Here is a 57671-nt window from a genome sequence, read left to right as displayed (position 1 = left end):
ATAGCCCAAAGGAGAGGCTCTTCGCAATGAGGATACTTCCAACCAAGTTTGTCTAATCCTAAGAGATCAAGTTCTTCATAGAACACGGGTCTTGGAGATGTACCCAATACACCTTCTACAATACGTGAGTGCAACCTCACTCCATTCACATCCTTGTCCCATGTTACCTTATACACTTAAGTTTTCCCTTTCTTTTGTTTTTAATCCGTAGAATCCCCAAGTGCGGAAAATGCCTGTTTAAGTTTAATTAGTTCACCTTAAGAAAAAAAGCGTGGGATTCGCCTGTTGCCCATCCCACGTGCCGAGGCCTTCGCATTGCCCATACAGTAAGAACGGACAACCGCAGAAAGCCCACGCATGACATATATCATCCCATGCGTGGGCAGCCGCAAACAATACATGTATACGACAACACACGGCAGGGTATAATATACCTACCGTGAACATCTACCGTTGCCTTGTTCTTTGACTGTATTTGTAAGTTGCGAAGTTACGGCACGTCAAAGACAAGCGTCAGATAAACGCTCTATTTCATAAAAGTAGCACCCACCCACTCAGCCCTTCGGGCTTTCTGCAAGAGAATGCAACAGCAAAGGTAATGATTATTTTTGAAACTAAAGCATCTTTATTCAACAAAATACAGATAAATTTGTTTTTAGATGCTCAACAACATAAAAAAGCCTCATTTCCGAAGCGAAAATGAAGCATAACACACAACCTGAAGCTTATATAAAACCAAAAGCAGCTACAACAAGACATTAAATCTCACAGGCACCTCGCCTGTACGTAGTTTGTAGTCTTCATAAAGCATCTTCTGCATCTTATCAACCATGGCTTTCTTTGTGGCCTTGGAAGATTTCCAACGTCTAAGTGCCTCTTCTCTTGTTAATTTATTCATATCCAATCCTCCATTATTAAATTATGAGCATCCAAACGACTGCAAAGATATGGATTATTTTTGAAACTAAAGCAACCCTATAATAAGTTTTTTCTGCGAAAAAAGTCTCATAGTCTCATTTTTGCTCTCAAAACGTCAGTTATCTTTCTGATTATTAACAACTAAACATCAATGACACTTCTTGAAAAATGCGGTAGGATGTTTTATGATAAAAGATAGAGTTATAAACCCTATCTTTTACTCTATTTCCTCTATCCTTGCCAACTCCCAGCCCTTGAACTGCATGATAATCTTATGAAGAGTTGTGCCCTGGCGAAGAGCCTCAACCCTTGGAGCATCGGCATATCGCCTAATCTGTTCCACAGCATCCAACCATTGCTTCTCCGACTTTTTCATAGGGCTACCATCTTCCTTCAAGACATCCTTCAACTCTTCATCAAACTCCTTTTTAGAAAGAACCTTGAGTTCAAGGATATAGCTGTGCTGACTGGCATAATGGGTATGATCAGGCAACAGGAAGAAATCACAATAGCCATGATTCAACTCCAATTCGGGAGCCGTGATGTAATAATCGTTGAGGTTCAAGTATGCCATAAAGAAACCTTGCAGATTTCGCTCCGATTCTATTCCGTCACGCACAGAAGAAACCTTAGCGTAGGCTTCAGCCATGAAACGCAGTCCTTCCTCCCATACACCATCATAAGCCATATCATAATAGTAATCCGTCAATCTGTTGGTATCCACATACGACTTTGCCTGATACTCTTCTTCCAAATATCCGTAATACTGCTTGCGAACATTATTATTAGGAATGCCAAAATCAACTTAGAACCACGTGTACCCTTGATGGTCAACATACCATAATAAAAAAGCACACTTGGGAAGATTTCAGCCTTCGGTATCTGATAGGCAGCGAACTGCTCCTCCAGTTGGGCAACAATCTGTCCCTCTTCCGCTATCTTGCGGATGATACCCTTGCGCTCGCCATCCAACTTATCGAATTGCAAGAGTTTCTTCATCTTGCCATAATCGGTCTTGGTATTCGGGTCTATCATCTGCTCTGGAGCCTGACCATAGTCCATGTAGTTGCGGAGATAGTAGAGCACCATATCGCAATTAAACATTCTTACATCCTTACGCAAAGCCTGCTTGGCAAAACAATAGTTGTCGTACCAAGGCTTCATATCGTTGACGATGGCATCAATATCACTATCCGCCGGGATGCAGCCATGCTCTTTATAATAGGAGAACATCTCGATGACGTCAACAGTAGAGAAGCCCAGCATCTCATCAAATTCCGGTTTGATAGAGATGTTCCATCCAATATTGAAACCACTGGTTACATCATCCAGGGTTACAGGACTGACACCCATCATGAAGATGCGCTCGAAGTTTCCCTTGAACTTCTTGAAGACATCACGATAGAAACCATCGGCATGAGTAATGGCATGATACACTTTCTCACCATGCTCATTGAGCACCACATTAGTAAAATTATCATACTCATCGATGATAAGATAAAGCTGAAAATGATTTGCCTTGGCTGCATCAAAGATTATCAGCATACTGTGTCTTCGCCTTGATTTCCTGAACCTTCTTATCACCATAATATGCGGCATACTGCTCTGCAAAACTATCCAACTTGATGCAGAGGTAGGCATTGAATCTTTCCTCCAAAATTTCAATCTTACCTGTAATCTGAGAAAAATCCAGGAACAGTACCTGGTAAATTCCTTGCAGGGATGTAGGATGCTGCCCTATCCACAAACTACCGAAGAGTTTTTCGAAACTCTCCTTCTGATTACAGTCATAGTAAGAGTAGAGCATACTGAGAAACAGGCTCTTTCCAAAACGACGGGGACGGACGAAGAAGAGATTGCGAGGCTGCTTCTCCAGCTCTGGCAAAAACATCGTCTTATCGACATAATATAGATTCTGACTCATCACCGCGGCAAAATCAGATACTCCGTATGGTACTTGTTTTACTTGCTGTTTCATCATGCTATGAAATTTAACCAGTTTACATATGCAAAGTTACGGCTTTATTTTGAAACAACCAAAGTTTTCACTGCTTTTTTGTTCAAATAAGAAATCCCTGCCATAGGAAGCCTTTCCTACAGCAGGGATTTTTCTATGTATTATAGTGAATCATCGAAAAGAAGAACTTACAAACATCATACATATCTTGTTCAATAAAGATACTCCCATATCTCTCTTCCCGACTTCTTTAACCGGATAATCGGGTCTATGAAATACAACTTGCCATCTTCATCAAACGTAGGCATTCTATGCAAAGAAATTTATGCCCTATAAGCATAAATGCTTACGATTTGAATCCCCATACATTCTATTTCCCCATTCTCGAAAGCAATGGTAGCAAGCTCCTCGGCATGAGCCTCATCCATCGCCGCGACATAATAGGTCAACATCTCCCCCAGTTCCGTTTCTATATCAACATAAAAGTAATCCATAGGCAACAATACTATTTATTCGATTCAATATTTTTGTTTAATATATCATTGGTACAGAATTTCTTACCAAAGCGTCCCTATAAACATCCATAATTCGTTTTCTTAGATGCATAGGCGCAATCACCTCCAAAGAACGGCTTCGAGACAACAATGCCATCACAAAGTCATTGGTAATCTTGACATGTACAGAAATCTGGAACACTTTTCCATCATCCACCAAAACCCTCTGAGTATGATGCAGTGGCATCGCCTTCAAGAAATAGCCATCCCTATTGTCATATTGCAAGATAACCTCCTCTACGGGCAAACTCTCGTCATTCCAAATACCATAACAATCACGATACATCCCATTCACATCAATATCTACGTTTCGTTCAAACAGGGTATCATGCACCACAAGATTGCGGATTCTATCTATTCCATATGCCTTTAGCTGATATCCATTTGCATCATAAGCCAAAACATACCAAAGTTGGTTAGATTCCTTGATATAATGAGGCAAGATATTCTCTTTCGTTATCAGCTCACCTCCATGTCGATACAGAACATATTGGAAGGAGATGGTATGCTGATTTCTCACCGCATATATCAGTTGAGGCATATATTTGCTGAACACAGCCCGATGATGCTCTGGCAAAATATACGACCTCATGTTAGGACTCTCATCCACAGCATTGAGCAACTCGAAGTTAAGGAGCATTTCGGAAAGCCTATCCTCCCTGCTCGAAAATCTCTCATTGATGCGATAACTATTCGTTGCCCTATCAAAGGAAATTTCTATATGAAACAGCATTTCTATGTCATTGATGTCTCTTTGCAGAGTTCTTTCTGAGATAGGAGCATCCACATGGTCATTAATATAACTCAATAGGTCATGTACGGAAACACAGCTGTTCCCATACAGACCATTGGTTGCATAAATCTTATTGATGATAAGCAACATTCGGCGAATGCCATCTATTTGTCTTGCCATAAAAGTATATGTTTACTTCTTACTTATCACATCTCAGTTCATGCACTCTTTTTAAAGTTGCTGCCTTACTACCCTCAACATTAAGAGGTGGCAAAAGACTGTCGATTAAAAAAGATTCCAACTCATTTCTCTTGTCATTGGCAAGATAAGCAAAAAGCAAATTACGCTCCATCCATGCAGTCAAACTATTTTCATCTTCCGCACCAAACTTCGTTTTTTTATTGATTTGGTAATTTTTATCTCTGGCAATCTTCTGATAACCAAACAAACTACCCAAAGTTTTTCTAAGAGTAGAATTACCACCATTACCATGCAGATGATTTGTCCATATTCGACTTTTCAAATTTGAAGCTACACCTGTATATAACACGCGATAATCCACTCCATGCAAAGAGACTTCTGTATATTTGAAATTACCCAAAACGTCTGGAATATTACAACCAGCCTTTAGCACCACTATATAATTGCCTTCCACAGCAGGAAGATTAGCTCTTTGCCCTTTTGCGGGGTCAAAGAGTGTAAACTGATTAAATAATTCGTTTATATCCATATTTTTACTCTTTATTGTTTGACATTCTAATTGATGCAGCAAAGATAATAAATCTTAGCGACAAAACGTGTCAGCGAGAAAAATATTTCTATAAACTTAAAAAATAACCCATATCATGCAAGCAATTGCACTACAAGATATGAGGAGTCAGCCATCAGCATGGCTCAATGAAAAACTTCAGTGGGATTATGCACGCTATCATAAAAAGATAAACATAAAAGTAAAGTTTAACATAAAATCTCTGAAGAAATCAACTTTTATGTTTATCTTTGCAGCAAAAATATAAGTTATATGGAAAAGAACTTATTAATAGAGCTATTGGAAACTGGAGAAAAAGTCAGCCTTTATTCTCCAAGATTCGAGGGTGAGGAATATACCGAATTTGAGAAATTCCTTCTCACCTATAAGGACCAATATGCCCAAGATGTACGATAGACATTATTATAAAGAAACTTGAAAATAAAAGAATCATAACAATCAATGGTACAAATTTACATGGACCACTTGAATTGACTATAGATATCGACTATAATAAGGAGGACGTAATATGAAAACAAATAAACTGATGGATGAAATCCGCAAGTCAACTCCTGCGGACACAAACAAACAAGTCGACTTATGCGTTGCTATTGCCAACAGAGTCTTTGAACTATTACAGGAACGAAATATGAAACAGCGTGATTTTGCAAAGGCTCTTGGCAAGACTGAAACAGAAGTGAGTCGTTGGTTGAGTGGAACACATAATCTCACATTAGCTACAATCGCAAAGATGGCGACGGTTCTTGGTGATGATATCATTACCACAACACAGAGCCATCGTCCATACAAACTTCCAAATACGCAAAATGTTGTTATGATGGTAGCTGAGGATATGTGCAAAAAATAGTCATACAAATAATAAATCCCTACTATAGGAAGCCTTTCCTACAGCAGGGATTTTTCTATTGGGAATCATCAAGAATGACTAAACTGTCAATTCTTAATCACTAATAAATAATCACTAAACATTATTTATACTCTCCCCAAGCCTTGATGTCGATATCCTCGAGCTTGGTGGTGCAGAATGCATAGATGAACGCACTCGCCAGACGGCTGTTGGTAATCAATGGCACGTTCAGGTCGATGGCAGCACGACGAATCTTGTAACCATTGCTCAACTCGCTGCTGGTCAAGTTCTTCGGAATATTCACTACCATATCAATCTCGTGGTTGTGGAGCATCTCCAAAGCCTTAGGCGCACCGCCTTCTGCCTCCTCTGATGGCCAGAGCACACGGGTGTTCTCAATGCCATTCTCGGTGAGGAACTTGCTACTACCACCAGTTGCATACAGCTTGTAACCATGCTTAACCAGCATCTGGGCAGCATCGAGCAAATCTACCTTCTGCTTGGCAGAACCTGTAGAAAGCAGGATGTTCTTGGCTGGAATGCGATGACCCACAGAAAGCATACTCTTCAGAAGAGCGGTAGATGTATCGTCGCCCAAGCAACCTACCTCACCCGTACTGCTCATATCCACGCCCAATACTGGGTCTGCCTTCTGCAAACGGTTGAAGCTGAACTGGGATGCCTTGATACCTACATAGTCGAGATCGAAGAGGTTCTTATGTGGCTTTTCTACTGGCAAACCGAGCATCACGCGGGTAGCCAACTCGATGAGGTTGATCTTCAATACCTTGCTCACAAATGGGAAAGAACGGCTGGCACGCAAGTTACACTCGATAACGAGAATATCATTGTCACGAGCCATGAACTGGATGTTGAACGGACCGTTGATGTGCAACTCCTTGGCAATCTGACGACCTACTCGCTTCACACGACGAACTGTCTCAACATACAACTTCTGAGGAGGGAACTGGATGGTAGCATCGCCTGAGTGAACACCGGCAAACTCGATGTGCTCGGAAATCGCATAGGCAATCACCTCGCCATTCTTTGCCACAGCATCCATCTCAATCTCCTTGGCATGTTCGATAAACTTACTAACTACCACTGGGTGATCCTCACTTACATTGGCTGCCAACTGCAGGAATCGCTTCAGTTCTTCCTCGTTAGAACATACGTTCATCGCAGCACCAGAAAGCACGTAGCTAGGACGAACCAATACAGGGAAGCCTACACGCTCGATGAAGTTGTCGATGTCCTCCATAGAGGTCAGGGCGCTCCACTCTGGCTGGTTGATGCCGTTGTTGGTCAACATCTGAGAGAACTTGGCACGGTCCTCAGCATTATCGATGTCCTTGGCAGCAGTACCCAGGATTGGCACGTTCTGTGCATCCAGGTGCATAGCCAGGTTGTTTGGAATCTGACCACCGGTAGATACGATGACGCCATGAGGCTGCTCCATCTCGATGATATCCATCACACGCTCGAAGGTCAACTCGTCGAAGTAGAGACGGTCGCACATATCGTAGTCGGTAGAAACGGTCTCTGGGTTGTAGTTGATCATCACAGAGCGCCAGCCTTCCTTGCGGATGGTGTTCAATGCCTGAACGCCACACCAGTCGAACTCTACTGAAGAACCGATGCGGTAAGCACCTGAACCGAGTACGATGATAGAACGGTGATCGTTCTCGAAGGTGATGTCGCTCTTCACGCCAGCGTAAGTTACATAGAGGTAGTTGGTCTGAGCAGGATACTCTGCTGCCAGGGTATCAATCTGCTTCACTACAGGCAGGATGCCATAGCTCTTGCGCTTGTTACGAACCAGGAGGGCTGCCTTGTGCATGTTGCCCAACTCTTGCTCCAAGCCCACGGCACGGGCTACCTGAAAGTCGGTAAAACCGTAAACCTTAGCGGTGCGGAGTAATTCCTGGTCAAGAGTATTGATGTTGCACTTCTTCATCGCCTCGTCGATGTCGATGATGTGCTTCAACTTCTCTAGGAACCACTTGTCAATCTTGGTCAAGTCGTGAATCTGATCTACGGTATAGCCCTTGTGCATTGCCTTTGAAATCACGAACACACGCTTATCTGTTGGCTCGCGCAAAGCTGCATCGATATCGTCGATTTCAAGTTCCTTGTTCTCTACGAAACCGTGCATGCCCTGACCAATCATACGAAGACCCTTCTGGATGGCCTCCTCGAAGTTGCGGCCGATGGCCATTACCTCACCTACTGACTTCATAGATGAACCCAACTCCTTATCTACGCCACGGAACTTAGACAAGTCCCAACGTGGAATCTTACATACCACGTAGTCCAATGCTGGCTCAAAGAAGGCAGATGTGGTCTTGGTTACTGAGTTCTTCAACTCGAACAGACCGTAGCCCATACCGAGCTTGGCTGCAACGAAGGCAAGAGGATAACCAGTAGCCTTAGATGCCAAGGCTGATGAACGGCTCAAGCGGGCATTCACCTCGATTACGCGATAGTCCTCGCTCTTAGGGTCGAAGGCATACTGCACGTTACACTCACCCACGATTCCGATGTGACGGATAATCTTGATGGCGAGGGCACGGAGCTTATGATACTCAGAATTGCTCAGGGTCTGAGATGGAGCGATGACGATACTCTCACCAGTATGGATTCCCAGTGGGTCGAAGTTCTCCATGTTACAAACTGTGATACAGTTGTCGTAACGGTCGCGAACTACCTCATACTCAATCTCTTTCCAGCCCTTCAAACTTTTCTCTACCAATACCTGTGGAGAGAAAGAGAAAGCCTTCTCTGCGAGTTTGTTCAGCTCCTCCTCGTTGTCTGCGAAACCTGAACCGAGTCCACCCAAGGCGTAAGCAGCACGGATGATGACAGGATAGCCGAGCTCAGCAGCAGCCTTGCGGGTCTGCTCGATGTTCTCGCAAGCCTCGCTCTTGATGGTCTTCACGTTGATTTCATCCAGCTTCTCTACGAAGAGCTCACGGTCCTCAGTATCCATGATAGCCTGTACTGGAGTACCCAATACCTTGACATTATATTTCTCCAGGATGCCCTGGCGATAGAGTTCCACACCACAGTTGAGGGCAGTCTGGCCACCGAAACTGAGGAGGATACCGTCTGGCTTCTCCTTCTGGATGACACGCTCTACGAAGTATGGCTGCACTGGCAGGAAGTAAATCTGGTCGGCAACACCTTCTGATGTCTGTACGGTTGCGATATTCGGGTTGATGAGCACAGTCTCGACACCTTCTTCGCGCAATGCCTTCAGGGCCTGCGAACCTGAGTAGTCGAACTCACCTGCTTCACCGATCTTCAAGGCTCCTGAACCTAAGAGGAGCACCTTCTTTATATTTTCGTCTTTCATCTTTATTTACTTTGAATTTTGAACTTTGAACTGTTTGATTACTTTTCCTTTGAACTTTGAACTTTGAACTGTTTGATTACTTTTTACTTGCAAGCACAGTAAGCTAATCATAAAGTTCAATATTCAAATCTCAAAGTTCAATGTTTGAGTGTTTCTACAAACTTATCAAACATGAACTCTGTATCCACAGGGCCTGAGCAAGCCTCTGGGTGGAACTGGCTTGAGAACCAAGGGTTCACCTTGTGGCGGATACCCTCGTTAGAGCCATCATTCATATTTACAAAGAGTTCCTCCCAGTCGTTGCCCAATGTCTTGGCATCAACGGCATAACCGTGGTTCTGAGAGGTGATGTAGCAATTGTTGGTTCCTACCAAGCGCACTGGCTGGTTGTGTGAACGGTGACCATACTTCAACTTGTAGATAGTAGCACCGGCAGCCTTGGAAAGCAACTGGTTACCCATGCAGATACCGCAGATAGGCTTGCGGCTCTGGCTGATCTGCTTGCGAATAATATTAACAGCATCCTCACACATATCTGGGTCGCCAGGACCATTGGCAAGGAACAGTCCGTCGAAATCCATATCGGTGTAATCGTAATTCCAAGGCACACGAATCACCTCAACGCCTCTGTTGATGAGGCAACGGATGATGTTTGCCTTCACACCGCAGTCAACGAGAACCACCTTCTTGCCGGCACCCTCGTTGTAACGGATAATCTCCTTGCAGCTCACCTGGTCAACGAAGTTTACACCCTCGTAGTTAGCCTCAGGGATGTTGTCTGGTTCATCATCAAAGAGAATCTTACCCATCATCACACCATGCTCACGAAGCACCTTAGTCAACTCACGGGTATCGATGCCTGTGATTCCTGGCACCTTTTCGCGCTTCAACCAGTCGGCAAGACTCTCCACTGCATTCCAGTGGCTGTACTGCTCGCTGTAATCATTCACGATGATGGCAGAAGCATAAATCTTGTCACTCTCCATGAAGGTTGGCAAACCGTTCTCCTCGAAAGTAAATGGTGGCACACCATAGTTGCCCACGAGAGGGAATGTAAGTGTCATCAACTGACCGGCGTAAGAAGGGTCGGTCAAACTCTCTGGATATCCCATCATGGCTGTGTTGAACACAACCTCGCCCGCTACAGGAGCATCATATCCAAAAGATTTGCCATGGAACTTGGTTCCATCACTCAAAACTAAGGTTACTTTTTTCATATCTGACATTTGATTCTTTTATTTCATACTTATAAGAGCAAATGAATTCTTCACTCTTCGTTCTTCTCTCTTCACTTATTTATGATAAACGTTTTCGATATAGTTCACAAACGACTGGTTGCAGAGCTTCGTGCCGCCTGGGGTTGGATAATGACCGGTGAAATACCAGTCGCCCTTGTGGTTTGGAATCGCCTCGCGCAAGCCCTCGATACTCTGGAATACGAGCTGGATAGGAGTGGTCATGCCCTCCGGGCGAAGCATCTCTACTATCTTCTCGTTGATTTCCTCGATGGTGAATGGCTTGTAGATGGCACGCACCGGGTTCACCTGCTCCTCCTTCGGCTTGGCAAGTTCTGCCTTGCATGCCTCGTAGGTCTGCTCGATGAAGTCCTCCATCTTGCGCTCTTTCAAAAGCTGGATGGCCGCACGGAACACGCAGAACTCTTCCAGTCTTGCCATATCGATGCCGTAATAATCCGGATAGCGGATCTGAGGGGCACTGGATACGACTACAATCTTCTTAGGATGCAGACGGTCGAGGATGCGGAGGATACTCTCCTTCAGGGTAGTACCGCGCACAATACTGTCGTCGATGATAACGAGATTATCCACATTCGGCTCGATGCTTCCGTAGGTTACATCATACACGTGGCTCGCCAGGTCGTTGCGGCTGTTGCCCTCGGTGATGAAGGTACGGAGCTTGATATCCTTCCATGCAATCTTCTCCGAACGGACGAAATCGCCGAGAATATCGTATAATTCTTCCTTAGATGGAATATGGTCGAGGTTGGCAATCTGTTCTATCTTGCTTTCGTTGAGATACTTCTTGAAACCGCTCAACATGCCATAGTAAGCCACCTCGGCTGTGTTCGGGATGTAGCTGAACACGGTGTGATCTACATCGTAATCCACTGCCTTCAGGATAGGCTGGGTCAACTGCTCGCCCAACTGCTTACGCTCCTGGTAGATATCCTTGTCGGAACCACGGCTGAAGTAGATGCGCTCGAATGAGCAGGCAGAATCACCCTTCTGCTCCATGATGCGCTCGATGCTGCACTCGCCGTTCTTCTTCACGAGAAGTGCCGTGCCCGGCATCAGCTCCTGCACATCCTCTGCCTCCAGGTCGAAGGTGGTCTGAAGCACAGGGCGCTCGCTGGCTACTACTACGATTTCATCGTTCTTGTAGTAGAAAGCAGGACGAATGCCCCAAGGGTCGCGCATGGAGAACATCTCTCCCGAACCGGTGATTCCACAGACCACATAACCGCCGTCGAAATTCTTCATCGTGGTCTTGAGCACATTGCTCATCTTCACGTGGTCTTCGATGTAGTTGGTGATGTCGGTGTTCTCCATCTCCATCGCCTTTGCTGCCACGAAGTTTCGCTCCACCTCTCTGTCAAGTCGGTGGCCCATCAGTTCGAGCATGATGTAGGTGTCGCTGTAGATGCGTGGGCTCTGGCCCTGCTTGGTCAGCTCCTGGAAGATTTCATCTACGTTGGTCATGTTGAAGTTGCCGCAAAGGCAGAGGTTCTTCGCCTTCCAGTTGTTGCGGCGCAGGAATGGGTGCACATACTGGATGCCACTCTTTCCGGTGGTACTGTAGCGCAGGTGTCCCATGTAGAGTTCGCCTGCGAAAGGCAGTTCCTCTTTGGCAAACTTAGCATCAGCAAGCTGCTCGGGAGTCAGGTTCTTGAAGTTGGCATTCGCCTTGCCGAATATCTCCGTCACGGCGTTCTTACCCTCTGCACGCTCACGAAACATATACTCATGACCAGGCTTTCCGCCCAGTTTGACACAAGCCATACCAGCACCCTCCTGTCCACGGTTGTGCTGTTTCTCCATCATCAGATAGAGTTTGTTGAGTGCGTACATCCAGGTGCCGTACTTCTGCTGGTAATACTCCAATGGCTTGAGCAATCTGATCATTGCTACGCCACATTCATGTTTCAATGGTTCCATCTCTCAATTATCCTTTATCTTATTTAGTTAAATTTGAATATACCTACTGCGAAGGGATACCCCTCCAAAAAAAGGGAAACGTCAAGAAACGACGATTCCCTTTATTTTTTATTCGACAGTAACTGACTTGGCCAAATTTCTAGGTTGGTCAACATCCTTGCCCTTACATACAGCTACATGATAAGCCAGAAGCTGCAAAGGAATGGTAGCCAATAATGGCTCCAGGCACTCCAAGGTCTCAGGGAGTTCAATCACTTCGTCGGCAATCTTGGAAATAGTTTCATCACCCTTGCTCACAATGGCAATGACACGACCCTGACGGGCCTTGATTTCCTGGATATTAGACAAGACCTTCTCGTACATGAAGTTGTGGGTAGCGATAACTACCACTGGCATATCGCTGTCTATCAATGCGATAGGACCATGTTTCATCTCCGCTGCAGGATAACCTTCAGCGTGGATGTAGCTAATCTCCTTCAACTTCAATGCACCTTCAAGGGCTACAGGATACTGGAATCCGCGACCCAGATAGATGAAATTGCGCGCATACGTAAAGGTACGGCTCAAGTCAGCTATCTTATTGTTCAGCTTCAACACTTCCTTCATCTTGGCAGGAATGTTCCAAAGCTGCTCTGTAATCTTCTGATATTCGTTTTCACTGATGGTTCCCCTCTCCTTACCGATGGCAAGTGCCAGGAGGATAAGAACGGTAACCTGACCGGTGAACGCCTTGGTAGAGGCAACACCAATCTCCGGACCTACATGAATATAGGTACCCGTATCTGTCTCTCGTGCGATGGAAGAACCGATAGAGTTACAGATACCATAGATAAACGCACCGCTCTCCTTGGCAAGCTTGATGGCTGCCAGGGTATCAGCGGTTTCACCACTCTGGGAAATGGCGATGACGACATCATCCTTCGTTACCACAGGATTGCGGTAACGGAATTCTGATGCATATTCCACTTCCACTGGGATGCGACAGTAATTCTCTATCATCTGCTTGCCGATGAGTCCAGCGTGCCATGATGTTCCACAAGCCACGATGATGATTCGCTTGGCATTGAGGAGCTGCTGGCGATGGTCGGTGATGGAGCTGAGCACTACGCCCATCTCTGTCTCCGTCTTGCAGGTTGTATCGTCGCCATCTGTCATCACACGGGTTTCCACGGTGCGACTTACCACACGGCCACGCATACAGTTGCGCAGGCACTCAGGCTGTTCGAAGATTTCCTTCAGCATGAAGTGAGGGAAACCGCCCTTCTCTATCTGACCAAGGTCAATGTCCACGGTCTGCACCTCAGGGTTGAGCTTTACGTTCTGGATGTTTACGACCTGCAATTCCTGACCGAGACGCATCACAGCGATGTTGCCATCCTCCAGATAAACCACCTTATCAGTATATTCGATGATAGGACTGGCATCAGAACCGAGATAAAACTCTCCGTCCTCACCGATACCTACAACCAATGGACTCTGCTTGCGGGCAGCAATAATCTGGTCAGGGTGACGCTTGTCAAGAATAGCGATGGCATAAGCGCCAATCACCTGACGGAGCGCTACCTGAACGGCAGTCAACAGATCAAGATCCTTCTTCACCTGAATGTATTCGATGAGCTGTACGAGGACCTCTGTATCGGTCTCGCTCTTGAACTCCACACCCTTGGCAATCAGGTTTTTCTTGATGTCGGCATAGTTCTCGATAATACCATTATGAATCATGGCAAGATTCTTGCTGGAAGAATAATGAGGATGAGCATTCACAGCTGAAGGCTCTCCGTGTGTAGCCCAACGAGTATGAGCGATACCCACATGTCCAGAAATATCCTTGTCTGAGCAGAACGCTTCAAGATCTGCCACCTTGCCCTTTGCCTTATATACGTTCAAAGAGCCATCATTGCTAATAAGGGCTACACCCGCAGAGTCATACCCGCGGTATTCCAAACGCTTCAACCCCTTGATGAGAGCTGGATAAGCATCTCCCTTACCTAAATATCCTACTATGCCACACATACTTATATATCTTTATATGTTGTAAATCTGTTTATTATTCCTGACCTTTTCTCTCTTTCACTTATCGCAAGATATTGACCACCAAAGAGGCTATAGATGTCAAAATGCTCAATCCCGACATAACCAATGTAGTGGAAGAACCGATAGCAGAATTCTGTGCCTTTACCTTGTTAGGCTCAACATAGATAATATCATTCTGCTGAAGATAATAGAATGGCGAACTGATGACATTAGCATCATTAAGATTCAAACGATGATAATGTTTCTCACCCTGTGCATCCTGACGAATCAGAATCACATTATCACGTCTACCGTAGATTGTCAAGTCACCAGCCTGCGCCAAAGCCTCAAGGATACTCATCTTCTCCTGTGGTACAGAAATTATACCAGGCTTGGTAACCTCACCCAATATCGAGACATGATAGCTAGCCATACGAACAGTGACGATAGGATTTTCCGTTTCTGCCAAATAAGGTTTTACCTTGCTCTTTACAAGATCCTCGGCCTCTTTCTTGGTCATGCCTCCTACGTGCAGTGTCCCAACAACAGGAAACTCGATATTACCATGATTATCTACCAGGTATCCCTGCAATGTTCCGCCAGAAGTACTCAACTGTCCACCAGTACCAATTGTATTAGAAACAGACAAGTTGAAAGGCATCGCAGCCTTTGGATCTGTGGTAATCACGGTAATGGTCAGTTCATCCTTAGGCATAATCTTTGCCTCATAAAGAATTCTAGAACCCGCTAAACTGATAGAATCAATGTTTTGAAAATAAGCCACGCTCTTGGTGCTACCGCAACTGCCGAGCATCAAGACCATAGTTAAAGCGACAAGCGCTGAAAGAATGATTTTTTTCATCACAAACAAATTTCGTTATACATTATTGGTGCAAAAATACAGCATTTTTTTGAATGCTGCAAATATTTTGCACCAATAATTTCAGAAATATTTATTTTTTATGAAATATGTAGCCTTTTTGGCTTCACACGCAAAGAAAAGAGTACTATAATTCACCCCAAATTGCATTCCTGAAGCGAAAACCTGACGGCTTTTTATTTCTTGTCTTCTATTCCATTTGATGGCAGATTGAAAGTATAGCTATTGTCGAAGATCTTCTTTACCTTATTGATTTCAACAAAGGTAGTGCCACCACCCTCGCCAAAGCTACCACTCAAGTATGCTATCTTATTCTCTTCCTGCAGATATCCTTTCTGACGAAGCATACGCACAGCAGCTGTGAACATATCCTTAGAAGAAACATGATCTTTCTGATGAATAGGAATGATGCCATAGCTCAGGTTCAACCAGCGCTGAAGCTTCTCCTTATAGCAGATGGCAAGTACAGGATTTGGGCCACGGAAGGCAGCCAAGTCGCGTGCAGTCTGACCGGTTTCACCATCAGTGATGATACCAGCCACGCCCAACTGCTTGGTAGCTTCAATAGCAGCGTGAGCCAAAAAGAGTTTCTGGTCTATTTTACCGCCATCCATAGGATTGATGTCGTTAAGAGGTGACTTATCCTTCTCTGCCTGCTCGGCAATACGAGCCATAGTCTGAACTGCCTCTACTGGATATTTACCGCTAGCAGTTTCTCCAGAAAGCATCAAGGCATCTGTACGATAGAAGATAGCATTGGCAATATCAGTTACCTCTGCTCGGGTAGGACGCGGATTCTTAATCATGGTATGAAGCATCTGGGTAGCCACAATAACTGGCTTTTGAGCCTTCACACACTTGGCGATGATTCGGCGCTGGATACCCGGAATCTTCTCTATAGGCACCTCAATACCCAAATCTCCACGGGCAACCATGATGCCGTAGCAAGCATCAATGATTTCATCAATATTATCTACACCCTCCTGGTTTTCAATCTTAGAAATAATCTTGATATCACTGTTGTGAGCATCCAAGATGTCCTGAACAGCCTTTACATCTGCTGCACTACGCACAAATGAGTGAGCAATGAAATCAATATCCAATTCGATAGCCAGCTCAATATTCTTACGGTCTTTCTCCGTAAGTGCAGGCAAATCGATATGCTCACCTGGTACATTCACGCTCTTATGAGCACCCAGCATACCCTCGTTCTGAACTTCTGCCACAAGCATAGGTCCTTGAACCTCCATCACCTTCATGTCGAGTTCGCCATCATCAAACAAGATGTCATCACCCACCTTTACGTCAGCAGCAATATCTGGATAGCTTAAGTTCACGATATCGTGAGAAGACTCCATTTCCGGACGACCGAAGATTTTCACCACGTCACCTATATTATAATGTATAGGTTCCTTGACGTCAGTAGTACGCACCTCAGGTCCCTTAGTATCAATCATGATACCAATATGTGGAGACACGGCTCTAACATTCTTGACAATGGTACGGATTCCATCTTCTGTAGCATGTGCGGTGTTCATACGAACCACGTTCATACCCGCAAAAAACAGTTTTCGGATAAAATCTTGATCGCATCTGCGATCACTGATGGAAGCAACAATCTTTGTTTGTTTCATATTTGTAATTACCTTGTTGAAATATCAATGTTATCGTGACTTTTCAATCACATTTCCCAAATTTTGTGCAAAGGTACAAAGAATTTCTGAAAAACATATCATCTTAATTACAAAATATATATAAAATATTGCGATACTTTCAGTTTGAAAGAAGATTACAACAAAAAAATCTAGCCAAGAAGGAATTCCTTCATTGGCTAGACTATCATTCTACAAACAATTCCATATCATTTTTATCAGAATCAGATATCCAAATCTGGAGCCTTCTCTGCTCCTGCAGATGCCTCGAATTTCGGCATGGTCTGGAAATTGAAAATACCAGCAATAAGGGCAGTTGGCATTTTTCTAGCTGTCTGATTATAAGCCTGAACAGCATCATTATATTTGCGACGGGCTTCACTGATACGATTCTCTGTACCCTCTTCCTGAATCTGCAAAGACTTGAAATTCTCACTAGCCTTCAACTCCGGATATTTTTCCGCAACAACCATCAACTTGGAGAATGCATTCGCCAATTCTCCTTGAGCAGCCGTATATTCCTTCAACTTAGCTTCTGTCAGATTGCTAGCATCCAGCTTAACCTGACCAACAGCTGCACGAGCCTTGGTTACAGCTTCGAAAGTCTCCTTTTCATGCTTGGCATACGCCTTCACGATCTTAGCCAACTGTGGCATCATGTCGGCACGACGCTGATACTGAGTCTGTACGTTTGCCAACTCGGTGGTAGCCTGCTCCTGCTTCTCTACCAAACCATTATAACCACTGAATACCCATAGCACCAACACAACGATGACGCCTAAGATAATCCATCCTGTTTTCTTCATAATCCTTTTATTTATTAATTATACATTGTTATATTATTGACTATTGATTACCTGCGTAAACTACTAACTATCACCAGCTTCCTCCGGAGCCACCTCCTGAAAAAGTTCCGCCGCCAAAGGATCCGCCAGAGAAGCCGCCTCCTCCACCGCCAGAGAATCCTCCGCCGCCCATGAAGAACGGCGGCAACCAGTCGTCATCATCATTTCTTCTCCGCGACTGGTTTCTCCCCTTGCCCTTCGGTCTTGGCTTTACCAAACCTACCTGCTCCAGGATGTAACGGATGAGGTAATAAATCGGGATTCCGAAAAAGAGAAGGAACAGGATAACAACCAGTGCCCAATCCTCTTCATCATTCACAGTCCCCTCGTCTACCGACTCAATTCCGGTGCGTCCGCTTTTCACCTTATTATATATAGCACGACTCACGGAGGCAACCGCCTCTCCAGGTTTGTCTTCCCGCATGTTCTTCACGATGCAAGCCCTAGCGATATCATCACAGTCTACATCCGTCAACTCGCCCTCCAGTCCACTACCGGGAGCGATAAAATACTTATGGTCTTCTACAGCGATGACGACGACCAATCCTCTTCGGCTTTTCTTATATCCGATACCATATTTATTGCCCACATCCTGTGCCATCCGGAAAGCATCCTGATTATCCACCTTGCCCACAATGATAAGCACATTCTGCACACCACATTCCAACTTCAACTTCTGCAGATAGAAATTGGCAGAATCCTTCTGCGCCTTATCTAAATAGCCATCAGGATCGGAAACATATTGCGTAGAATCCTGCAGGAAAGGAATCGGCACATCATCCGCTTTCCATTCCCTCTTGGCAGCCAACGACAAGATGCCGAATGCCACAAACACAATCAGTGTAAAATATCTCTTAAAAGCCATATTTTCTCATTTTTGATGCAAAAATACAGAATAAAAACCTAATATGCAAATACTTAGAGCATTTTTTTTGCAAAAAAAACCTTAACTATTTTGTTATATCATAAAAAACTTGTATCTTTGCACACCGATTTAAGATAAATAAGTAAAATAAACAAAATATACAAGAAATGACAAAAGCAGATATCATCAACGAAGTATCGATGAACACAGGTATTCCTAAGAAAGAGGTTAGCACTGTGGTAGAGGCATTCATGGACGAAGTCAAGAAGTGCCTGATCGAGAAGAAGGATAGCGTATTTATGCGCGGTTTCGGTAGCTTCAACATCAAGCATCGTGCAGCAAAGACTGCTCGTAACATCTCTAAGAATACTACCATCACCATCCCAGCTCACGACTTGCCAAGTTTCAAGCCTTCTAAGAGTTTCATCGAGGAGATGCAGAACGCAGCTAAGTAATCGCAGAGGTCGATTTACTTTAGCTATAATTTAGAGAATATTTCTTTAGCGAGATATCATTTATTATAATAACAATATTTTAAAATTTTAAAATCATGCCAAACGGAAAGAAAAAGAAGGGCCACAAGATGGCTACTCACAAGCGTAAAAAAAGATTACGTAAGAACAGACATAAGAGCAAGTAAGCTTTTTTAAGCTGATTTGCTCTCAGTCAGTTCGTCGACTGAGGGGGCGTGTCGTATCAAAAGGGATAGGCATGCCCCTTTTTAGTAACTACTAAATTGATTACTAAGACTTTCTTCTAGTAACCAATAAGTTTAATGTGTAAAAAGATTAATTGAAGACTATGACAAGCGAAGTTGTAATTGACGTCCAACAGAAGGACATCTCTATCGCACTCATGGAGGATAAACAACTGGTAGAATATCAGAATGAACCTCGTGAGGCCTCGTTCTCTGTGGGAAACATCTATATCGCAAAAGTTAAGAAACTGATGCCAGGTCTTAACGCTTGCTTCGTAGATGTAGGTTATGAACGCGACGCCTTTCTTCATTATCTTGACCTAGGAAGTCATTTCAATTCCTACCAGAAGTACCTTAAACAAGTACAGAGCGACAGAAAGAAACTTTTCCCATTCTCTAAAGCCAGCAAGCAGCCAGAACTGGAAAAGGACGGAAGCATTCAGAATGTCTTGAAAACAGGACAGGAAGTGCTGGTACAAATCGTTAAGGAACCAATTTCTACCAAGGGTCCTCGACTCACAGGCGAAATTTCATTCGCTGGTCGATACTTGGTACTCATGCCATTCGGTGATAAAGTTTCTGTCTCGTCGAAAATCAAAAGCGGTGAAGAACGTTCCCGACTCAAGCAACTCATGCACAGCATCAAACCAAAGAATTGCGGTGTTATCGTCCGCACTGTGGCTGAAGGTAAGAGAGTCGCTGAACTCGATGCTGAGCTGAAAGTCCTGGTGAAGCGATGGGAGGATGCTATCGCCAAGGTACAGAAGACCCAGCAGCGCCCGCAACTCGCATTCGAGGAGACCGGAAGAGCCGTCGCTCTCTTGCGTGACTTGTTTAACCCATCTTACGAGAACATCTTCGTCAACGATGAAGAAGTAATGAACGATGTAAAAGACTATGTTTCTCTAATAGCCCCTGAAAAGGCGGGCATAGTCAAGCTCTACACTGGTAAGGTGCCTATCTTCGACAACTTCAGCATCACCAAGCAGATTAAAGCTGGATTTGGTCGTGTTGTCAACTACAAGCATGGTGCATATCTCATCATTGAGCACACCGAAGCTTTGCATGTTGTCGATGTAAACAGCGGCAATCGTACTCGTGAGAAAGGTCAGGAAGCAAATGCTCTCGATGTAAACCTCGGCGCTGCCGATGAGTTGGCAAGACAGTTGCGTCTCCGAGATATGGGAGGCATCATCGTTGTCGACTTTATCGACATGAATCTTGCAGAAGACCGACAGTTGCTCTATGAACGCATGTGCAAGAATATGCAGAAGGACCGTGCCAAGCACAACATCCTTCCTTTGAGCAAGTTCGGACTGATGCAGATTACCCGCCAGCGTGTTCGCCCTGCGATGGACGTAAACGTAGAGGAAACCTGCCCAACCTGCTTCGGCACGGGCAAAATCAAATCGAGCATTCTCTTCACCGACCAGTTGGAAAGAAAAATCGACCGCCTAGTCAACAAGATTGGCGTCAAGAAATTCACTTTGTACGTAAATCCTTACGTAGCTGCCTTCATCAACAAGGGCTTCATTTCCCTGAAACGGAGATGGCAGTTTAAGTATGGTTTCGGCTTCAATGTGATTCCATCTCAGAAACTGGCATTCCTCCAGTATGAGTTCTACGATCAGGATAACCAGTATCTGGATATGCAGGAAGAACAGGAAACAAAGTAAATTTTTAATTCTAAGAAAAAAGCTCCATTCGCAATCAGATACGAATGGAGCTTTTTTTCTTGCTTATACCTTATTATATATAAGACAGTTTAACGCTCTTTTCTGAGCGTTTGCCGAAAGCAGCACCATCATGAGTGCTGCCGAAAACATCAATCTCTTGTTCATATAACCCATAAATATTTATCTTAAGATGCAAAAGTAACAAATATTTTTTGATTTTCTGCAACCTTTTGCTATCTTTTATCGTCTAAGCTATAAATAACATTGATAATAACATAAAAAGAAAGGAAAAAATTATGATTTTAAGTACAACTCCAACCATAGAAGGCCACCCTATCCGTGAATATCGTGGCGTAGTAACTGGCGAAACCATCATCGGTACCAACTTTGTGAAGGATTTCTTTGCCAGCGTTCGTGACGTAATCGGTGGCAGAAGCGGTTCTTACGAAAGTACACTCCGCGAGGCCAAGGATACAGCCCTCAGAGAGATGGCCGACCGTGCTGCATCCCTAGGCTGCAACGCCATCGTGGGCATCGACCTGGATTACGAAACCGTAGGCAACAGCGGCTCCATGCTGATGGTAACATGCAGCGGAACGGCGGTGATTATCTAATATTATCATTATATCATATGATTTCATTCGAAAGTGATTACAACAATGGTATGCTGCCAGAGATTCTAGAGGCTCTTGGCAAGACAAACAGTGAGAAAACATCCGGTTATGGTTTTGATCCATACTCAGAATCTGCAAAAGAGAAAATCCGTAAAGCCGTGGACAATGAGAATGCTGAAGTGTTCTTCCTGATAGGCGGTACACAGACCAACACCACCGTTATCGACTCCGTACTCATGGGATGCGAAGGAGTTATCTGTGTGGAGACCGGTCATATCGAGGTACATGAATCTGGAGCAGTAGAAGCATTTGGTCATAAGGTCATTACGCTACCGGGAGAGAACAGCAAGCTAACATCCAGCACCCTGTCTGCATATATGGATACTTTCCTTGCCGATGAAACGCATCCTCACATGGTGCAGCCAGGCATGGTTTATATCTCGATGCCGACAGAGTTCGGAATGGTCTACACCAGGGAAGAGTTGACTGCGCTATATGCAACCTGCCAGAAATATAACCTCCGCCTCTTCATCGATGGTGCACGACTGGGATACGGTCTGGTTTCAGAGGCATGCGACTATGACTTGCCATTCCTTGCCAAGCATTGTGATGTATTCTATATAGGTGGAACCAAGGTGGGCGCCATGATGGGCGAAGCTGTAGTATTCTCAGGCATGAAGGCACCAAAGTATTTCTTCACTAACATAAAACGTCATGGAGCCTTGCTTGCCAAGGGCAGAATGCTAGGCATCCAGTTTGACACGCTGTTTACGGAAGACCTCTATTTCAAGATATCGCGCCACGCCATCGCCATGGCTACCCGTATCCGCAGCATCTTCCAGAAGCATGGCATCGCTATCGCCTACGATTCTCCAACCAATCAGCAGTTTGTCGTACTTTCACCTTCACTCTACGATGCTCTTTCCAAGAAAGTTGCATTCGAAATATGGGAAAGAAAGAGCGATACCGAAATCATTTGCCGATTTGTAACGAGTTGGGCAACAAAGGAGGAAGAACTTGATGAACTGGAACATATTCTTCAGACTCTATAGCCGGAGAGATGTTTTTGAAAAGACTTGAGCTAAAGAAAAAGCCCCACGCATTTGAGCATCGCTGAGAGGCTTGGTGGGAACTGACACTGCAAAGATACGAATAATTATTGATAATACAAACTTTTGAGCAAGAAAAATAAAATAAAACCTCGGATTACCCACTTATAAATAGCAAAGGCTTCCGAGGTTTCTTCTTACTTGACAATCTCCACTCTCCAGCCCAAGTTTAAAGCCTTGGAGATTTTCTCCAACTGTTGTTTCTTGGTCATTGTACTGGAATGGGTATTGAGGAGATAGCCGTTGGGGAGAGATTGCTGTTCTCCAGCATATTTCGGATGCTCCTTCTTGGATACAAGATAGTCGCCATCATGAGGGAGTCCAAGAGCAGCAACAGTTTCTACCCCAACCCATTTCACAGCCTCAACCATCGTGAGGTTTGCCTTCTTGGCTTGGATAAACTCGCCGTTAGGCAACCAGACACAAAGACCTGTGTTTGGACTGCGCTTGGCTCTCTGAGGCTTGTTTGGCTCTGGCTCTTCCCCACTCACCGGCTTTGCCTCCGCTACTTTCACCACTTTGTTTGTAGATGGTATTTTATATTTCTTTGCCGTTGGTTCATCCACCTCCACCTTCCCACGAGTGGTCTTCACGGTGATGCCGCTCTCTGGGTCGTAATCCACGACGAGAGTGAGATGACGACGAAGGATACCAAGCACAGGAGCCACCGACTCGCTGATAGCAGGGAGGATTTCCTCTGCTATTAGCGAATCTTCCAACTGTTCAAGTTCTGTCTGCAAGCGAGGCTTCAAGTCGCCCTTGAACTTATCTATAAAATCATAATAATCTTGTATCTTGCTCATATTATCATTCTTATATTATTCACCTTTGTATGCCTCATAATCCTCACGAGTGATTGGAGTATCTGGGTCAACGATGAGAACTTCGTCGTAGGTCAAGCCATATAGTTTATAGACCAATTCGTCAATATTTTCAAACAGCTTTTCTTCTACATCATCATTACCTTTACATAAAGCTGTTTGGAGTTGCAGAACTCGTTGCTCTATACGTTGAATATATTCATTACTCACATTAGGTAAAGGGAACGATTTCAAATGAATGCCCTTTATGTACGGAAAGACATCTGCATTTGTTATCAGCTTAGTATTATAATAAAAATTCATTAATTTTGAATTTAGTATCGCTAATAACACTTTATTATTATAAGTACTTCCTTGCTTTAAATACAAATTATACAAACTTTGATCCGTATAATACTGCTTATCATCTAATGCAGCCATAAGGACATTTCCGGTCTTTCTTACCAATATTTTTTCAGGCAAATTATACACAGTTTCATCAGTATTACTATGTAATAATTCTTTCTGAAAATTCAAATATAAAGATACAGGTTTCAACTGATATGGAGCAATATGCTTACCTTGAAGATAACTAACATAAGTTTTCCCCAATTTTTCATTTGATAAAAAATTCTTTATTCCATTAGCTACTATTCCAACATAAACCTTATATAAATCTCCCAAAACATATGGACAATTTTCCATTTTAAAAAAAATCATATTTGATTTTTTAGAAGACCTCAAATTAATCGAATAGGAAGAACCATCATTCCAATCCATTTGATTAAAAACTCTTTGTTCTTCGAAATGATTAAAGTCCAAATCTTCTTTTCGAACATATAAAGTATTTGAAACAGAATATCTAGAACATTGTAATATAATAGAATCTGTTACTGCGCCGAACACCTTATTACCAAAACTAACAATTTGCTGAATAGAATTTTTCGTAATAATATATTTACGAATCTTTTTCAAGTATTCATTCTGAAGAATTGTACTTGGTATAATAAAAGACAAGATTCCATTACTATTCAAAGCCCCCAAACTGAACTCTATAAACAAGGCATAACTATTAACCTTGTATTCTGCAGAATTTACATATAAAGAGAGGAGCTTACGTAATTCTGAATCAGAAATTTCAATTTTTTGTTTTCCTTTATAAGTTACATACGGCGGATTAGCAATGACAATATCAAACCCTCCCTTAACCCCGAACATCCATTCTGGGTCAAAGAAAGAAGAAGAGGTATTTTGGTCGAACATATCCCAATCTGCCAACTGCTGGGCTGCACCATGCGAAACAAAACCTGTTTCCTCGATGGCATCAGCCAAAGCCTTACGGGTTTCCTTGATTTGCTTCTTCAAATTCTGCTTGTCGATATTGCGACGAGCCAAGAAAATCTTGTGGTTCAATTCCTTCAACAGCTCCTTATACTTGATTACATCTGGTGCTCCATCCACCAAACTACTATCATACTCCACAGGTATCAATGTATTAGCAGACACAAACTTAGCCTCCAAGTTAGGCAACGGACGGATACCAAAGTTATGGGTAGCATCATCCGTTGGTCGCTGATCAACAACCAAGGAAATAAAGAAACGCAACTTACTTATCTGAGTAGCAATCGGCTGAATATCCACACCATAGATACAATGCTCTATAAGATAGAGTTTTCGGGCATAATCCGGATCGTTCACACTCTGATTGAATGCACTTTCGATGTCCGCCAAACGCTCCCTACGCTCCGTCTCACTATCTACGGCAAAGGCTTGTTTACTCTGACTGATGGCACGGTCTATCATAAAATCCTTCCACTTCTCATTTGTTGGGTCAATACGCTTCAGCACATGAACCATCTGTTGAAGTATGCCCATAGGAAATGCACCCGAGCCACAAGCTGGGTCGAGTACACGACAATGATAAAGTGCATCCATGATGTTATGACTCTGCTCTTCAGTCACAGAAACATCTTCCGTAGAATAACTCAAGAGCTGGCGATACAAAGCCTCGTCCTGTTCTCCACAAACTCGCTTAAGATGGGCTACCAAACTCTCGTTCACCATATATTGCACAATCTCACGAGGAGTATAGAAAGAACCCGTCTGCTTACGAGCCGAAGTCTGTGTCTCCGGATTATAAGCAGCCAACAAATTCTCGAATGCCTTACCCAGCAACTCAGGATCGAGACTAACCTCCTGGTCATAAGGCGTATTCTCCTCTACCGTAAAGCAATAATGACGCAAGATGTCGATGATGCCTTGCGCTGAAACATTCTTCTTTTTCTTGTCACCATACCATTTTGACAAGTCGATGCTCGCACCCACCTCATCACCAAAGAACAGATAATCAGGAAGAAACAATTGCGACAACGATTTTTCATTCTCCGAGAAACCATCATAGTATATTCTGTTGATCTTGTCATCCAAGCACTCAAACAAGCCACCATTCAGGAAAGGCACGTTGCTATTGGCAAGGCGCAAGAACTCCTCTGCACCACCAGGCATAAAGTCGCCTTCATAGCGCATCAGATTGTTCACATTAAAATCCCAGTTCTTGCCACCCTTCACAACCTTGGCACGAAAACGACGATTGTTAGCTTCATCCTTGCCCTCTGCCACAATCGGACGATTGAGCATGGCAAAGAAGAGGTTCTGCAATATCAACCTGTAATACTTACTCTTCTCTGTATCATACAGAAGACTCTTGCGATCATGTGGGTCGAAGTTCTCTATAAAATGCTCCCGAATGTAATCCTCATCAAAGAATTCATTTGGTATCAAATGCTTCTGTTTCAAGAACCAGACGAAAATCAAACGGGTAATCAATCGGATGCAAGCCTCATGATTGAATCTCTCGTCATCCTCATTGGTACACAAATCGTTAGGGAAACGAGCCACTTGCACCGCCCAAGCATACCAATCGCTCAGTTCACTATAAAATTTCTTGGTAAGCAGCTCGTTTGAGAACACCTCCATCCAATGCTTGTACAGTTGCTCGAACGAAGGATAAGTCTTGTCGCCCAACGCCTCTAAGATATCAAGATGTCCACGGTGTGGATGCTCGCAATTGATATTGCGGAGGATGCTTACCTTTCCCAACTTCTCGCTACCTCCATTGCGCCACTCCTGCGAATACTTCATTCGCTCGCAAGTAGAAAGTGACAGGTATTTTCCCTGACGGATAAACAAGATGACAGGCTGGGCTGAAGCGATGCGGTTGAAGCCACGAGTCAAGATGGTACTCTCCTGTCGGGTAAGTTCCATGCCTTCCTTCACATCTACGGCAAACACCATCATGCCGTCATACTTGCCTTCTTGGGTTTCGGCATTCACCTCATCAATACTCATTCCCTTGCCATGACCAGCAAGGGTAGCCTCATCAATATTACCTATATAATAGGTGGAAGCCAACTTGTCCACCACTTCTCTCAAAGCGATAGGCAAGGTGACAGAATAAGCTCCCTGATACAAATCCACGAAAGGTATAGGTTCACGGGTGACTTCATTCACCGAAACCTGCAGATGATTCAGCATCTGCAAGCAAGCATCATATAATGAAGACTCTTTAAAGAGTCGCAATATCTTTTCCATATTTCTTATTTTTTACTAACATATTCCCAAACTATCAAGTCGAAGTTCTCTATCTTGAATTTCTCTTCCAACAACTTACCCTTAGCATCTCTCTTTTTCGGGTTAGCAAACAAGCCACCTGCCTTGTGCGACTTCGCTATGTCGAGGATGATTGAGGTAGCCTGCTGTGGCACCTTACTTTTCATCCACTCCTTCAATATTCCCGAAAGCTTGCTGATTCGTTCGTTGTCATTGCTTTCTATCCAGTCTGGCACATACCGCTCCTGATTTTTGTTGGTTCTCAGGAACTCCAGAATCTCGGCTCTATTCAGTTCCTGATAAGTGGCAGGAAGATGAGTATCCACCGGCTGACACATCAGATATAGCTCGGTATATGGTTTATTGCTGCCCTGCTTTCTGTGGGGATAGCCTACCACGGCAACCAGACTTTCAGGTATCTTCTCAAAGAGGGTATCGTCGAAGCGGAAACCAGAGAAGATACCATTCGGCATACGACGGAACACATCCCGGTTCTTGTCGAGGAAATCGAGCAAGTCCTGGCGATAGGTCTCAAAGGAGAAATCCTTGAGCGACAAGGTCTTTGGCGACTCTATATCGGAGATGCTGTTGTTCTGGAGTTCCTCCAGCAGACGGTCGGCATTCTTGTCTTGCAGAGGATTGTCCTCTACCATCTTCTTGAACTTCTCATCAAGTTCCTGAGTCTCGGTATCCACCAGTTTCATCAACGACATACGATTCTGTATGCGGGTCTCCAAATGAAGATAATCCTCAAACGATTTGGCTGGCCAGAAGTTAACACAACGGATCACCTTGTTAGGCGAACCGATACGGTCGATACGACCGAAACGCTGGATGAGACGAACCGGATTCCAATGGATATCAAAGTTAACCTGCGTATCAGCATCTTGCAGATTCTGACCTTCCGACAGGCAGTCGGTGGCTATCAGGATATCTATGCCATCATTTACCTGCTCCAAGGTCTTTGTATCATATTGCGCTATCAGCTCCAGCCACTTCTCGTAACTTACATTCCAACGTTGCTTCTCATCATTATAATATTTGGCTCTATCTAGTCGGGCATCAGCATACATGCCGCTCCAGTCTTTCTCCTTGTAGAGCTTGCTATAAGGCGCAAAACTTTCAAGCACTGCGGTGAAGTTCTTGGTACTGTGAGTACCTGTGGTAAAGACATTCTGTCCCGAAGCAGAAGCCATGCGAGAGAAACCTCGCTTCTTCAACTTATCGAAGATAAACTGAGCGGTATCGGCAAAGGCGGTGAAGATAACGACCTTCTTGTTTTTGGTTTTCTTCTTCTCGTTGAGAATTCTCACAAGTTCTTCCAACTTCAAGTCTTTCTCCTTGCCAGCCTCATAGTCAGCAGCAAAAGCCTCGAAGTTCTTGTAGATTTCCTTCAATTTATTGACATCCATCTGCAGATTTCGGATGAAACCACCCAAGTTCTGCATATCCGAAAGTTTTATGGTTCCCTTACGGAGGGAATAAGCCTCGTCCATCAGGTCATCGATTTCCTCATCATCAAAATCTGCATTACCTTCTCCTCCACCAGTAGAGATAGCTCCATTGCCACCTTTTTCCTTGAACTCCAAGGCAAGTTTCAAGGTGCTTTCATGCACATCGAGTACCTTCTTCACCGTAGTCATGCAAGAATACCAGGAACTTTCCAGACGCTTCATAAACAAGACACCCATCATCTTGACCAGAAAACGTTCGCGGTTTACGTTGTCATCCCAATCCTTAGCCGCTCCCTTTCGAGCCTTTTTCTTATTCACTTCGAGATAAAGACTTGGCTGATAGGCGGTAAGGCTAAGTTCATCGAACTTCTGATAAATTTCTTCCGTGGTTTGCAGCTTGCCTAGATGCTCCACGCCCTGATAGATATTGACAGGCTTCTCCTTGTCTGGGAAGCCCAAGTCTTCGCCCAAAGTCTTCTCAATCAACTTTCGTGTACGAGCCACGATAAGCTTGTCTGTCAGATTGAAGAACTTAGGAGGCAAGGTGGCGATGAATCCACCGATGGTTCTGTCGGGATTGTTGCACCACTGGGTATATTTGGTCTGCGCATCCTTGAAAAGGTTGGTAAGCGATTCCACACCGAAGTCATCATTGTCGAAAGCATCATCCTTGCCATGACCGATGAGGTTGAACTGTCCCTTCACATCGTTCAAGCCGGTGTTGATAGGAGTAGCTGAGAGCATCAGGACTTTTACATCCCTGTTTTCCTGTCCCTCCTTATTTTGGATAAGTTTCGCCATCAACTCCTGATATCTGCCAGATTTCTCATTGCGCAGATTGTGGCTCTCGTCTATCACAACCAGAATCTTCTTTCTCGTCTGAAGATAGCTCAACTTGGCATCGGTGTATCGCTCCTCCATACGGTCGTTCTGCATATCGGTATGGAAACGGACGATATAGTCGAACTCATCCTTCTCGAAACGGGAGTTGCAACGGCGGAGATACTGGTCCCAGTTTTGCTCCAACTTCTTTGGACAGAGCAAGACTGTAAGATAATTCTGAGTCTGGAAATATTTGATGACAGCCAATGCAGAGAAGGTTTTACCAAGACCCACAGCATCGGCAAGGATAGCTCCATTATACTTACGGAGCATTTTTATCAGAGAGATGACACCCTTCTGCTGGTAATTGAAAAGCGTGTTCCAAATCACACTGGTCTGCAAAAGCTGCATATCCTGTCGGTGTTCAATGCCGCCATCCAAGTCGAGATCGGAATTGAACAACTCGAAGAGTATCTTATAATAGATTTCCACTGGTGTATATTTGCGGAAAATTTTCTCTATCTCTTGGATAAAGTATTGTTTCACATCTATTTGCGCTCCCTTAGGTTTCTCTCTATCCTCTGGCATTTTTTCTTTTGCTACCGAAGTCCACTGTTCCTCAAACCAGGAACGGAGAGAACGGTAGGTATCGGAGTTGCCTGTGTCGGCAAGGTTCAGCTCCACATTAGAGGAAGGAGTATATCCCAAGCCCGCATAAGTCAAATTGCTACTGCCCTGCACATAATAGTTGTGGGCAGGGTCATGATTATCCTTAAAGAGATAGAGTTTGGCATGGCAAAAGGCATTGATAATTGCCTTGACATGCACCTTGTCACGGCGCAGGAACTCAAGGGCATTCTTGGCGGCATCACTCAGATGGAGTGCATTCTCTATGCCACAGTCATCATTGAGCAAGTCGAGGATATGGTCTTGGAACTGATCGTCGGCAACCATCTGAGCCAGCACCATACGATACTCATTGTTGGGCGAGAAGTGCTTACCCAACAGTTCCAGACCTGTTACCGAAAAGAATCCCGTCACTATATCGAGTACACCTTCCCTGTTCTTCTCTGGGTCGGTATAGTACTTCATGTAATCCCAAACTGTCGTGGTGTTAATTCCGTCATTAGGATCTCTATCTTGTTTGTTGTCGATGATCATACTTAGGTCGATTTTCATTTCTAATCTACCCGACTCCCTAAGTAGAATCAATTACTTCTATATCACTTACACACAATCATTTACAAAGAAAAGGCGCAGGAATCATATTGCTATCAATATCCTTGTCAATTGAGGCCGTAGGAAGAGCCCTGGGTGTCAAAGATAAGAAGCAATAGAAGCCTACGCCAATAGGTATATATTTTGTGTACGGCACAGGATGCACCCTCTCCATACGAATGAAAAGAGCACACCTATGCCATAGTGTAAATATACACGATGGGTAGACGCCCACCGCTGTCTTCATCTGAACACCCTTTGAAATTTCCTACGTTTCAATTGAACAGAAGAAAACGTAAAGCAAACGTCTTTCTTATTATGATAGGCCAAGCCATGGACTTTCATTTCATAGCCAGCATCTCAATGCCAGCCATCCACAGCAAGACAAATGCAAAGGTAATAAAAAGGAATGAGACTGGCAAGAAAATAATTAATTTTCTTGCCAATCCCAAGGAATTTCATTGAAAAAAAGACTCAACATAATCACTACTCTTCTATCTCACCAGATATTTCGCGACCAAATCTCTAAGCATCGACTCCGGAAGATTGGATACTCCCAACTCTTGAATCAAAGCATATTCTGGCTTATTCTTTCCGATAACAAACTTATACTCTCTCCCATCTATACTTGCATACAAATGGAAGTTGCCCTTGTACGCCTGCTCTATACGAACATCTGTACAACTTTTGCCATCAATCTCAAAAGCAACCAAACTGTCGCCCTTATCCTCCAACCCCCATGATACGAGATGAGCATTTATCGCTGACTCAATGGAACAGATCCATCTGTCTTGAACCTCATACCGCTTGGCAATTTCACGGAATTGCCGCAGAGAATCAGCTACTTCCCTGATGATTGCATCAGCACGCCGAATGCCACTGTCCTTGGCAAACTGAATGGCATCATCGTAAGAAATATGATGCAGCTTAGACCTTACATACATACAATGACCCGTATTGGGTAAATAGCCTCCTGTATCTATAATATAAGTGAGGTCGTAGGCTGGCGACAAACGCCAAAGCCCCGCCTCGTCCATAACAAAAGAGAAATTCTTTGTATGGTCATCCGTATTGTTGGAAAGGACATTGAACACAAGTCTGCGAAATACTTCCTGACAATCAGTCTCTGGCAAATGCAATTTCCTGCAGACAGCAATAAGTCCCTCATAGCTATCGGTTTCCGGAGAAATCGCAGCAAGGGTCTGTGTATGCAACTTCCGCTCACCATCTCGATCGAAACGCTTCGTTATGAAATTCCTGTTTCCCTCTATCTCATAGAGTCTGGATGGCATCATATCTATTCCCGACTTGATGGCCATCTCGTAATAGGTCATCTCTATCTCGGCAGAACTATATTTCGTATCGCCAAATTTTAATATATAGTAATCATAATCCTGCAGCCCAGCCACCTGACCGCTCCGTATCTCCCCCGTAGTTTTATCGATGGCAATGATAGCCTTAGGCTGGCGTCCACCAGCCGATGTTCCCACCGTAAGCAAGGACTGCATCGTGATAGATTCCTCTAGCATAATGTGGGCATTTTCACGTTCGATGAAAATGCGCTCAGCCAAGTCTGCCAACGACTTGACATCTATCATTTCTGCCTTATCCGTCTTTGCCACCTCTGGTAAGAATTCCAATGCCCCCATGCCTCGCTTACCGATAAAGGAAAGTTTATCCAACGGAGTTATATCAGCATTAGGAATATGATTTTGAATTCTCCAAAGCTCGAAAAGCTGATTACCCCAGGCATCCGGCAACGAATCAGCCAAAAAAGCAGGAAGTTTCTGGTACATTCTGGTATCCTCTCCCCACACGGGTGTCATTGCACGAATACCACGCACAGGAGCTTGAAGAGGAGAAACATCAATTCCCTTCTTCAAGAACTCAGGATTGTATGTGAAGTACGATAACCTGCGGCGATCATCCCATGCCAAGCGACCAATCTCTTCGCCCCAAAGCATTACTCTCAAAGTATTTACCATAGCCAGTTATAATTTAGTATGACGAATTCTCTGTGCCTTCTTCTCATCCTTTCTCATCAGATAAGGTGAAGGAGGAAGTTCTGGAAGCACATCATTGATGGCATCAATCTGCCCCACCACCTTCAGCAAGAGGAGAAAAGTGGATAGCGAAAGATTACCTGCCGTTCCATTCTCAAACTTGTGGATGGTGGTCAAACCAAGCCCCGTAAGCTCGGCTACCTCTTTCTGGGTGAGATTGCATCTCATTCTATATTCCTTGAATCTCACTCCCAGCAAGCGTACCAACTCAGGAGTTGAATATTCATATAAATCTGCCATAATCTTTCATTTATTTATCTATCATTATAATGATATTTATCCCATATATCAGCCTTTATCTTCAATATACTGATATTTACGGTTGCAAATATAACAAAAAGAAATGGAACTGGCAAGCTTTGAAGAGATTATTTTTTTCCTTTCTATTTTTTCTGATAAATGACGTACTTTTGATGCTCTTTTTGCACAAAGTGCCCAAAAATCACTCTATACTATGGGCACTCAATGCTCACGTGACGAGCAGTGAGTGCTCGTCTGTTGATCCATCGATGCCCATCAGTTGGTCCGTATGTGCCCATCAGTTGGTCCGTATGTGCCCATCAGTTGGTCCGTATGTGCCCATCAGACGAGCACAGACAAAGAAACGTATTTATAGGATAAGACTGACACTAACAAAGATGTCAAAAGGCATAGAAAAGCATCTATACCTCAATAAATGTTTCTCTCTTATAGGATAAATTTCTATTCAAAGACGTTGAACCGTCATTCAAAGACGTTGAACTGCCGTTCAAAGACGTTGAACCGACATTCAAAGACGCTGAACCGACATTCAAAGACGCTGAACGAAGAATTCTCCCTGGTGCATAAACAATTTATATCAGGAGAAAAAATCACATCTTGCTATATAAGAAAAAAACAGCAATAGCTACTACTGAAAAGTATAGCCATTGCTGCTTTTTTTATATCGTTACTATATTTTATCACTACTGCACGATCTTGAAACGAATACGCAATGAATGGGCATGCTCATCCCAATTTGTTCCGAGCAATACAAACTTACCAATCTGCGCCGTAGAACGTACATGCTTGCCAATACATGGACAAACATCGTAATCACCAATGCGTACCAGACGCAAAGTTTCACTTGCATCATCCGGCAAACGATCAATCTTAACATTCGCAGGAATATGGTCGCGATCCACAAACTCATAGGTCACAGGCATATCTTCCTCTATCAAGCGATTCATTTCCGTTTCTATCGTCTTTTCCTCCTGACGAGTTGGCTTATGATCGACAACAAAAGTCATCTTACTCTTCTTACGCTCAATATGGGCATTGCGACTACGCTCGCAACCAAACATGCGAACCATCAACTGGTTGAGCAGATGCTCAGCCGTATGAGCAGGAGGGTACTCCTCCTTGTGGTGCTCATTCAATACGAAATCAATTTCCTCCATCTTGACATTGAATTTATAAATTCTTACTCCATTGGCATCCATTGATATTGGGAACACGCCATCCTTCTTCAGTTCTACCTTCTTCTTACCACCAGAGAACAGTTCTGTGACAAGAACCTCTTCTTCCTTGATTTGGAAGAAATCGAAGGCGTGACCAGGAATGCAAACCTGCAACTGACGAGTCTCTTGAGAGAAATTGAGTACGATGAGCATCACCTCATCATCCTTCTTGCGAAGGAAAGCAAAGTTGGTGCGCGGATCGAAGCCTTCAGACCACGGATTCACATACATCAAATCGAAGGTTTCACCCTCTCGAATCGCTTTCTCCTCATTGGCGAGACGTAGAAGCTGGCGATAAGTGGCTGCCAAATACTTCTGTTCTTGGGTATATACGTCCTCTGCATTTTCCTGATAAGCATGCGTCAAAGTCTCAGGACTCCAATAATCAAATATCGTGGTGCGACCATCTCTGCCACTGAATCCTTCCTTATCCATACCCTTCTCGCCAAATTCCTGTCCGCTATAAAGCATGAAAGGATTCTTCTGGAAGAAGAGACTCATGGCTGCTGCAGGAATTGCCTTCATGGCATTACCACAGAAGAAATCGCTGGCGATGCGCTGCTCATCATGATTTTCCAGGAAATAGAGCATGTGCTGGCGGATATCATCCACCACCTGCCATTCATGAGTGATACTGGCAGCAGGGCGCTCACCCCGAACCACACCACGCAGGCAATCATACATTCCCACCTTATCATAAAGATAATCGAAACCAGCCTTCACATAGTTGCGGTACTGGTTAGGATCATATACCTCACCGATTACAACAATGTGAGGATACTTCGATTTCAATATCTGCGTAGCATAAGACCAGAATGCAGTAGGCACCATCTCTGCCATATCGCAGCGGAAACCATCTACACCCTTGCTTGCCCAATAAAGCAGGATATCCGTCATCTTGCCCCATGTATTTGGCACAGGCTCATAATGATAGCTTCTGCCTCCCGCATCACAATAATCCACTCCATAGTTGAGTTTCACGGTCTCATACCAGTCGTTGCAGCCAGGACGGTTGTCAAAGCGGTCGTTACCCGTTGCCTTAGCAGGACTCTCCTTATATTGTTCATATATCTTGGCATCCTTGGCATGAAAAGCCTTGAACTCCGGCTTAGAGTGGCGAACATCGTTCAAATCTAAATCGCCCCAAGCATAATAGAAATTATTCTTGGTAGAAAAATGCATGTTAGGATCATCATCTTCTCCCAAATCTCGTACACCTGCCGGTTTGCAAATGGAATGATACTCACGAGCCACATGATTTGGCACAAAGTCCATCACAACTTTCATACCAGCCTTATGCGTGCGCTCAATAAGCATTTCCCACTCCTTCATTCTTAGACTGACATTCTCCGCCAAATCCGGATCGATGTCATAATAATCGGTGATGGCGTATGGCGAACCTGCCTTGCCCTTTACCACCTCAGCATGTTGGGTAGGAATTCCATAAGATGAGTAGTTTGTCTGTGTGGCATGACGAATCACACCTGTATACCAAATATGTGTAAAGCCCATGTCATGAATACGGGCCAGAACCTCATCAGTAAAGTTATTAAGCTTTCCGCAACCGTTTTCTTCTATTGTACCATTCTCCTTGCAATTGGTATTCTGATTGCCAAAAAGACGAGGGAGAACCTGGTAAATAATAATTTTTTCCTTCATTTAGCGGTCTATACGTAAAGAATGAAACGCTTTATCTTCCCAACAACGCCTTTGCTGAGAAAATAAAGCGCTGACTATAATTAAATCTCAATTAAGCAATGCCGTGAGCAGCTACATTCTTGTCGATGCGGCCAATCATACCCTGCAAAGCCTTGCCTGGACCACACTCTGTGAAATCATCAGCACCATCAGCAATCATAGCCTGAACAGATGAAGTCCAACGTACAGAACTTGTGAGCTGAGCGATGAGGTTCTGCTGAATCTCAGCAGGATCAGTATGAGGCTTACCGTCTACATTCTGATAAACAGGGCACTTAGGAGCAGAGAAAGTAGTCTTCTCGATTGCTGCCTGAAGCTCATCCTTAGCAGGCTGCATCAATGGAGAGTGGAAAGCACCGCCCACCTTCAAAGGCAAAGCACGCTTAGCACCAGCAGCCTTCAACTGCTCACAAGCAGCATTGATAGCATCAACATTACCAGAAATAACGAGCTGACCAGGGCAGTTATAGTTAGCAGCAACAACTACGTTGCCCTCTGTGCTTACCTGAGCGCAGATTTCCTCAACCTTCTCATCAGGCAAACCGATGATAGCAGCCATAGTACCAGGATTAGCCTCGCAAGCCTTCTGCATAGCATTAGCACGTGCAGCAACAAGCTTCAAACCATCCTCGAAAGCCATAGCACCAGCAGCTACCAATGCAGAGAACTCACCGAGAGAGTGACCAGCAACCATTGCAGGCTGGAACTCCTCACCCAAGCAGAGAGCAGAGATAACAGAGTGGAGGAACACAGCAGGCTGTGTAACCTTGGTTTCCTTCAACTGCTCATCAGTACCAGCAAACATAATATCAGTAATCTTGAAGCCGAGAATCTCGTCGGCCTTATCGAAAAGTTCTTTTGCCAATGCGTTGTTGTCGTAGAGGTCCTTACCCATACCTACGAACTGAGAACCCTGACCAGGGAAAACAAATGCTTTCATTTTTATCCTTATTTTAAAAGTTTATTATTAATATACTATTTTACTATAAATACTTCCAATTCGGGTGCAAAGATACAATTTTTTTCTGAGAATCGGGAGAGAAAAACAAAAAAAATCCCTAATGCCTTCCGGCAAAAGGGATTCTTTATATTAATTTGCTTTACAGTGCGAAAATTATCGTACTAATGACAAATTGATTGATTAAGGATTACTCAGCTGCAGGAGCCTCTTCCTCAGCAACCTCAGCAGCAGGAGCCTCTACAGGAGCCTCAGCTGGAGCAGCTACAGGAGCATTCTCAGCAACAACGATAACAGGAACCTTAACCTCAACCTCCTTGTGATAGTGTACAGTAGCCTCGTACTCACCAACCTTCTTAGCATCCTTCATAGTAACGATCTTGCGATCAACCTCGATGCCCTTCTTAGCGAGCTCCTCAGCAACAGTTGCAGCGTTAACTGAACCGTAGAGCTGACCAGTAGCACTAACCTTAGCAGTAATAGTAAGAACAACGCCATTGAGAGCCTCGCCCTTCTTAACAGCCTCAGCCTTGATAGCCTCAAGCTTGTGAGCCTGCTGCTTCAAATCCTCAGCCAACTGCTTCTTAGCAGATGGAGAAGCGATAACAGCCTTACCAGTAGGGATAAGGAAGTTACGACCATAACCACTCTTTACATTAACGATATCGTTCTTGTATCCAAGACCGATAATATCTTGCTTCAAAATAATTTCCATTCTTCTTCTCCTCCTTAAATTACTTCATCAAATCGGTTACGTAAGGAAGCAAAGCGATCTGGCGAGCACGCTTTACAGCCTGTGCTACACGGCGCTGATACTTCAAAGATGTACCTGTGATACGACGTGGAAGGATTTTACCCTGCTCGTTCAAGAACTTCTTCAAGAACTCTGGATCCTTGTAGTCGATGTACTTAATACCGCTCTTCTTGAAACGGCAATACTTCTTCTTCTTTGTGTCAATAGAAGGAGCGGTCAAATAACGGATTTCTGATTTCTGATCTGCCATGATTAAGCCTCCTCTTTTTTACCAAGCTTTGCACGACGCTTCTCTGCGTAAGCGACAGCATACTTGTCAAGTTTAACAGTCATGTAACGAATTACTTTCTCGTCGCGGCGATAAGCTGTTTCGAGCTTAGCGATAACAGTTGGCTCAGCCTTGAACTCAACCAGGCTGTAGAAGCCTGATGTCTTCTTCTCGATGTTGTAAGCCAACTTCTTCAAACCCCAAGCCTCTTTGTTCAGAATCTCAGCACCATTATCGGTGAGTACCTTCTCGAACTTAGCGACCGTTTCCTTCATCTGTTCATCAGACAAAACGGGAGTCAAAATGAAAACGGTTTCGTATTGATTCATACTACTTTTGATAATTAAAATTTGTTATTAATAAATATTTTGCGCTTCGTAAAAGATGCCATAAAACATCCTTTTCACGAATTGCGGTGCAAAAGTACGACTTTTTCTTGAATTAACCAAATATTTTTTGTACTTTTGCAGAAAACATTTGTTCTTTTTAGCTTTTATGAAGTTTTTAGAAGACTTTTTGAAGGGTTACACCTTATTAAATATATAAAATAAATAAGAAGTAAAGATTATGAAGAATCAGAAATTAAAGAAATCATTCCGTGCTCTCCCTACCATGGGCATGGCTTTCATTGTGTTGGGCGTATTGCTACTTGCTGCCAGCTTTGCGATGAACATCAAGAACAACAGTATGCTCTACGCTGGTTTGTTTTTTATCCTTGCTGGGGTAGCGGGATATATTTATACTATCAAAAAAGGATGAGCCGACTGCTTCGACTCATCCTTATCTTTTTAATCAGCAGAATACTTTGCTTGTCTTTCCGGCTTATTAATCCTGGTTTGGCACAATCAACTTGTAACCCTTGCCATGGATATTGATGATTTCAATCTGATCATCATCCTTCAGGTGCTTACGAAGTTTGGTGATATACACATCCATAGAGCGAGCATTGAAGTAGTTGTCATCAATCCAGATTGTCTTGAGGGCAAAATCACGCTGCAGGATTTCATTGGCATGTGAACAGAGAAGAGCCAACAACTCATTCTCCTTGGTTGTCAACTTAGTCTGTTGATCACCAATAGTAAGGAGCTGCTTCTGTGTATCAAATACGAACTTGCCGATGTGATACAGAGTGCTCTCCTTGGTCTTCTTGCCACGTACACGGCGCAAGATAGCCTCTACACGGAATACCAGCTCCTCCATAGAGAATGGCTTGGTGATATAATCATCAGCACCAATCTTGAAACCTTCGAGGATATCCTCCTTCAATGTCTTGGCTGTCAAGAAGATGATAGGCAGATCCGCATTAGCCTGTCGAATATCCTGTGCCAGGGTGAAACCGTCTTTCTTCGGCATCATCACGTCAAGAACAGCTATATCATACTTATTCTTTGTAAATTCCTTGAATCCCTGCTCACCGTCAGGACACAACACTGTAGAATAACCCTTTGCCTGCAAATATTCGCGAAGCAACATACCCAGGTTCTCATCATCCTCACAAAGCAAGATTTTAATTGTCTCTTCCATATCTTAATCCATTTTAATTTGTTAATATTCCTATTATTTATTTCCTTTTTAACTATGTATTACCGGCAGTTTTATGGTGAAAGTAGTACCCTTGCCGAATTCACTTTCTACCTTGATTTCGCCATCATGCAAATCCACGATTTTCTTCACATAGGCCAATCCGAGACCGAATCCCTTCACATCATGCACATTACCAGTATGAACACGATAGAACTTATCGAAGATTTTCTTCAGATTCTCCTTCTTCATACCCAATCCGGTATCAGTTATAGAGAGATAAAGATGTTCTTCATCATTCCAGGTTTTCATCGTAATGTTGAGTGGCTCATCCGGTTTGCGATATTTCACCGCATTATCCATCAGATTGAAGATTACATTCTGGAAATGTACCTCATCTACATAGAGCCCCGAATCAATCGCTTCAATATCGGTATATACCTTACCCCCCGTATGCTCAACACGGAGTGCAAATGAATGAGCAATGTTTTCCACCATCTCATTGAGATCGAGTTCTTTCTTCTTGAATACCGCCTTCTTACGGTCGAACATACTCATCTGCAGCACTTTCTCTACAAGGAAGCGAAGTCGTTTAGACTCATCGTTTATCACCCCACCCAAATGTTTCTGCATCTGTTCACTCTTGGAAACAGAGGAATCATTTAGCATCTGTGCTGCCAGACTGATACTGGCAATAGGCGTCTTCAGCTCATGGGTCATATTGTTGATGAAATCGTTCTTGATTTCCGTATATCTCTTCTGTCGGAAGATAACCACAATGGTAAAGATGAAGGTAATCAGCAATACCAGAGTAAAGATGATACTTGGTATCATGAAGCGCACACTGGAGAAGATGTAACTATTCATATCAGGGAAATGAATCTTCACAACTCCCATCTTCGACTGCGGGTCGTTACGGAAAAGTACCTGCGAATAGCTGTATTCCTCGCCCTCATCGCTATAGTCTGGACAGCGATACACCTCACGTCCATCCTGTGTAGTTACGGTGAAATGATATGGTATGTTAATACCATTGTTCATCATCTCTGCCTTCAAGTCCTGATCCAGCTGCTTGAAGTTGATACGTTCCTTCAAAGGCTTATCAGATGCAGAATAGAGAATGGAATAAACCACCTCGTCCAACAACGCTTTCTGATATACATAGCGATTCTTGACGATTTCCTGCAACGACTTCTGAGTTTCGTTGATCGAATTCTTATCGCTTCTCAAAATCATCGCCTTAGGCATATTGCCAGGACTAATGGCGATGGTTTTCAGTTCAAAGGATGAATACACCGTACCATCCTTTCCTACTACCGAGTACTGATGCGATTGCTGCACTGTACCATCAGGCATCCCGCTACGAGTACCCGCAGAATCCTTCTTGGCCGCCTTCCGCTCTGTCTCATTGACATCTTTTTCAAGATAGCGCAAGGTTTCATTCAGCTCCAGATTTCTTGAAGCTTGATATAGGGCTCTGTTGACAGATTCATCAAACTGTTCCTTCTTCATGTTAACCATCTCCTGGATGTAACTCAACTGCAAAAAGAGCAGAGCAAGGAACGAAAAGCCCATAATAATGGCTATGGTCCAAATCGTTTTCTTCTTCATGGGGGCAAAGATAGGAATTTTCTTAATTGGTTAACACAAAACAGTTAATTATTTAATCGGTTTTTAAGCAAATTAACTAAAAATAAATCATTTAGTTTCATATACAAAACTAACACAGACATAAAAAGACGAAAAAGGAGCGTACATATCACATGCACGCCCCCTCATTGGTCATATCAACATAAAATTTTAATTTATATAAGAGAGATAATTCTCAAACTAATGTATTCTTATATATTGCAAATGAATAATTCAATTATTCATCTTCCTTTGCCAACTCAGCCTCGTGCTCAGCAATCAACTTGCCCTGAATGTCGGTAGGAACCAACTCGTAGCTGGCAAACTTGGTTGTAAACGAAGCACGACCACCAGTAATCGAACTGAGAGAAATAGAGTAATTTGCAAGTTCCTTGAGAGGTATCTTAGCACAGAGCTTCTGATAACCTGCCTCTGAATCCATACCCATGATAAGAGCACGACGTCCCTGAAGATCACTCATTACATCACCCATATAGTCGGCAGGAACATAAACTTCCAAATCATAGATAGGTTCAAGAATCTTAGGACCAGCCTGCTTGAACGCATCGCTGAAAGCATGACGTGCAGCCAACATGAACGACAACTCGTTGCTGTCTACAGGGTGCATCTTTCCGTCATATACGATTACACGAACGTCACGAGCATAAGAACCAGTCAAAGGACCATGTTCCATACAGTCCATAATACCCTTAAGAATGGCAGGCATGAATCGGGCATCAATGGCACCACCTACAACAGAATTGAGGAATACCAACTTGCCACCCCACTCCAAAGAAACCTCTTCACGGCTCTTGATATTCATCTTGAACTCCTGGCCGTTGAAAGTGAATGATGTTGGATCTGGCATACCTTCTGCATAAGGCTCAACAATGAGGTGCACCTCACCAAACTGACCAGCACCACCACTCTGCTTCTTATGACGATAGTCTGCACGAGCCTTCTTGGTAATAGTCTCACGATATGGAATACGAGGCTCCTCGAATGTAACGTTGAGTTTCTCGTTGTTTTCCAAACGCCACTTCAATGTACGGAGGTGGAACTCACCCTGACCACGAACGATAATCTGACGCAACTCCTTGCTCTGATCAACAATCCATGTAGGGTCTTCCTGACGCATTTTGATAAGGGCAGCCATCAGCTTCTCTGTATCTTGGGCATTAGCAGCCTTGATAGCACGAGAATACTTAGGATTAGGATACTTGATGAAATCGAAACGCCACTCAGCACCCTTTCCATTCAAGGTATTGCCAGTCTTCACGTCCTTCATCTTCACGGTACAACCGATATCACCAGCGTTCAACTGATCCACAGGTACACGGTTGGCACCAGCGCAGGCATAAATCTGTCCGATACGTTCCTTAGAACCACGGTCGGCATTGGTCAGGTCATCACCACTCTTAATAGAGCCACTCATCACCTTGAAGTAACTTACCTCACCGATATGTGGTTCCATACCTGTTTTAAAGAAATACACACTCTCAGGACCATTGGTATCAGGAGCAACTTCCTCACCACGGGTATTGTGCAACTTAGGCATCTCGCTTACGAAAGGCACCACGTTGCCCAAGAACTCCATCAAACGATGAACACCCATAGACTTACCTGCACAAACACAGAATACTGGGAAGATACTACGGGTAACCAATCCCTTACGGATTCCCTCGCGGAGTTCATCCTCTGTCAAGCTTTCGCTCTCGAAGAATTTCTCCATCAAGCCCTCATCGTTTTCGGCTGCAGCCTCAACGAGTGCTGCATGAAGTTCCATTGCCTTGTCCATTTCCTCCTCAGGAATATCCTCGATGATAGGAGCACCGCCTTCTGGTTTCCAGGAATATTTTTTCATCAATAAGACGTCAATGAGAGCATTGAAGCCAGGACCGGTCTCGATAGGATATTGTATCTGCACACACTTAGGACCATATATATCCTTCATAGTTGCAATGAGGTTATCGAAATCACATTTGTCAGAGTCAAGCTGGTTGACGAGGAAGATGACAGGCTTGCTCAACTTCTCGGTATAACGGAAATTGTTCTGGGTGCCTACCTCTGGACCATATTGACCATTGATAAGGATAACTGCCTGATCGGTTACGTTGAGGGATGTAATTGCACCACCAACGAAATCGTCGCTACCAGGGCAGTCGATGATATTCAACTTCTTGTTGTTCCACTCCACGTGAAAAACGGTAGGGAACACAGAGTAACCATACTCCAGCTCAACTGGGAAGTAGTCGCTCACCGTATTCTTCGCTTCTACAGAGCCTCTACGCTTGATCACGCCTGCTTCAAATAACATACTTTCGGCAAGTGTAGTCTTGCCGCTACCCGCACTGCCCAGCAATGCAATGTTCTTAATCTCATTTGTCTGATATACTCTCATGACGCTTATAGATTTTTAAGGGTTATACATTAAATTTGCTAGTTGTTTTCAACAGTCCAACCATGCGGTTTTTCCGTTTCATGGTACTAAATTACGTTTTTTTTCTGATACTTCCAAAAGTTTTATCGAAAAAGTTGCCTATTTTTAAAACATATTAGTAATTTTGCATTTTGTTAAATATAGAAATCCTCCTTACACCTTATTATATATAAGAAGATAAGGGTAAGCTAGAAGGAATAACTGGAAGTAAAAAAATATGGCTGGATTATACATACATATCCCATTTTGTGAAAGCCGCTGCATTTATTGCGGTTTTTACAGCACTACATCCCTCAAACTAAGGGATGCATACGTGGACGCACTCATCAAAGAAATGTCTCTACGCCCTATTCATCAAGAATTGGAAGAAGGAGAAAAGATAGAAACTGTATATTTAGGAGGTGGTACGCCCAGTCAACTTACGGGCGAACAACTCATCAAATTATTCGATGGAATCAATAAATATCTAGGACATTTCACTCGCGATATGGAAATCACGATGGAATGCAATCCTGATGATATTACAGAAGAGTTTTGCCAAACCCTCAAACAGCTCCCGGTCAACCGCATCAGCATGGGTGCCCAAACTTTCAGCAATGAGCGTTTGCGCTTTTTACACCGTCGCCACAACGCTCAAGAAGTCAGAATAGCCGTAGAACGTCTGCGCAACATTGGCATCAACAATATCAGTATCGACCTCATGTTCGGCTTTCCCGGCGAAAATATCGAGCAATGGACAAGCGACATCCAAGAGGTCATCAGTCTGAATGTGGAACATATCTCAGCATATAGCTTGATGTACGAAGAGGGGACCTCACTCTATCGTTTATTAGAACAGGGGAAAATTGAAGAAATTGATGAAGAGATGAGCCGGAACATGTACGATACACTGATACAACTTCTTACCAAGACCGGCTACGAACATTACGAAATCAGCAACTTTGCCCGCCCAGGCTATCGTTCACGCCACAACAGCAGCTATTGGCACGAAACTCCATACATAGGTATCGGAGCCGCAGCCCATTCATATAAACGCATCCATAAAGGAGGGCAACTTTTTGCCACAAGAAGCTGGAACATAGCTCAACTGGCACAATATATCGAAAAGATAGAACAAGGCACATTGCCATCAGAAAAAGAAGAACTTGACATCAATACCCGATACAACGACCTCATCGCTACTGCCCTACGTACTTCCGATGGCATCAGTATAAAACATGTGGCAGAAGAATTTGGAGAAGAGCTAACCCGTCAACTAACTTCGGAAGCTCAAAAACATATTGCCCGCGGCCTGATGAAGATAGAGAACGACCACCTCTCGCTCACTCCTAAAGGACTCTATGTTTCTGATGATATCATGAGCGACTTCATGATAGTGTAAAAAAGTTGCGACATATTCTAATCCAGAATATGTCGCAACTTATATTATGACCAAGACTCAATTTTGTCTAGACCATATTTCTTATAACGTTCATAATAGAAATTCTTAATAGCATCCAATGCCTGAATCGTAGTCTTTTTCTTTTGCAGATAAGGCTTGAACATCTGAAGTAGCGCAAAAAGCACAACCACAACAAGCAAAACCACGCCCCATGACAGAATTTCACTTTCAAAATTCAATCTAGGCTGAAGTATGATGCCAACAGCTATCGGCAATACAAAGCATACCCAATCCATCGGGGTATCTAAGCGCGTAGACTCAAGATACTCTTCTCTCAAGTTCTTTGGCGATTTCAAAATTAACCTTTTTTGATGCTTTAGCCAATAATCTTCAAACTCTTTTTCCATAATTTTTTCATTTACTGTTCCGCTCATCACCAAAAGAAATTCAATTGATAAAAAACGGAGCTCATAACGCAATCCATTTTGATTAATACTAATTTAAACTTACGGTGAGATCTAAGTTTAAAACATTTACTATAGCTAGACCTCAACTTTCATCTTTTACCTGAAAACGTAATTTCAATATGCAAAATTATCACATTATTTTGAGAACAGCAAATAAACGCCACTATTTTCATGAATTATTAACGTTTTTTATGCACCAAAAGTGTAGACTCTCAATAAACACATTCAAAAAGCAACAAAATACAAGCACCTTGACTACAACAGTCCCCAAAAAGATAGCAGAAACGCCATTACCATCCTTTATTGGCTTTTTATCAGAAAAAAGCTGGCAATACCCACTACGAGTATTGCCAGCTTTTATATATTTCAATAAAAGGAATCACCGTTTTATCTTTCATCAAGCGGCTGATAATCAAGCTCACCAAGAATGTTCTTATAAGCTGGACGAATGATACGACGACCCTCAAAGTTGAGTTCCTCGATACGATGTGCTGTCCAGCCCACAATACGAGCCATTGCGAAGATTGGAGTATAAATCTCTTGTGGCAGACCTATCATTTCATAGATAAAGCCACTATAAAAATCGAGGTTTGCACACGCAGGCTTACTTCCTCCACGATGCTCCTGCAAACATTTGATTCCCTCCTGCTCTATCAATTTCAAGAAATTGTACTCATCTTCTCTACCTTTTTCCTTGGCAAGTTCACCAGCCAAGCGCTTCAATTCTACAGCACGAGGATCGCTCAATGTGTAAACGGCATGACCGATACCATAGATAAGTCCCGTCTTATCATAAGCCTCCTTATTGAGCATACGCTTGAGATAAATATCCAATTCGTTTACATTGGTCCAATCCTTGATTGCCTCTTTTAAGTGGTGGAACATATTGATAACCTTGATATTGGCACCACCATGCAAAGGACCTTTCAAACTTCCGATACCTGCTGCGATAGAGCTGTAGGTATCTGTACGAGTAGAAGATGTAACACGCACTGTAAAGGTTGAGTTATTACCTCCACCATGTTCTGCCTGAATAATCAAGAGAAGATCGAGCATACGCGCATCCAGCTCAGAATAGTTCTCATGCTTCATCATGTAAAGAAAGTTCTCTGCAATAGAGAGATTCTCACGAGGATGACGAATATGAAGACTTCTACCCTGCACTGAATGACGGTAAATATTGTATGCATAGGCAATAATCGTAGGGAACTTTGCTATCAGCTCAATGCTTTGGCGCATCAAGTTATCACGACTGATATCATCAGGATTTGGATCAAAAGTGTACATTTCGAGCACACAACGAGCCAAAATATTCATAATATTGCTACCCTCCAACTCAATAATGTGGGTAATTGTACGGTGATCGAGCGGCATATTGTCGTTCAGAAGTTCCTTAAATGCCTCCAGTTCCTCCTTATCAGGCAACTGACCTGAGAGCAGGAGGAAGGCAACCTCCTCAAAACCGAAGCGCTTTTCCTTCAGAAGTGGGCTTACCAGATCATCCAGCTCATAGCCACGATAGTAAAGTTTACCCTCTGTAGGGGTCAACTTGCCATCTGCATCGCGCTCATAACCCACGACATTACCTATATTGGTCAATCCAACCAATACGCCAGAACCATCCTCATTACGAAGTCCACGCTTTACATTAAACTTCTTGAATGCCTCTTTATCAATCTTGCATGAGTTTTTAACCTCATCACTCAGCTTATATATTAAATATTCTTTGTTCATGACTACTTGTTTTTTGCAGCAAAATTCAATGCAGAACCAGCCTTGAACCATGCTATCTGTGTATCATTATAGGTATGTTCTACCTCAAAACTATCCTCAGAACCATCTTTATGCTTTAAAGTAACGGTGAGTTTAGAGCCAGGAGCAAACTCCTTCAAACCAGTCAACGAGATACGGTCGTCTTCCTGTACCTTGTTATAATCGTCCTTGTTGCAGAATGTTAGAGCAAGCATACCCTGCTTCTTCAAGTTTGTCTCATGAATTCTAGCAAAACTCTTAGCCAAAATCACCTTTACGTTCAGGAAACGAGGCTCCATAGCGGCATGTTCACGAGAAGATCCCTCGCCGTAATTATCCTCTGCCACCACGATGCTGCTGATTCCCTGTGCCTTGTAAGCCTTAGCTGCTGTAGAAACCTCAACATAATTGCCATCCAACTGGTTCTTCACCTTATTACTTTCACCGTTGAAGGCATTCACGGCTCCCATCAGAAGGTTGTCTGAAATATTCTGCAGATGTCCACGGAACTTCAACCAAGGTCCAGCCATAGAAATATGGTCTGTGGTACACTTTCCTTCCGTCTTGATAAGTAAAGGCATGTCTACCAAATCCTTACCATCCCAAGGAGCAAAAGGAGCCAGTTTCTGAAGACGATTGCTGTCTGGAGCAATAACTACCTCTACATTTGCATTTTCTTCACTTGGAGCAATGAATCCCTTGTCTTCTACGGCAAATCCCTTTGGAGGGAAAGTAAAGCCTGTAGGAGCATCGAGCTTCACGCTATTGCCATCCTTGTCCAGCAAAGTATCGGTAGCAGGATTGAAATCCAATCTGCCAGCAATGGTCAGAGCCACCGTAAGTTCAGGACTTCCAATGAAGGCAAACGTATTAGGGTTACCATCAGCACGACGGCGGAAGTTTCTATTAAAAGAGGTAACAATAGCATTCTTGCGAGTATTGTCTTCTGTATGACGCTTCCACTGTCCGATGCAAGGACCGCAGGCATTGGTCATGATAAGAGCTCCAATCTTCTTAAAGTCATCAAGGATGCCATCACGCTCGGCAGTATAGCGAATCTGCTCAGAACCAGGATTAATGATTAGCTGACCTTTCACTTCAATCCCCTTCTCATAAGCCTGACGAGCCACGCTAGCCGCACGGGCAAGATCCTGATAAGAAGAGTTGGTACAACTACCTACCAAACCTACTTCTACCACCATAGGATAATCATTGGCAGGACCTTTAGCCTTCATGTGAGATATTGGAGTTGCTGCATCTGGAGTGAACGGACCATTCAAATGAGGCTCCACCTTAGAAAGGTCTATTTCTACAATCTGGTCATAGAAAGCAGAAGGATTAGCCAAAACTTCATCATCTGCACGGAGTTCTTCCGCATTCTGCTGTGCGAGAGATGCAATTTCCTCACGACCCGTCTTACGCAGATATTCACCGGCATTCTGGTCGAATGGGAAGATAGAGCAAGTAGCACCCAACTCAGCACCCATGTTACAGATAGTTGCCTTACCTGTAGTAGAGATACTATCCAATCCCTCACCAAAGTATTCGAGAATAGCATTGGTACCTCCCTTTACGGTAAGAATACCAAGAATTTCAAGAATCACATCCTTAGGAGTTGCCCATCCTGAAAGCTTACCGGTCAGATGAACACCGATAAGACGAGGCATCTTGAGTTCCCAAGGCTGACCGGTCAACACATCCACAGCATCAGCACCACCTACACCCACAGCAACCATTCCTAAGCCACCGGCATTAGGAGTATGGGAATCGGTACCCACCATCATACCTCCTGGGAAGGCGTAGTTTTCGAGTACTACCTGATGAATGATACCAGCACCAGGTCCCCAAAAACCGATATGATATTTCTGAGATACGGACTTCAAGAAATCGTAGACCTCTTTATTTGTCTTGCAAGCCTCAGGAAGATCGATGTTAGCACCCACATCAGCGCGAATCAAATGATCACAATGTACGGAAGCAGGCACAGCTACCTTATCCTTACCCGCATTCATGAACTGCAAGAGTGCCATCTGCGCCGTAGCATCCTGCATCGCCACGCGATTAGGTCGGAAGTCAACATATTCTACACCTCTTTTATATGGTCGCAACTGAGTCGGGTCGAAAAGATGCGCAAAAAGCACCTTCTCGGCATAAGTAAGAGGTCGTTTCACTGTAGCCTTTGCTTGGGCTACACTCTCCGAATACGAAGCATAAAAGCTTCTCAGCATTTCAATGTCCAGTATCATCTTATTCACTAATTATTATTTATTACCACATTCATGAATGCAATCTTTTCTACAAGAATATGCATTACATCTAATTATTTGTTTGCAAAATTACAATTTTTTCTGCAATTAGTAGCACTTTTTATTAAAAATTTAGCATTTTGATTCCGCATTTCTTGTTTTTTGATATATTTGTTGCATATTTATGCCATTTTCATCAACAATCCACTTCAAAACAACAAATTCTAAGAGAAAAATAAGGAAAAACAAAAAATAGTAAGAAAAGAAAAAGAAAAAGCAAAAAATATTTGGAGTATTCCACTTTATTTATTACTTTTGCACGTAATATGAGAATAGACATTATAACAGTATTACCAGAGATGCTGGAAGGATTCTTCGGCGAATCAATCCTGGCACGTGCGCAGAAGAAGGGTCTTGCTGAGATTCATCTTCATAACCTGCGCGACTATACATTAGATAAATGGAAACGAGTAGATGACTATCCTTACGGCGGAAGTGCTGGCATGGTAATGCAATGCGAACCTATCGACCGATGCATTGCTGCACTAAAAGCCGAACGCGACTATGACGATGTCATATACGTTTCACCCGACGGCGAAACTTTCAACCAGAAGATTGCCAACGAGATGTCCATGCTGGGCAACCTCATTATTCTGTGTGGTCACTACAAGGGAATAGACCAACGTGTACGCGACCATCTCATCACAAGAGAAATCAGCGTAGGCGACTATGTGTTAACTGGTGGTGAATTGGCTGCTGCCATCATCTCAGATGCGGTAATCAGGCTGGTACCAGGCGTCATCAGCGATGAACAGAGTGCCCTTTCCGACTGCTTCCAAGATGACATTCTTGCTGCTCCTATCTATACCCGCCCAGCCGATTACAAGGGATGGAAAGTACCAGAAATATTACTGAGCGGTAATGAAGCCAAAATCCGTCAGTGGGAATTTGACCAAGCCATGGAGAGGACCCAACGATTAAGACCCGATTTGCTTAAAGGATAATCGACAGGAAAGGAATCAGCAAGACTTATATATATATTAAGGTAACATATATATATAAGTTGAATATTTATATAAAGAATAGCCTGTTCTCAAAACATGATTTTCTGTTTTGAGAACAGGCTGTTTTATAATGGGAAATTCACACCTGGAACCCATGACGTAAACTTCATCAAAGGAATTTCTCACAAAACTTTTCTCCCAACATAAATCCCTCTTCATAGAGTCGTTCCAACTTAGCAGTATCCTTCTCAATGCGCCCCACTTCCAGTGGGCGGATAGGACGAATGCAGGTTATCTTGCCCGCAGCCTCCAAATCATCCACCAGCTGAATCTGTTCATTGTAAACTTTATGGCGATGGCTCAAAGCCACACGAAGACGAGGATAGTTCTTATATAAATAAGGTAGCTTACGATCCTTGCTTGTATCCCGCCAGCCTTTATTTCTTGTAAGAACCACCACATTATGTTCAAATCCCTTATCGAATGCATGTTGCACAGGAATACTATCAACAATTCCTCCATCCAGCATCGGAATACCATCCACATTGACGATTTTGCTCACAAACGGCAAACTGCTGGAAGCTCTTACGATATCAAGCGCACGCTGACGTTCATGATTAGTCTCTGAAAGATACATCGGCTGCCCCGTCAGACAATTGGTGGTAACCATCTCAAACCTATCGGCATATTTAAAATAAGTATCAAAATCGAAAGGAAGCAACTGGTTTGGAAACTTGTCGTAAAGCAACTCCCGGTCAAAGATACAGCCTTGAGTAACAAGATGATGGATACCTATATATTGATAACGCGCCAAGTAATCAATATTAGAGATACGAGCACGACGAGGCTGCCGACTCATATACGACATGCCATTACAAGCACCTGCCGAAACAGCTACCACATAAGGGAAGTACAAATCGTACTTCATAAAAGCATCCAGTACTCCGCTGGTGAAAACACCTCGCATTCCACCACCTTCCAGCACCAATCCTGTATTCTTATTCATTTTCATAACAACTACAACAAACTTTCCTTAAGTTATCATTTTGCTCTAATCCGGAACAAATTCCTGACACATTTTACCCCGAAAAGTGCATTTTTATATTAATTATTTATAAATCCTAGAGATTTATTAAATTTTGCTTGCAAAGATAACACTTTTTTGGGAAATAATTACTAACTTTGCAGCAAAATATAGTAAAAATCTAAAAATATGTTTAGTAAAGATACATATATCAGTCGCCGCCAGGAGCTCAAGAAACTCGTAAACAGCGGTATAGTTATACTCTTCGGAAACAACAATTCACCTTGTAATTTCCCAAACAACGGATATTATCCATTCCGTCAGGACTCTACTTTCCTGTACTATTTCGGACAGCAGCGTGACGGACTGGTAGGTGTAATCGACATTGACAACGACATCGAGACATTGATCGGTGACGATATAGATATAGAAGATATCGTATGGTATGGCAGCGTGGAAAGCGTACACGACTTGGCAGAACAGGTTGGTGTCCACAACTCTGCACCTATGAAATCTCTGAAGACTATCTGCAATGATGCCATGTCTAAGAAGCGCAAGATTCATTTCCTGCCTCCTTACCGCTTTGACATCAAGCTCCAGATATTCGATCTCCTCGGCATCCATCCTAACCAGCAAAAGGAAGAGGCCTCTATGGATCTCATCAAGGCTGTGGTAAAGATGCGCTCTACCAAGACTCCTGAAGAAATCGAGGAACTGGAACGTGCTGCAGTTATTGGTTACAAGATGCATACCACTGCCATGAAGTTGACTCGTCCAGGAGTAACAGAGAAATTTGTAGGCGGACAAGTTGACGGAATTGCCAACTCTTATGGAGCAATGGTCAGTTTCCCTACTATCTTCAGTCAGCATGGTGAGATTATGCACGGCAATCCTTCCATGAGCATTCTGGAAGCTGGCAGACTGGCTCTTTGCGATGCCGGTGCCGAGACCATCAACAACTATTGCTCTGACAATACACGTACCATGCCAGTAAGCGGTAAGTTTACCCAGCGCCAGTTGGAAATCTACTCAATCGTAGAGGCTTGCCACGACTATGCACTCGAAGTTGCCAAGCCTGGTGTGAAATACGCAGATGTTCACTTTGCAGTATGCCGTCTGATGTTTGACAAGCTCAAGGAGTTAGGACTTGCCAAGGGTGATACAGAAGAGGCTGTCAAGGCTGGTGCTCATGCCATGTTCCTGCCTCACGGATTAGGTCACATGATGGGTATGGATGTACACGACATGGAGAACCTCGACCAGATAAACGTAGGATTCGACGAGGAAGTTCGTCCTAACCTGGAGCAATTTGGAACAAATTGCCTGCGTATGGGCCGTCGCCTACAGGAAGGATTCGTTGTAACTGATGAGCCAGGTATATACTTCATCCCTGCTCTTATCGATGACTGGAAGGCATCAGGTCACTGTGCAGAATTCCTCAATTTTGATAAGATTGAGACCTACAAGGACTTTGGTGGAATCCGCATCGAAGACGATGTACTCATCACCAAAGATGGTTGCAGATTCATTGGCAAAGACCGCATTCCTTATCATCCAAAAGACGTAGAGGAATATATGGCAGCACATAGAGAAGAAATTCTTTAGGCAAACAAAGAATCCTCAAGGAGAAGAACTTGAGGATTCTCCAAGAGAGAGAATATAAGAGTAAAAACATTATTAATAAAAGAGAAAAAATTTCATGAAGAAATCAATGATCTTTGCAGCCATGCTTGCTTTGGCTGCTACAGGTGCAAATGCAAAGACAGCTGCTGATTCTGCTGCAATTGCAAAAAACAAGCCAGTATTTACTGTAGTTAAGGAGAATCCAATCACAAGTATCAAGGACCAGAACCGTAGCGGTACATGCTGGGCTTACTCTACTCTCAGTTTCTTCGAAAGCGAGATTTTGAAGAACACAGGCAAGACATTCAATCTCAGCGAAATGTTCGTTGCCAACAAGACTTACATGGATCGCGCCACAATGGCTGTGAGAATGCACGGCGACGTAAGCTTCTCTCAGGGTGGTAGCGCATACGATGTACTTTATGCTTTGCAGCACTATGGCATCGTACCAGAGGATGCAATGCCAGCTCCAGGTACACTGACAGGCGACTCATTGGCTAACTTCGGTGAGTTCTTTGACGTAATGACTCCATACGTAGAGGCAGTAGCAAAGAGTACAGCCAAGAAGCTTTCTCCAGCTTGGAAGAACGGTCTTCAGGGCATCATCGACTCTTACATCGGTAAAATTCCTGAGAAATTCACTTATCAGGGCAAGCAATATACTCCAGAGACATTCTGCAAGAGTCTCGGTTTGAATCTCGATGATTACGTAACTATCACTAGCTACACCCATCATCCAATGTGGAGCAAGTTTGCTGTAGAGGTACAGGACAACTGGCGTTGGCCTTTGAGCTACAACGTTCCTATGGATGATCTCTGCAAGATCATCGACAACGCAGTAAACAACGGTTATACTGTAGCTTGGGGCGGTGACGTAACAGAAGACGGTTTCACACGCAAGGGTCTCGGTATCGCTTACGACGTGAAGAAGGTACGTTCGATGGCAGGTACAGATGCTGACCACTGGTTCAAGCTCTCAAAGAACGAAAAGAAGGAGAAGTTTGATTCTCTCGGCGTAAACGCTCCTGAGGTAGTTCCTACACAGGCTATGCGCCAGGAAGCTTTCGATAACTGGGAGACTACCGATGACCACGGTATGCACATCTACGGTATCGCTAAGGACCAGAACGGCAAGGAGTACTACATGGTAAAGAACTCTTGGGGTGAGTATGGTGACTACAAGGGAACATGGTACATGACCAAGGCTTTCGTAGCTTACAAGACTATGGACTTCATGGTTAACAAGAATGCCATCCCTAAGGATATCCGCAAGAAGCTCGGCATCTAATAAAAACAATTATATTTAAAGGCAGCAAACTTGGATTTGCTGCCTTTTTTGGATTATTTCTTTGTAATTATGTTAAATTCCATGGCAATTTTTCTCGTTTGTCATTTTATTTTTGTAACTTTGGGGCAGAAATAAAAAATAATTAAAATGCATTTTAAATGGAATTACGAAGAACCTACACCAGAACAGCAGAAATCAGCTAAAGAACTGGCAGATAAGCTGAGCATGAGTCCTATTCTGGCACAGCTTCTCATCCATCGGGGCATTACGACAGAGTCGGCAGCCAAACGCTTTTTCCGGCCACAGCTTTCCGACCTCATCAACCCATTCTTGATGAAAGACATGGATATAGCCGTAGACCGCCTTAACGATGCAATGGGACGCAAGGAGCGTATTCTCATATACGGAGATTACGATGTAGACGGATGCACAGCTGTCGCATTGGTGTATAAGTTTCTGCAGCAATTCTATTCTAACATCGACTACTACATACCAGATCGCTACGATGAAGGATATGGTGTTAGTCTGAAAGGAATAGACTTTGCCCACGAAACAGGTGTAAGACTTATTATTATCCTTGATTGCGGCATCAAAGCAATCAAGGAGATAGAATATGCCAAGAGCCTTGGCATAGATTTTATCATTTGTGATCATCATGTCCCAGACGACGTGATGCCACCAGCTGTGGCCATACTAAATCCTAAGCGACCAGATGATTCCTTCCCTTTCAAGCATCTTTGCGGATGTGGCGTAGGCTTCAAATTCATGCAAGCTTTCGCTAAAAACAACAACATCCCTTTCTCAAGACTCATCCCATTACTCGACTTCTGCGCAGTAAGTATTGCAGCAGATATCGTACCTGTGATAGATGAAAATCGAATTCTCGCTTTTCATGGTCTGAAACAATTGAATACCAACCCCAACATCGGTTTGAAATCAATCATTGATATCTGCGGACTCAACGGACGGGAAATCTCCATGAGCGATATCGTATTCAAGATAGGTCCACGCATCAATGCCTCAGGAAGAATGGAAAACGGCAAGCTTAGTGTTGACCTGTTGGTAGAAAGAGATCTTGGAGTAGCTTTGCGCATGGCTCGCCACATCAATGAATACAACGAACAACGCAAGGATATAGACAAGCAGATGACCGAGGAAGCCAACGGAATCGTATACAGACTGGAATCGATGAAACACAACTCCAGTATCGTACTCTATGACGAAGACTGGAAGAAAGGCGTAATCGGTATCGTAGCATCACGACTCACGGAAATTTATTTCCGCCCTACCGTAGTTCTTACCCGAGAAGGAGAATTGGCTACAGGGTCTGCACGAAGCGTAACGGGCTTTGATGTTTATTCAGCTATCAAAAGCTGCGAAGACCTTCTCATCAACTTTGGCGGCCATACCTATGCCGCAGGCTTAACGATGAAATGGGAAAATGTGAAGGAGTTCAGAGACCGATTCCAAAAGTATGTAGAAGAGCATATTTCACCAGAACAGACAGAAGCGATACTCAACATTGATGCACAGATAGACTTCCGCGACATCACCAAGCATCTGCACGCTGATCTCAAGAAATTCTCTCCTTTTGGTCCGTCTAACCCAAAGCCAATCTTCTGCACTCGTCAGGTATATGACTACGGAACGAGCAAGGTAGTGGGCAGAGAGCAGGAACATATCAAACTTGAGCTGGTAGACTCAAAATCAAGCAATGTAATGAACGGAATAGCCTTTGGTCAGAGCGCTGCTTCACGATATATCAAGAGTAAGCGTAGCTTTGACATCGCCTACACCATAGAGGATAATATTTTCAAGAAGACGCAAGTTCAATTACAAATAGAAGATATCCGACCAAACGAAGGATAATAATAATAAAATCAACTTAATGAAAGTGACAGATCAATATCTAGAGATATTACATAAATACTGGGGGTACCCTGATTTTCGTGGCATACAGAAAGAAATTATTGAAAGTATCGCCAACGGAGAGGATACCCTCGGTCTTATGCCTACAGGAGGCGGAAAGTCTATCACCTTCCAGGTTCCTGCCCTTGCCATGAAGGGTGTGTGTATCGTAGTAACTCCACTTATTGCCTTGATGAAGGACCAAGTACAGCACCTTCGTGAACGTGGCATCCTGGCTGAAGCTATATATACCGGACTTTCCCGAAGTGAAATTATACAAATACTGGAAAACTGCATCTTTGGCGAGACAAAATTTCTCTATGTTTCACCAGAACGACTAGCTTCAGAAATATTCCAAGTAAAGCTACGCCACATCCACGTTAGCTTCATCACCATCGACGAAGCCCATTGCATAAGCCAATGGGGCTATGATTTCCGTCCATCTTATCTCAGCATCGCTGATATCAGAAAGATGAAACCCGAGGCCCCCATACTGGCTCTTACCGCAACAGCTACTCCTGATGTCATAAACGACATCATGGATAAACTGAAGTTTAAGAAGCCCAATCTTTTCAAGATGAGCTTTGAACGCAAAAACTTATCATATATTGTACAGCCTTGTGGGGATAAAATTGGCGAAATGCTCCACATCTTACATTGTGTAGACGGATCTGCCATCGTCTATGCCAGAAGTAGAAAACGTACCAAGGAAATAGCAGAAATACTCAATAATAAAGGTGAAACTGCTCTTTTCTATCATGCCGGACTTGACAGCAGTGAAAAGGACGAACGCCAAAAAGCATGGCAATCTGATGAAGCACGCATCATGGTGGCAACCAATGCCTTTGGTATGGGTATAGACAAACCTGACGTACGCTTAGTAATACATATAGACTGTCCAGATTCGCTAGAAGCCTATTTTCAGGAAGCAGGAAGAGCCGGCCGAGACGGTCAACGTGCCTACGCTGTCTTACTATACAATGGACACGATGAAGTTCAACTTAAAAAACGAATCAACGATACCTTCCCAGAAAAGGACTTCATCAAAGATGTATACGAACATCTTGCCTATTTCTTCCAAATCGGTGTAGGAAGCGGATGCGGTAAGACATTTATCTTTGATATAGAAACGTTTTGCTTCACATATAAATTCTTCCCAACCCAGGTAGACTCTGCCCTACGCATTCTGGAGAATTCGGGTTACATTCATTACGAAGATAACCCTGATGGGAAAGCCCGGCTCAAGTTTACCTTGAACCGCAATGAATTATATCTCTTAGAGAACTTGCCAAGCAACCAAGAAATGATTATCACGGCATTGCTACGCACCTATGGCGGACTATTTACCGACTACGTATATATCAGCGAAAACCTGATAGCACAAATGTGCAATATCAGCGTACAGCAGGTTTACATGACTCTAAAGAATCTTTCTTCACGCCATATCGTAGATTTCATACCACAACGCAAGACACCGTATATCACCTATACTAGACAAAGAGAAGATGGCAACCGCATCATCATACCGAAATCTGTATGGGAAGATAGAAAAGAACAATATACCAAACGCATTAAAAGCGTTATCACTTATGCCAATAATGATATT

The 57671-nt window shown here is 43.5% G+C and carries 42 protein-coding genes and 1 pseudogene (2 of these 43 only partly in view); 12 read left to right on the top strand and 31 right to left on the bottom strand.

Annotation, left to right across the window (positions count from 1 at the left end; genetic code table 11):
• The 6 genes and pseudogenes from ACTQ53_RS00870 to ACTQ53_RS00845 form a co-directional block, all read right to left on the bottom strand.
• Window positions 1-176 carry the start of a phosphoadenosine phosphosulfate reductase domain-containing protein gene (locus tag ACTQ53_RS00870; RefSeq protein WP_441931669.1) on the bottom strand. Its footprint begins 2329 nt before the window's first position, so the window shows 176 of its 2505 coding nt (coding positions 1-176); it begins with the start codon at window positions 174-176; the stop codon falls past the left edge of the window.
• Window positions 177-745: 569 nt separating this feature from the next.
• Window positions 746-898, bottom strand: a complete 153-nt coding sequence (locus ACTQ53_RS00865) for a protein tyrosine phosphatase (protein ID WP_119229223.1) — start codon at window positions 896-898, stop codon at window positions 746-748.
• Window positions 899-1135: 237 nt separating this feature from the next.
• Window positions 1136-2896: pseudogene (locus ACTQ53_RS00860) on the bottom strand (AAA family ATPase).
• A 302-nt stretch (window positions 2897-3198) separates the two neighbouring features.
• Window positions 3199-3369, bottom strand: a complete 171-nt coding sequence (locus ACTQ53_RS00855) for a hypothetical protein (protein ID WP_254973327.1) — start codon at window positions 3367-3369, stop codon at window positions 3199-3201.
• A gap of 37 nt (window positions 3370-3406) precedes the next feature.
• Entirely contained in the window at window positions 3407-4342 is a 936-nt protein-coding gene (locus ACTQ53_RS00850) for a helix-turn-helix transcriptional regulator (RefSeq protein WP_254973325.1), read from the bottom strand.
• A gap of 19 nt (window positions 4343-4361) precedes the next feature.
• Window positions 4362-4892: a GIY-YIG nuclease family protein gene (locus ACTQ53_RS00845; protein ID WP_441931667.1), complete on the bottom strand. Its 531-nt coding sequence runs from the start codon at window positions 4890-4892 to the stop codon at window positions 4362-4364.
• A 547-nt stretch (window positions 4893-5439) separates the two neighbouring features.
• On the opposite strand from ACTQ53_RS00845, the gene ACTQ53_RS00840 reads away from it, so the two are divergent.
• Window positions 5440-5778 (top strand): helix-turn-helix domain-containing protein, encoded by a 339-nt coding sequence (locus ACTQ53_RS00840; RefSeq protein ID WP_441931666.1) that lies wholly within the window; start codon window positions 5440-5442, stop codon window positions 5776-5778.
• 121 nt (window positions 5779-5899) lie between these two features.
• Here the strand turns inward: ACTQ53_RS00840 and carB are convergent, their stop codons facing one another.
• The 8 genes from carB to ACTQ53_RS00800 form a co-directional block, all read right to left on the bottom strand.
• Window positions 5900-9133 (bottom strand): carbamoyl-phosphate synthase (glutamine-hydrolyzing) large subunit, encoded by a 3234-nt coding sequence (carB, locus tag ACTQ53_RS00835; RefSeq protein WP_294968699.1) that lies wholly within the window; start codon window positions 9131-9133, stop codon window positions 5900-5902.
• 137 nt (window positions 9134-9270) lie between these two features.
• Window positions 9271-10350: a glutamine-hydrolyzing carbamoyl-phosphate synthase small subunit gene (gene carA / locus ACTQ53_RS00830; protein ID WP_441931691.1), complete on the bottom strand. Its 1080-nt coding sequence runs from the start codon at window positions 10348-10350 to the stop codon at window positions 9271-9273.
• A gap of 75 nt (window positions 10351-10425) precedes the next feature.
• Entirely contained in the window at window positions 10426-12309 is a 1884-nt protein-coding gene (locus ACTQ53_RS00825; protein WP_294968702.1) for an amidophosphoribosyltransferase, read from the bottom strand.
• Window positions 12310-12417: 108 nt separating this feature from the next.
• Window positions 12418-14322, bottom strand: a complete 1905-nt coding sequence (glmS, locus tag ACTQ53_RS00820) for a glutamine--fructose-6-phosphate transaminase (isomerizing) (RefSeq protein ID WP_153123046.1) — start codon at window positions 14320-14322, stop codon at window positions 12418-12420.
• A 61-nt stretch (window positions 14323-14383) separates the two neighbouring features.
• Window positions 14384-15184 (bottom strand): polysaccharide biosynthesis/export family protein, encoded by an 801-nt coding sequence (locus ACTQ53_RS00815; protein ID WP_218417510.1) that lies wholly within the window; start codon window positions 15182-15184, stop codon window positions 14384-14386.
• Window positions 15185-15378: 194 nt separating this feature from the next.
• Window positions 15379-16836, bottom strand: a complete 1458-nt coding sequence (gene pyk, locus ACTQ53_RS00810; RefSeq protein WP_294968708.1) for a pyruvate kinase — start codon at window positions 16834-16836, stop codon at window positions 15379-15381.
• A gap of 242 nt (window positions 16837-17078) precedes the next feature.
• Window positions 17079-17660, bottom strand: a complete 582-nt coding sequence (locus tag ACTQ53_RS00805; protein WP_294968711.1) for a LemA family protein — start codon at window positions 17658-17660, stop codon at window positions 17079-17081.
• 70 nt (window positions 17661-17730) lie between these two features.
• The gene (locus tag ACTQ53_RS00800) at window positions 17731-18564 is read right to left on the bottom strand and encodes a TPM domain-containing protein (RefSeq protein WP_441931665.1); all 834 of its coding nucleotides are present in this window, start codon (window positions 18562-18564) and stop codon (window positions 17731-17733) included.
• 167 nt (window positions 18565-18731) lie between these two features.
• Between ACTQ53_RS00800 and ACTQ53_RS00795 the strand changes: the two genes are divergently transcribed.
• The 4 genes from ACTQ53_RS00795 to ACTQ53_RS00780 all read left to right on the top strand — a co-directional run bounded on the left by ACTQ53_RS00795 (window position 18732) and on the right by ACTQ53_RS00780 (window position 22603).
• Window positions 18732-19019, top strand: a complete 288-nt coding sequence (locus ACTQ53_RS00795) for an HU family DNA-binding protein (RefSeq protein WP_153123056.1) — start codon at window positions 18732-18734, stop codon at window positions 19017-19019.
• Window positions 19020-19365: 346 nt separating this feature from the next.
• The gene (locus tag ACTQ53_RS00790; protein ID WP_218417514.1) at window positions 19366-20937 is read left to right on the top strand and encodes an Rne/Rng family ribonuclease; all 1572 of its coding nucleotides are present in this window, start codon (window positions 19366-19368) and stop codon (window positions 20935-20937) included.
• A gap of 296 nt (window positions 20938-21233) precedes the next feature.
• Window positions 21234-21551, top strand: coding sequence for a heavy metal-binding domain-containing protein (locus ACTQ53_RS00785; protein ID WP_006847412.1), 318 nt, complete (start codon window positions 21234-21236; stop codon window positions 21549-21551).
• Between the two features lie 17 nt (window positions 21552-21568).
• Window positions 21569-22603 (top strand): threonine aldolase family protein, encoded by a 1035-nt coding sequence (locus tag ACTQ53_RS00780; protein ID WP_441931664.1) that lies wholly within the window; start codon window positions 21569-21571, stop codon window positions 22601-22603.
• A 194-nt stretch (window positions 22604-22797) separates the two neighbouring features.
• On the opposite strand, the gene ACTQ53_RS00775 is transcribed toward ACTQ53_RS00780, so the two are convergent.
• The 10 genes from ACTQ53_RS00775 to rpsF form a co-directional block, all read right to left on the bottom strand.
• Entirely contained in the window at window positions 22798-23463 is a 666-nt protein-coding gene (locus ACTQ53_RS00775) for a hypothetical protein (protein WP_441931663.1), read from the bottom strand.
• A 15-nt stretch (window positions 23464-23478) separates the two neighbouring features.
• Window positions 23479-27051: an Eco57I restriction-modification methylase domain-containing protein gene (locus ACTQ53_RS00770; RefSeq protein WP_441931662.1), complete on the bottom strand. Its 3573-nt coding sequence runs from the start codon at window positions 27049-27051 to the stop codon at window positions 23479-23481.
• 5 nt (window positions 27052-27056) lie between these two features.
• Window positions 27057-30524, bottom strand: coding sequence for a helicase-related protein (locus ACTQ53_RS00765; RefSeq protein ID WP_441931661.1), 3468 nt, complete (start codon window positions 30522-30524; stop codon window positions 27057-27059).
• A 533-nt stretch (window positions 30525-31057) separates the two neighbouring features.
• Complete coding sequence (locus ACTQ53_RS00760; protein WP_441931660.1) at window positions 31058-32548, bottom strand: type II toxin-antitoxin system HipA family toxin; 1491 nt, start codon at window positions 32546-32548, stop codon at window positions 31058-31060.
• Window positions 32549-32554: 6 nt separating this feature from the next.
• Window positions 32555-32866: a helix-turn-helix domain-containing protein gene (locus ACTQ53_RS00755; protein ID WP_264952855.1), complete on the bottom strand. Its 312-nt coding sequence runs from the start codon at window positions 32864-32866 to the stop codon at window positions 32555-32557.
• 704 nt (window positions 32867-33570) lie between these two features.
• A complete protein-coding gene (locus ACTQ53_RS00750) occupies window positions 33571-35763 on the bottom strand; it encodes an alpha-amylase family glycosyl hydrolase (RefSeq protein WP_441931659.1) in 2193 nt (730 codons plus the stop codon).
• A gap of 91 nt (window positions 35764-35854) precedes the next feature.
• Window positions 35855-36742: an ACP S-malonyltransferase gene (fabD, locus tag ACTQ53_RS00745; protein WP_217759918.1), complete on the bottom strand. Its 888-nt coding sequence runs from the start codon at window positions 36740-36742 to the stop codon at window positions 35855-35857.
• A 208-nt stretch (window positions 36743-36950) separates the two neighbouring features.
• The gene (rplI, locus tag ACTQ53_RS00740) at window positions 36951-37475 is read right to left on the bottom strand and encodes a 50S ribosomal protein L9 (RefSeq protein ID WP_153123070.1); all 525 of its coding nucleotides are present in this window, start codon (window positions 37473-37475) and stop codon (window positions 36951-36953) included.
• A 19-nt stretch (window positions 37476-37494) separates the two neighbouring features.
• Window positions 37495-37764, bottom strand: coding sequence for a 30S ribosomal protein S18 (gene rpsR / locus ACTQ53_RS00735; protein ID WP_006847399.1), 270 nt, complete (start codon window positions 37762-37764; stop codon window positions 37495-37497).
• 2 nt (window positions 37765-37766) lie between these two features.
• Window positions 37767-38111, bottom strand: coding sequence for a 30S ribosomal protein S6 (gene rpsF, locus ACTQ53_RS00730; RefSeq protein ID WP_153123072.1), 345 nt, complete (start codon window positions 38109-38111; stop codon window positions 37767-37769).
• A gap of 238 nt (window positions 38112-38349) precedes the next feature.
• Here rpsF and ACTQ53_RS00725 point away from each other — a divergent pair, with 238 nt between their 5' ends.
• The gene (locus ACTQ53_RS00725) at window positions 38350-38541 is read left to right on the top strand and encodes a hypothetical protein (protein ID WP_153123073.1); all 192 of its coding nucleotides are present in this window, start codon (window positions 38350-38352) and stop codon (window positions 38539-38541) included.
• A 66-nt stretch (window positions 38542-38607) separates the two neighbouring features.
• On the opposite strand, the gene rprY is transcribed toward ACTQ53_RS00725, so the two are convergent.
• From rprY to ACTQ53_RS00710, 3 genes are all read right to left on the bottom strand, one after another.
• The gene (rprY, locus tag ACTQ53_RS00720) at window positions 38608-39306 is read right to left on the bottom strand and encodes a response regulator transcription factor RprY (RefSeq protein WP_153123075.1); all 699 of its coding nucleotides are present in this window, start codon (window positions 39304-39306) and stop codon (window positions 38608-38610) included.
• A 48-nt stretch (window positions 39307-39354) separates the two neighbouring features.
• The gene (locus tag ACTQ53_RS00715) at window positions 39355-40914 is read right to left on the bottom strand and encodes a sensor histidine kinase (protein ID WP_153123077.1); all 1560 of its coding nucleotides are present in this window, start codon (window positions 40912-40914) and stop codon (window positions 39355-39357) included.
• Between the two features lie 256 nt (window positions 40915-41170).
• A complete protein-coding gene (locus tag ACTQ53_RS00710) occupies window positions 41171-43333 on the bottom strand; it encodes an elongation factor G (protein WP_294968750.1) in 2163 nt (720 codons plus the stop codon).
• A gap of 256 nt (window positions 43334-43589) precedes the next feature.
• Between ACTQ53_RS00710 and hemW the strand changes: the two genes are divergently transcribed.
• Window positions 43590-44753, top strand: coding sequence for a radical SAM family heme chaperone HemW (hemW, locus tag ACTQ53_RS00705; RefSeq protein ID WP_441931658.1), 1164 nt, complete (start codon window positions 43590-43592; stop codon window positions 44751-44753).
• Between the two features lie 44 nt (window positions 44754-44797).
• Here hemW and ACTQ53_RS00700 read toward each other — a convergent pair whose 3' ends face one another.
• The 3 genes from ACTQ53_RS00700 to ACTQ53_RS00690 all read right to left on the bottom strand — a co-directional run bounded on the left by ACTQ53_RS00700 (window position 44798) and on the right by ACTQ53_RS00690 (window position 49218).
• A complete protein-coding gene (locus tag ACTQ53_RS00700) occupies window positions 44798-45187 on the bottom strand; it encodes a hypothetical protein (RefSeq protein WP_441931657.1) in 390 nt (129 codons plus the stop codon).
• 420 nt (window positions 45188-45607) lie between these two features.
• A complete protein-coding gene (locus ACTQ53_RS00695) occupies window positions 45608-46954 on the bottom strand; it encodes a citrate/2-methylcitrate synthase (RefSeq protein WP_153123086.1) in 1347 nt (448 codons plus the stop codon).
• 2 nt (window positions 46955-46956) lie between these two features.
• Complete coding sequence (locus tag ACTQ53_RS00690) at window positions 46957-49218, bottom strand: aconitate hydratase (protein WP_295346531.1); 2262 nt, start codon at window positions 49216-49218, stop codon at window positions 46957-46959.
• A 326-nt stretch (window positions 49219-49544) separates the two neighbouring features.
• Here ACTQ53_RS00690 and trmD point away from each other — a divergent pair, with 326 nt between their 5' ends.
• Complete coding sequence (gene trmD / locus ACTQ53_RS00685; protein ID WP_218417119.1) at window positions 49545-50222, top strand: tRNA (guanosine(37)-N1)-methyltransferase TrmD; 678 nt, start codon at window positions 49545-49547, stop codon at window positions 50220-50222.
• A 169-nt stretch (window positions 50223-50391) separates the two neighbouring features.
• On the opposite strand, the gene ACTQ53_RS00680 is transcribed toward trmD, so the two are convergent.
• A complete protein-coding gene (locus ACTQ53_RS00680; RefSeq protein ID WP_294968764.1) occupies window positions 50392-51234 on the bottom strand; it encodes a patatin family protein in 843 nt (280 codons plus the stop codon).
• A 201-nt stretch (window positions 51235-51435) separates the two neighbouring features.
• On the opposite strand from ACTQ53_RS00680, the gene ACTQ53_RS00675 reads away from it, so the two are divergent.
• The 4 genes from ACTQ53_RS00675 to ACTQ53_RS00660 form a co-directional block, all read left to right on the top strand.
• Complete coding sequence (locus ACTQ53_RS00675; protein WP_264949769.1) at window positions 51436-52851, top strand: aminopeptidase P family protein; 1416 nt, start codon at window positions 51436-51438, stop codon at window positions 52849-52851.
• A 94-nt stretch (window positions 52852-52945) separates the two neighbouring features.
• Window positions 52946-54157, top strand: coding sequence for a C1 family peptidase (locus ACTQ53_RS00670; RefSeq protein WP_295346510.1), 1212 nt, complete (start codon window positions 52946-52948; stop codon window positions 54155-54157).
• 147 nt (window positions 54158-54304) lie between these two features.
• Window positions 54305-56026 carry a single-stranded-DNA-specific exonuclease RecJ gene (recJ, locus tag ACTQ53_RS00665; protein WP_294968769.1) on the top strand — a complete coding sequence of 574 codons (1722 nt, stop codon included), beginning with the start codon at window positions 54305-54307 and terminating at the stop codon, window positions 56024-56026.
• 19 nt (window positions 56027-56045) lie between these two features.
• Window positions 56046-57671, top strand: partial view of a RecQ family ATP-dependent DNA helicase gene (locus ACTQ53_RS00660; RefSeq protein ID WP_441931656.1) — the 5' portion only. 288 nt of this gene lie beyond the right edge of the window; the window shows 1626 of its 1914 coding nt (coding positions 1-1626); it begins with the start codon at window positions 56046-56048; the stop codon falls past the right edge of the window.

The organism is Prevotella sp. Sow4_E9_plate (assembly GCF_052116205.1).
In the GTDB taxonomy this organism is placed as follows: Bacteria; Bacteroidota; Bacteroidia; order Bacteroidales; family Bacteroidaceae; genus Prevotella.
The sequence above is the reverse complement of the archived record's forward strand: the minus strand, read 5'-3'. Positions and strand labels throughout refer to the sequence as shown.

Coding starts and splice junctions, on each gene's coding strand:
- ACTQ53_RS00675 (WP_264949769.1), top strand. CDS start 51,436: ATGTTTAGTAAAGATACATATATCAGTCGCCGCCAGGAGCTCAAGAAA.
- rpsF (WP_153123072.1), bottom strand. CDS start 38,111: ATGAATCAATACGAAACCGTTTTCATTTTGACTCCCGTTTTGTCTGAT.
- ACTQ53_RS00840 (WP_441931666.1), top strand. CDS start 5,440: ATGAAAACAAATAAACTGATGGATGAAATCCGCAAGTCAACTCCTGCG.
- ACTQ53_RS00815 (WP_218417510.1), bottom strand. CDS start 15,184: ATGAAAAAAATCATTCTTTCAGCGCTTGTCGCTTTAACTATGGTCTTG.
- glmS (WP_153123046.1), bottom strand. CDS start 14,322: ATGTGTGGCATAGTAGGATATTTAGGTAAGGGAGATGCTTATCCAGCT.
- ACTQ53_RS00755 (WP_264952855.1), bottom strand. CDS start 32,866: ATGGCAGATTTATATGAATATTCAACTCCTGAGTTGGTACGCTTGCTG.
- ACTQ53_RS00680 (WP_294968764.1), bottom strand. CDS start 51,234: ATGAAAATGAATAAGAATACAGGATTGGTGCTGGAAGGTGGTGGAATG.
- ACTQ53_RS00780 (WP_441931664.1), top strand. CDS start 21,569: ATGATTTCATTCGAAAGTGATTACAACAATGGTATGCTGCCAGAGATT.
- ACTQ53_RS00845 (WP_441931667.1), bottom strand. CDS start 4,892: ATGGATATAAACGAATTATTTAATCAGTTTACACTCTTTGACCCCGCA.
- ACTQ53_RS00715 (WP_153123077.1), bottom strand. CDS start 40,914: ATGAAGAAGAAAACGATTTGGACCATAGCCATTATTATGGGCTTTTCG.
- rprY (WP_153123075.1), bottom strand. CDS start 39,306: ATGGAAGAGACAATTAAAATCTTGCTTTGTGAGGATGATGAGAACCTG.
- fabD (WP_217759918.1), bottom strand. CDS start 36,742: ATGAAAGCATTTGTTTTCCCTGGTCAGGGTTCTCAGTTCGTAGGTATG.
- pyk (WP_294968708.1), bottom strand. CDS start 16,836: ATGAAACAAACAAAGATTGTTGCTTCCATCAGTGATCGCAGATGCGAT.
- rplI (WP_153123070.1), bottom strand. CDS start 37,475: ATGGAAATTATTTTGAAGCAAGATATTATCGGTCTTGGATACAAGAAC.
- hemW (WP_441931658.1), top strand. CDS start 43,590: ATGGCTGGATTATACATACATATCCCATTTTGTGAAAGCCGCTGCATT.
- ACTQ53_RS00850 (WP_254973325.1), bottom strand. CDS start 4,342: ATGGCAAGACAAATAGATGGCATTCGCCGAATGTTGCTTATCATCAAT.
- carA (WP_441931691.1), bottom strand. CDS start 10,350: ATGAAAAAAGTAACCTTAGTTTTGAGTGATGGAACCAAGTTCCATGGC.
- ACTQ53_RS00865 (WP_119229223.1), bottom strand. CDS start 898: ATGAATAAATTAACAAGAGAAGAGGCACTTAGACGTTGGAAATCTTCC.
- ACTQ53_RS00855 (WP_254973327.1), bottom strand. CDS start 3,369: ATGGATTACTTTTATGTTGATATAGAAACGGAACTGGGGGAGATGTTG.
- ACTQ53_RS00760 (WP_441931660.1), bottom strand. CDS start 32,548: ATGGTAAATACTTTGAGAGTAATGCTTTGGGGCGAAGAGATTGGTCGC.
- ACTQ53_RS00690 (WP_295346531.1), bottom strand. CDS start 49,218: ATGATACTGGACATTGAAATGCTGAGAAGCTTTTATGCTTCGTATTCG.
- ACTQ53_RS00770 (WP_441931662.1), bottom strand. CDS start 27,051: ATGGAAAAGATATTGCGACTCTTTAAAGAGTCTTCATTATATGATGCT.
- carB (WP_294968699.1), bottom strand. CDS start 9,133: ATGAAAGACGAAAATATAAAGAAGGTGCTCCTCTTAGGTTCAGGAGCC.
- ACTQ53_RS00795 (WP_153123056.1), top strand. CDS start 18,732: ATGACAAAAGCAGATATCATCAACGAAGTATCGATGAACACAGGTATT.
- ACTQ53_RS00765 (WP_441931661.1), bottom strand. CDS start 30,524: ATGAAAATCGACCTAAGTATGATCATCGACAACAAACAAGATAGAGAT.
- rpsR (WP_006847399.1), bottom strand. CDS start 37,764: ATGGCAGATCAGAAATCAGAAATCCGTTATTTGACCGCTCCTTCTATT.
- ACTQ53_RS00825 (WP_294968702.1), bottom strand. CDS start 12,309: ATGGAACCATTGAAACATGAATGTGGCGTAGCAATGATCAGATTGCTC.
- ACTQ53_RS00800 (WP_441931665.1), bottom strand. CDS start 18,564: ATGGCTTTTAAGAGATATTTTACACTGATTGTGTTTGTGGCATTCGGC.
- ACTQ53_RS00670 (WP_295346510.1), top strand. CDS start 52,946: ATGAAGAAATCAATGATCTTTGCAGCCATGCTTGCTTTGGCTGCTACA.
- ACTQ53_RS00805 (WP_294968711.1), bottom strand. CDS start 17,660: ATGAAGAAAACAGGATGGATTATCTTAGGCGTCATCGTTGTGTTGGTG.
- ACTQ53_RS00725 (WP_153123073.1), top strand. CDS start 38,350: ATGAAGAATCAGAAATTAAAGAAATCATTCCGTGCTCTCCCTACCATG.
- ACTQ53_RS00695 (WP_153123086.1), bottom strand. CDS start 46,954: ATGAACAAAGAATATTTAATATATAAGCTGAGTGATGAGGTTAAAAAC.
- ACTQ53_RS00785 (WP_006847412.1), top strand. CDS start 21,234: ATGATTTTAAGTACAACTCCAACCATAGAAGGCCACCCTATCCGTGAA.
- trmD (WP_218417119.1), top strand. CDS start 49,545: ATGAGAATAGACATTATAACAGTATTACCAGAGATGCTGGAAGGATTC.
- ACTQ53_RS00790 (WP_218417514.1), top strand. CDS start 19,366: ATGACAAGCGAAGTTGTAATTGACGTCCAACAGAAGGACATCTCTATC.
- ACTQ53_RS00710 (WP_294968750.1), bottom strand. CDS start 43,333: ATGAGAGTATATCAGACAAATGAGATTAAGAACATTGCATTGCTGGGC.
- ACTQ53_RS00775 (WP_441931663.1), bottom strand. CDS start 23,463: ATGAGCAAGATACAAGATTATTATGATTTTATAGATAAGTTCAAGGGC.
- recJ (WP_294968769.1), top strand. CDS start 54,305: ATGCATTTTAAATGGAATTACGAAGAACCTACACCAGAACAGCAGAAA.
- ACTQ53_RS00700 (WP_441931657.1), bottom strand. CDS start 45,187: ATGAGCGGAACAGTAAATGAAAAAATTATGGAAAAAGAGTTTGAAGAT.
- ACTQ53_RS00750 (WP_441931659.1), bottom strand. CDS start 35,763: ATGAAGGAAAAAATTATTATTTACCAGGTTCTCCCTCGTCTTTTTGGC.